General features: G+C 52.9%; 44 protein-coding genes and 2 pseudogenes (2 of these 46 cut by a window edge). 14 read left to right on the top strand and 32 right to left on the bottom strand.

Going from position 1 to position 57671, the window contains the following annotated elements; all coding sequences use genetic code 11:
• Positions 1-104 (top strand): annotated as a pseudogene (locus tag BIY29_RS05450) (hypothetical protein); its annotated part reaches 132 nt to the left of the window's first position; the annotation flags it as partial.
• A 510-nt stretch (positions 105-614) separates the two neighbouring features.
• On the opposite strand, the gene BIY29_RS05445 reads toward BIY29_RS05450, so the two are convergent.
• The 8 genes from BIY29_RS05445 to bcsR form a co-directional block, all read right to left on the bottom strand.
• On the bottom strand, positions 615-980 hold the full coding sequence (locus BIY29_RS05445; protein ID WP_121574134.1) for a DUF596 domain-containing protein: 366 nt from the start codon (positions 978-980) through the stop codon (positions 615-617).
• Between the two features lie 4 nt (positions 981-984).
• The gene (locus BIY29_RS05440) at positions 985-6309 is read right to left on the bottom strand and encodes a DUF637 domain-containing protein (RefSeq protein WP_121574133.1); all 5325 of its coding nucleotides are present in this window, start codon (positions 6307-6309) and stop codon (positions 985-987) included.
• 39 nt (positions 6310-6348) lie between these two features.
• Positions 6349-8022, bottom strand: a complete 1674-nt coding sequence (locus BIY29_RS05435; RefSeq protein ID WP_121574132.1) for a ShlB/FhaC/HecB family hemolysin secretion/activation protein — start codon at positions 8020-8022, stop codon at positions 6349-6351.
• Positions 8023-8416: 394 nt separating this feature from the next.
• Entirely contained in the window at positions 8417-11887 is a 3471-nt protein-coding gene (gene bcsC / locus BIY29_RS05430) for a cellulose synthase complex outer membrane protein BcsC (protein WP_121574131.1), read from the bottom strand.
• A gap of 5 nt (positions 11888-11892) precedes the next feature.
• Positions 11893-14148, bottom strand: a complete 2256-nt coding sequence (bcsB, locus tag BIY29_RS05425; protein WP_121574140.1) for a cellulose biosynthesis cyclic di-GMP-binding regulatory protein BcsB — start codon at positions 14146-14148, stop codon at positions 11893-11895.
• A 74-nt stretch (positions 14149-14222) separates the two neighbouring features.
• Complete coding sequence (gene bcsA, locus BIY29_RS05420; protein WP_121574130.1) at positions 14223-16823, bottom strand: UDP-forming cellulose synthase catalytic subunit; 2601 nt, start codon at positions 16821-16823, stop codon at positions 14223-14225.
• Positions 16820-17554, bottom strand: coding sequence for a cellulose biosynthesis protein BcsQ (gene bcsQ, locus BIY29_RS05415; RefSeq protein ID WP_121574129.1), 735 nt, complete (start codon positions 17552-17554; stop codon positions 16820-16822). The genes bcsA and bcsQ overlap by 4 nt, the downstream gene beginning before the upstream one ends.
• A 2-nt stretch (positions 17555-17556) precedes the next feature.
• Positions 17557-17748 carry a cellulose biosynthesis protein BcsR gene (gene bcsR / locus BIY29_RS05410; protein ID WP_121574128.1) on the bottom strand — a complete coding sequence of 64 codons (192 nt, stop codon included), beginning with the start codon at positions 17746-17748 and terminating at the stop codon, positions 17557-17559.
• Positions 17749-17957: 209 nt separating this feature from the next.
• Between bcsR and bcsE the strand changes: the two genes are divergently transcribed.
• The 5 genes from bcsE (at position 17958) to BIY29_RS05385 (ending at position 24482) form a co-directional block, all read left to right on the top strand.
• A complete protein-coding gene (gene bcsE / locus BIY29_RS05405) occupies positions 17958-19517 on the top strand; it encodes a cellulose biosynthesis protein BcsE (protein ID WP_121574127.1) in 1560 nt (519 codons plus the stop codon).
• Positions 19514-19705 (top strand): cellulose biosynthesis protein BcsF, encoded by a 192-nt coding sequence (bcsF, locus tag BIY29_RS05400; RefSeq protein WP_121574126.1) that lies wholly within the window; start codon positions 19514-19516, stop codon positions 19703-19705. Before bcsE ends, bcsF begins: the two co-directional genes overlap by 4 nt.
• Before the next feature lies 1 nt (position 19706).
• A complete protein-coding gene (gene bcsG / locus BIY29_RS05395; protein WP_121574125.1) occupies positions 19707-21344 on the top strand; it encodes a cellulose biosynthesis protein BcsG in 1638 nt (545 codons plus the stop codon).
• A gap of 436 nt (positions 21345-21780) precedes the next feature.
• Positions 21781-22944 (top strand): HAMP domain-containing protein, encoded by a 1164-nt coding sequence (locus BIY29_RS05390; protein WP_121574124.1) that lies wholly within the window; start codon positions 21781-21783, stop codon positions 22942-22944.
• A 242-nt stretch (positions 22945-23186) separates the two neighbouring features.
• Positions 23187-24482, top strand: coding sequence for a dicarboxylate/amino acid:cation symporter (locus BIY29_RS05385; protein ID WP_121574123.1), 1296 nt, complete (start codon positions 23187-23189; stop codon positions 24480-24482).
• Between the two features lie 163 nt (positions 24483-24645).
• Here the strand turns inward: BIY29_RS05385 and BIY29_RS05375 are convergent, their stop codons facing one another.
• Positions 24646-24990 carry an ATP-binding cassette domain-containing protein gene (locus tag BIY29_RS05375; RefSeq protein ID WP_121574122.1) on the bottom strand — a complete coding sequence of 115 codons (345 nt, stop codon included), beginning with the start codon at positions 24988-24990 and terminating at the stop codon, positions 24646-24648.
• A 130-nt stretch (positions 24991-25120) separates the two neighbouring features.
• The gene (gene acrD / locus BIY29_RS05370) at positions 25121-28234 is read right to left on the bottom strand and encodes a multidrug efflux RND transporter permease AcrD (RefSeq protein WP_121574121.1); all 3114 of its coding nucleotides are present in this window, start codon (positions 28232-28234) and stop codon (positions 25121-25123) included.
• A gap of 465 nt (positions 28235-28699) precedes the next feature.
• Here acrD and BIY29_RS05365 point away from each other — a divergent pair, with 465 nt between their 5' ends.
• Positions 28700-30187 (top strand): M16 family metallopeptidase, encoded by a 1488-nt coding sequence (locus BIY29_RS05365; protein WP_121574120.1) that lies wholly within the window; start codon positions 28700-28702, stop codon positions 30185-30187.
• A 33-nt stretch (positions 30188-30220) separates the two neighbouring features.
• Here BIY29_RS05365 and kdgK read toward each other — a convergent pair whose 3' ends face one another.
• The 3 genes from kdgK to yhjD form a co-directional block, all read right to left on the bottom strand.
• Entirely contained in the window at positions 30221-31153 is a 933-nt protein-coding gene (kdgK, locus tag BIY29_RS05360; RefSeq protein ID WP_121574119.1) for a 2-dehydro-3-deoxygluconokinase, read from the bottom strand.
• A 179-nt stretch (positions 31154-31332) separates the two neighbouring features.
• Complete coding sequence (locus tag BIY29_RS05355; RefSeq protein ID WP_121574118.1) at positions 31333-31530, bottom strand: 2-hydroxymuconate tautomerase family protein; 198 nt, start codon at positions 31528-31530, stop codon at positions 31333-31335.
• Between the two features lie 40 nt (positions 31531-31570).
• Positions 31571-32602, bottom strand: a complete 1032-nt coding sequence (gene yhjD, locus BIY29_RS05350; protein WP_121574117.1) for an inner membrane protein YhjD — start codon at positions 32600-32602, stop codon at positions 31571-31573.
• A gap of 371 nt (positions 32603-32973) precedes the next feature.
• Here yhjD and BIY29_RS05345 point away from each other — a divergent pair, with 371 nt between their 5' ends.
• Positions 32974-34503, top strand: a complete 1530-nt coding sequence (locus BIY29_RS05345; protein ID WP_121574116.1) for a flavocytochrome c — start codon at positions 32974-32976, stop codon at positions 34501-34503.
• Between the two features lie 75 nt (positions 34504-34578).
• Here BIY29_RS05345 and araD read toward each other — a convergent pair whose 3' ends face one another.
• The 8 genes from araD to yiaK all read right to left on the bottom strand — a co-directional run bounded on the left by araD (position 34579) and on the right by yiaK (position 42418).
• Positions 34579-35277, bottom strand: a complete 699-nt coding sequence (gene araD, locus BIY29_RS05340; RefSeq protein ID WP_121574115.1) for an L-ribulose-5-phosphate 4-epimerase — start codon at positions 35275-35277, stop codon at positions 34579-34581.
• The gene (locus BIY29_RS05335; protein ID WP_121574114.1) at positions 35271-36131 is read right to left on the bottom strand and encodes an L-ribulose-5-phosphate 3-epimerase; all 861 of its coding nucleotides are present in this window, start codon (positions 36129-36131) and stop codon (positions 35271-35273) included. Before BIY29_RS05335 ends, araD begins: the two co-directional genes overlap by 7 nt.
• On the bottom strand, positions 36128-36787 hold the full coding sequence (gene ulaD, locus BIY29_RS05330; protein WP_121574113.1) for a 3-keto-L-gulonate-6-phosphate decarboxylase UlaD: 660 nt from the start codon (positions 36785-36787) through the stop codon (positions 36128-36130). Before ulaD ends, BIY29_RS05335 begins: the two co-directional genes overlap by 4 nt.
• Positions 36784-38295: an FGGY-family carbohydrate kinase gene (locus BIY29_RS05325; protein WP_121574112.1), complete on the bottom strand. Its 1512-nt coding sequence runs from the start codon at positions 38293-38295 to the stop codon at positions 36784-36786. The genes ulaD and BIY29_RS05325 overlap by 4 nt, the downstream gene beginning before the upstream one ends.
• Positions 38296-38348: 53 nt before the next feature.
• Positions 38349-39668 (bottom strand): MFS transporter, encoded by a 1320-nt coding sequence (locus tag BIY29_RS05320; protein WP_121574111.1) that lies wholly within the window; start codon positions 39666-39668, stop codon positions 38349-38351.
• A gap of 173 nt (positions 39669-39841) precedes the next feature.
• Positions 39842-40819: a DUF4862 family protein gene (locus BIY29_RS05315; protein ID WP_121574110.1), complete on the bottom strand. Its 978-nt coding sequence runs from the start codon at positions 40817-40819 to the stop codon at positions 39842-39844.
• 115 nt (positions 40820-40934) lie between these two features.
• Positions 40935-41402 carry a NanQ anomerase/TabA/YiaL family protein gene (locus tag BIY29_RS05310; RefSeq protein ID WP_121574109.1) on the bottom strand — a complete coding sequence of 156 codons (468 nt, stop codon included), beginning with the start codon at positions 41400-41402 and terminating at the stop codon, positions 40935-40937.
• A 17-nt stretch (positions 41403-41419) separates the two neighbouring features.
• Positions 41420-42418 (bottom strand): 3-dehydro-L-gulonate 2-dehydrogenase, encoded by a 999-nt coding sequence (yiaK, locus tag BIY29_RS05305; protein WP_121574108.1) that lies wholly within the window; start codon positions 42416-42418, stop codon positions 41420-41422.
• Between the two features lie 418 nt (positions 42419-42836).
• Between yiaK and BIY29_RS05300 the strand changes: the two genes are divergently transcribed.
• Positions 42837-43655, top strand: coding sequence for an IclR family transcriptional regulator (locus BIY29_RS05300; protein ID WP_121574107.1), 819 nt, complete (start codon positions 42837-42839; stop codon positions 43653-43655).
• Between the two features lie 178 nt (positions 43656-43833).
• Here the strand turns inward: BIY29_RS05300 and BIY29_RS05295 are convergent, their stop codons facing one another.
• The 4 genes and pseudogenes from BIY29_RS05295 to cpxP form a co-directional block, all read right to left on the bottom strand.
• Positions 43834-44196: a type II toxin-antitoxin system HicB family antitoxin gene (locus tag BIY29_RS05295; RefSeq protein WP_009114924.1), complete on the bottom strand. Its 363-nt coding sequence runs from the start codon at positions 44194-44196 to the stop codon at positions 43834-43836.
• A pseudogene (locus BIY29_RS05290) lies at positions 44193-44468 on the bottom strand (type II toxin-antitoxin system HicA family toxin). Before BIY29_RS05290 ends, BIY29_RS05295 begins: the two are co-directional and overlap by 4 nt.
• Positions 44469-44536: 68 nt before the next feature.
• Positions 44537-44668, bottom strand: coding sequence for a hypothetical protein (locus BIY29_RS20800; protein WP_276310281.1), 132 nt, complete (start codon positions 44666-44668; stop codon positions 44537-44539).
• A 243-nt stretch (positions 44669-44911) separates the two neighbouring features.
• Positions 44912-45394, bottom strand: coding sequence for a cell-envelope stress modulator CpxP (gene cpxP, locus BIY29_RS05285; protein ID WP_121574106.1), 483 nt, complete (start codon positions 45392-45394; stop codon positions 44912-44914).
• 153 nt (positions 45395-45547) lie between these two features.
• On the opposite strand from cpxP, the gene cpxR reads away from it, so the two are divergent.
• On the top strand, positions 45548-46246 hold the full coding sequence (gene cpxR, locus BIY29_RS05280; RefSeq protein WP_121574105.1) for an envelope stress response regulator transcription factor CpxR: 699 nt from the start codon (positions 45548-45550) through the stop codon (positions 46244-46246).
• Positions 46243-47613 (top strand): envelope stress sensor histidine kinase CpxA, encoded by a 1371-nt coding sequence (cpxA, locus tag BIY29_RS05275; RefSeq protein WP_121574104.1) that lies wholly within the window; start codon positions 46243-46245, stop codon positions 47611-47613. The genes cpxR and cpxA overlap by 4 nt, the downstream gene beginning before the upstream one ends.
• A gap of 14 nt (positions 47614-47627) precedes the next feature.
• Here the strand turns inward: cpxA and BIY29_RS05270 are convergent, their stop codons facing one another.
• On the bottom strand, positions 47628-48092 hold the full coding sequence (locus tag BIY29_RS05270; protein WP_121574103.1) for a tRNA (cytidine(34)-2'-O)-methyltransferase: 465 nt from the start codon (positions 48090-48092) through the stop codon (positions 47628-47630).
• Positions 48093-48286: 194 nt separating this feature from the next.
• Between BIY29_RS05270 and BIY29_RS05265 the strand changes: the two genes are divergently transcribed.
• On the top strand, positions 48287-48589 hold the full coding sequence (locus tag BIY29_RS05265) for a hypothetical protein (protein WP_420808407.1): 303 nt from the start codon (positions 48287-48289) through the stop codon (positions 48587-48589).
• A gap of 11 nt (positions 48590-48600) precedes the next feature.
• Here the strand turns inward: BIY29_RS05265 and BIY29_RS05260 are convergent, their stop codons facing one another.
• The 6 genes from BIY29_RS05260 to ugpB all read right to left on the bottom strand — a co-directional run bounded on the left by BIY29_RS05260 (position 48601) and on the right by ugpB (position 54637).
• Positions 48601-49557 (bottom strand): AEC family transporter, encoded by a 957-nt coding sequence (locus BIY29_RS05260; protein WP_121574102.1) that lies wholly within the window; start codon positions 49555-49557, stop codon positions 48601-48603.
• A 67-nt stretch (positions 49558-49624) separates the two neighbouring features.
• The gene (ugpQ, locus tag BIY29_RS05255) at positions 49625-50374 is read right to left on the bottom strand and encodes a glycerophosphodiester phosphodiesterase (RefSeq protein WP_121574101.1); all 750 of its coding nucleotides are present in this window, start codon (positions 50372-50374) and stop codon (positions 49625-49627) included.
• On the bottom strand, positions 50374-51447 hold the full coding sequence (locus BIY29_RS05250) for a sn-glycerol-3-phosphate import ATP-binding protein UgpC (protein ID WP_121574100.1): 1074 nt from the start codon (positions 51445-51447) through the stop codon (positions 50374-50376). The genes ugpQ and BIY29_RS05250 overlap by 1 nt, the downstream gene beginning before the upstream one ends.
• 61 nt (positions 51448-51508) lie before the next feature.
• Positions 51509-52354, bottom strand: a complete 846-nt coding sequence (gene ugpE, locus BIY29_RS05245; RefSeq protein ID WP_121574099.1) for a sn-glycerol-3-phosphate ABC transporter permease UgpE — start codon at positions 52352-52354, stop codon at positions 51509-51511.
• Positions 52351-53238, bottom strand: a complete 888-nt coding sequence (gene ugpA, locus BIY29_RS05240) for a sn-glycerol-3-phosphate ABC transporter permease UgpA (protein ID WP_121574138.1) — start codon at positions 53236-53238, stop codon at positions 52351-52353. The genes ugpE and ugpA overlap by 4 nt, the downstream gene beginning before the upstream one ends.
• A gap of 61 nt (positions 53239-53299) precedes the next feature.
• A complete protein-coding gene (gene ugpB / locus BIY29_RS05235) occupies positions 53300-54637 on the bottom strand; it encodes a sn-glycerol-3-phosphate ABC transporter substrate-binding protein UgpB (protein WP_121574098.1) in 1338 nt (445 codons plus the stop codon).
• A gap of 462 nt (positions 54638-55099) precedes the next feature.
• Here ugpB and BIY29_RS05230 point away from each other — a divergent pair, with 462 nt between their 5' ends.
• The gene (locus BIY29_RS05230; RefSeq protein ID WP_121574097.1) at positions 55100-56758 is read left to right on the top strand and encodes a methyl-accepting chemotaxis protein; all 1659 of its coding nucleotides are present in this window, start codon (positions 55100-55102) and stop codon (positions 56756-56758) included.
• 340 nt (positions 56759-57098) lie between these two features.
• Positions 57099-57671 carry the 5' portion of a methyl-accepting chemotaxis protein gene (locus tag BIY29_RS05225; RefSeq protein ID WP_121574096.1) on the top strand. It continues 1077 nt past the right edge of the window, so only the first 573 of its 1650 coding nucleotides appear in the window; it begins with the start codon at positions 57099-57101; its stop codon lies off the right edge, out of view.

Below are 57671 nucleotides of genomic sequence, written 5' to 3'. Positions count from 1 at the left end.
AAGGAGAGGCGACGCGGCTGCACTATATCGTGACGGACGTGGCGGGTACGGCGCGGGAGCTGTGCAGCGAAGAGGGAAATAATGACGGATTATCTGAGAAATAACCTTAAATAACAGCAGATTGTTTTTTTAGGGTTTCCCCTTCGCGTAAAGAATTGCGCTGAGGTGGGCGGGAGCGCCGGGTGAGCGGCAGGACGCCGCGAAAGCCAGTGCCGCGCCGGGAGCGCGTCACTGGCGGCCCGACCAGCGGTCACGAACGCCGAAGGCATCGCGCAGCGACGCGATTCCCGCGAAAAGCCCGGGGTCATGGGGCGGCGGCGATTGAGCCGTCCCGTGTCGGGCGCGAGCGGCAACGGTTGCAGAAATCTGCATTGATTAGTGCGCACGAAACCCTCACTGTACCGACAGAAATTCTTTCCCAAATTTGTGGGGATTCCCCAAGGGCGAGGGGGAGCCGTTGGCGGCACCATGAATACCGGTAGTCAGGTATCTTTGGTGTCGCTTTTGATGGTCTTATTGGCAGAAAAATAACCTGAGTCCTGTGAATTTAAAGGACTCAGGTATCAATGCGATCAGATTATCCAGAGAAGTCAGGCTAAGTGCTGCTGGTCAGATTATGTCCAGTCGAGATAGCCGCTTTCCAGTACCCAGACAGCGCCGCCGGGGCACTCTTCGAGGAAGAACCAGACCTCTTCGTGTTTGGCTTTCCACTCTTCCTCCGTTTTGGGGAAAGCCTTTTTGTAGCGTTCTATTTGTTCTTCGGTTGAACCCTCCAGAAATTGGTCGTGTTTGGCGAGTTTGATTTTGCCATCTTCCATCAGGCGCTGGAGGAGTTCAAAGAAAAATGCCTTTCGTTTTTCAAAAGGAAATTTGTCATTCCAGATCTCAGTATTAGGGCAACATACATCCCAAACAGCAGATAATGACATACCCTCTAAAGCTCTGGCCCTTTCTTGATAAAGTTCTTTACTTATCATCATGTTATTACCTGAATTTTATTTCAATACGTTTGACGTTTTCACCAACGACCTTTGATACGTTAGGATCTTGCAGTATTTCCACCGTCCAGCGAGCTTTGGTCTTATCAGAACTGGAAGAGATACTACGTAGGTTAATCTTGGAACCGTCAGCCAGTTCCGCCGTCCAGACTTTACCCGGTGCGGTTTCCTTAAACGCCACGCCGCCGGTCAGCGATTGCGCATAGTTACGAATCTCCCGGTCGCTGAGGCTTTCGCTGTTAAAAACTTTGGTGGTGCCGGACTTGTTGCTGCCGCCTTCACCGGTGACCTGAGTGAGACTACGCCCGTATAGGGTCAGGCTACTCTGGTTTTGATTTCTGTCGAACAGCTTAATGAGTTCATCAGTGTGATATTTTTGTACGTCGCGCAGGTAATCCGACGCCTGATACGGGTATTGTCCTGCCGCCAGGGTTCCCTGACTGGCGGATTTGCCCGATTTGCCCAGAGTTGCCAGGGAAACGATTACCGACTCAGCATACCCCAGCGTTTCTATCGTTTCGCGTGACCATCCGGTGATACTGGCAGCGCTTTCAACCCACTGGTTGCGGGCAAATAGCTGGTTGTCGGCTATTTTATCTGCCTGAGTATAGGTGAATAACTGCTCCATATCATACCCGGCATAGACAGGGTAATTCCCGGTACGTTGCCGTTCTTTCTGCACCCAGTAGTTGGCGAGTAGACCGTCTTCTTCGCGGGTGACCGGGTATTTTTCCATCAGCGCGTCATAGCGTAGGCGCTCGGCGGAACTTAGGGACTCCTGCGCCACACAGTTAATCTGGCGACAGGACGCGGCTAACAGGCGCTCTTCTTTTTCTTCGTTGCCATCAGCCAGTTCCCTGATTGCCTGTATTTCATCAAGGTGCAACTGGCGATTGAAACGCTCAACAATTTCACCGGCATTGGCGCCACTGTTTACGCCACTGGATTTCCCTGTAGCCAATGCGCCAGCAAAGGCGCCGGCGACACGGCTGATTTGCGCCTGTTGTTCCTGCCAGCCTTCTGTTTTTACCAAATTATCATTGATGATAATCCCGGCGAGTTCCGCCGCCAGCGCGCCCGCCGCCGCGCCTTTAGCGTTGCCGCCGCCAATTTCGGCGGCGACGCCGGCCACCACGGCATGGCTCACCGCTTTGCCCGGTACGCCCAGTATCTGGCCGTTATCCCCTATCAGGCCAGCGCCTTCGGCATGAAGCTGCCCGCCGACATTCGCCAGTAACGCATCGGTGAAGTTGTCTTTAAAACTGCCGCCGTTGACGGCGGTATACAGGCTGGAGCTGATAACCGACTGCCCGGCGACGCGCTGGGCGACCTTGTTCCAGTCGCCGTTGCTGAGTATCGGCAGTTTAGCCTGGGCCGGGTCGGGGGTGGCGGCGCCGTTGGCGGCTTTATCCAAGCCCATGACGGAGTCAAAACCGGATAATGCCCCGCCAATCACCATCGAGCTAACCAGCGATTTGACGGAATCGCTGCTGCCCAGCGCGTGCAGGGTTTTGGACAGATTACCCTGATTATCCACCAGCGAGACGGCGGCCTGAGAGGTGAGGGCGGTCATGCCGGAGTAAGCGGCGCCATGAATCACGGTGGCGGTCATACCGGCGGCGCCGGTGGCGGAGACGGCCCCGTTGGCGGCCATCATGGCAAGCCCGGAGCCGGCGGTGACTGCGGCGACGGCAATGGCGATAACCGCCCCCACCACCGGGTTCAGGCTCTGGCTTTTCTGGTCCCAACTGCTGTAGGCATCCTGCACCGCACGCCATTGCACATCGTCGCGGGTATCCAATCCTTTCATCCACTCCATGCCCGGCGTATTGCCGAACGCCAGCAAGGCATTTTGCAGCGACTGGGCCTGTTGGGTTTTGACATCGGCGGTGATGCCGGTTGCCGCCTCAATAGTCAGTTCGCCGCCGAGGTGAATGCTGGGCAGCAGCCAGGTATCCTGGGTGTAGCCCTTGTCGGCGCTTTTAATAAAGAACCCTTTGGCGGTGGAAATGGTCTGTTCGAACGTGGTGTTTTTTACCGCCTTAAAGTTGACGCTTCCATTGGTGCTGGTCAGCCGCGCATTCTCGCCCGCGTTGATTTTGCTGGCTTCATAGGTGCTGTCGTCACGGCTTAACAGGCTGATATCGCCGCCAGCGGTAAATTCGGCCACCTTGTTGGTGACATCATGGCGGATTTGGCGAACGGTGACTTTCTTGCCGTACCATTTACGCTTGTGCGTGATTTTTTCGTACAGGTTGCTCTCTTCCATTGCCTGGGCATAAAGAAATCCCCCTTTGGCCGCCGCATCGAGCGCGCCTTTGGCGATAAGCCGCGTCGCCTGGAAAAGTATGCTGCCGTTGGAAAGCAGGGTGAGCGCACCGCCGCTGTCCAGCGTGGTGTTCTGCTGGGTGATGGATTCAGTATGCTCGTGGTCGCCTGCCTGGTAGAGACGGTTGGCGACGGCATTGAACGCCATGCTGCCGTTGGCGCTCAATGTCATGTCATTGCCCGATGAGAAATTCGCGCCATCGGTACGCAACGTATCCTGGGCGGTAACGGTTAATTTGTTGTCGGCGTGTAATTCCGCGACGACATGGCGCTCATCTTTATCGTTGTCTTCCGCTTCGTCGTTTTCCGCCGCCAGAGCGGAATAGCCGAGTGCCGGCATCAGCACCCGGCGTCCGGCAGAGACGGTGATATCCTTGCCCGCCGTGGCGTGCAGCGCCTGCCCGTTAATGTCCGTGCCGCTGAACAGGCTGAGGTGGTTGCCCGCGTTCAGGGTACTGCGCAGTTCGGGCGTGCGTGATGAGGAGAAATAGCGCGACAGGTTGTCAGGGAGTTTACGGGGCGTCAGGTCAATGTGCTGCGTGGCGCTCAGGGTAATATCCCGGTCTGCGGCGATAGAAGCCCCCTGGAGTGTCAGTGCGCCGTTGGCGTTGAGCGCAACTGAATCGCTGGCATTGAGTTGACCGGTAGTGGCGGGCGGCAGGTCAACTTTTTCCTGCCGGGGTTCATTGCTGAGGGCGGTTTTGATGCGCCGGTAGGAGAATGACGCCGGGTTGTTTTCGATAAGAAGGTCCTTGCCCGCCGTCAGGCTGATATTGCGTCCGGGCGTGAAGACGATGTTGCTCAGGGAGAGGTCTTTGCCCGCAGTGACGGACAAATCGCCGCTGACAGCCAATGAACTCTTTTCCTCGCCGCCGTTGCTGTAATGGGCATACGTACCATAAAACCGCGGGCTTTCGCTGGTGCGGAAGGTTACGTCGCCGGTGCGTGCGGCGATATTGAGATGTTCCGCCTTGATATTACTTTGCCAGCCGGTGATGTGACCGGCGGCCAGAAGAGAGGCGGTCTGCCTGGTAGAAATATCGCTTTTCTTAAGGTTGATATTCTCCTCGGCAATCAGTGAAATATTTTCTCTGCCGTATAGATTATCCGTACTGGTGATGTTCTTTGCCGTAAGGGTAATATTGTCGGCGGATAGCGTATTGAAGTGAATTAACGGGTCGATGACCTCATCGGCGTTATCCAGCTCTGCGGGCTCGGGCGTAATAATATTAATCGTCTCGTTGAAATCGGCGACGATGCTGTCTCTGGCGGTGACTTTGCTTTCCCGGTGTTTTTTTATATCCCAGACGATAGCATCACCGGTGCTGGTAAAGTAATAGGTTTCATTATTCTGCCTGTCAGCCTGAAAGATGTTTTCCATTGTTAAGCTGGCAACAAGGGGCAGTTGGGTATTTTCATAGGTTTTATAGAAATTAATAAAACCCGATGTTCTGCCTTCTATATTCAGCCGGTCCCCGGTCAGGAAAAGGCTCTGGTCTGCGGAGAGGTTGCCGACGATATTGTTGAGTTCCGTGGCGTTGATATAGAGATTACCGCCGGAGGTTATTTGCGGCGTGTCGCCATCCAGCAGGGTGTTGTAGTGGTATCTTTTGAAGTTGACGTAGTTTAAGGCTGCGAAGGTTATCAAATCGAACCAGTTCTGGTTCTTATGTTCGTCAAAGTCAAGTGCGCCATAAACACGGATATAGGTATCATCAGGCGTCAATTTCCAGCCCAGCATTTCACCTAAAGCAAGCCCTTCCGGGGCGTTAACCTCGGTCTTTTCATCCGTTATCTGATTAAAAACATTATTCAACTGCTCGGTACGAATGACCATATCCCCGCGGCGGGTTTTTATGGTTCCTGAGCGGTTTTCGACTTGCCGGCCTTTATTTCCCTGCGCGTCTTTCTGGATCCATAAATTGTTTCTGGCGGTAATCGTCCCCTGAATATTGGCCAGATTATCGCTGAACAGGCGCATATCCCGCTCGGCGTAAAGCGTCCCTCTGTTATCCAGCGTCGTTGCGGTCAGGGTGATATCGCGTTCGGCTGTTACCGTCGCGCCCGCGCTGATATCGGCTTGCGGCGCATTCAGATTCAGATCGGTTTTGGCATTAACGTCAGCCAACTGGATCTTGCCGTTGGCGCTAAGTGTGATGCCCTGCTGGGTTGAGGTGAGGTCGGCCAGGTTGACGCCGACGCCTTCCTCACCTGCGACCAGCCGGATTTTATTGGCGTACATGCCGCCCAGCGCTTTAGTGTCCACTGCCAGTTGTGGTTTGGCGTCTTCACCGGTAATGGGGGTAATCGAACCCTCGGTGAAACTCACCCGGTTGGCACCCTGCGTCAGCGACAGGTTTTTGGCGCTGATTTTCCCGTTCAGTTCGGTGGCGCGGCTGAGGATATCGACATAGTCCTGCGTACTGGCGTCCAGCCCGTTGCTGCCAATGACCACGCTGCCTTTTTTCACTTCCAGCGCCTCGAGCGCGCCTTGTTTGTCAAACTGCGGCGCTCCGGTGGTGAGCGTCACGCCGGGCGTATTGATAAAGCCGCAGCCGTCACAGGTGATGCCGTTGGGGTTGGCGATCAGCACGTTGGCTTTATCGCCGAACACTTCCACCTTGCCTTGCAGGTTGGAACGGGCGGTTCCGGTGACTTCATTGATAATTAAACCCGCGGCGTTGCCTTTGAGGTTGGCGTTGGCGTCAAGCTGCCCGGCCAACGCTGATTTACCGGCTGCCGTGCTGTTGTTCAGCACTGCCCCCGGCGTGTCGACGCTGAAGTCTTTATAGGTGTTGTGTGAAATACCGGCGCGATTGGGTGTGGCGATATTGACGACCGGCACGTCGCCGGTATGGTTGACCTGCGTGCGGGGGCTATCCGGCGTCAGCGCGCCAAACGCCGGGTGCAGCGGCTGGATAGCGGTCAGATATATCAGCAGATAGCTGAGGCCGCGGGTGGCGCGGTTATTGAAGGTTTCCATGTGACTTTCCTTGTTTTCCTTTTGCGGTAAGTGTGTGACTTAATGAAAAAAAGCACTGACGGGCAGGGTGATCTGCCAGTAAAGCACGGCGTTATCAGGGCGCAGACCATGCGGGAAATGCAGCGGAACGCCGAGTGAAAGGGATTGATTGACCGAGCGGGAGGCGGCGGCCAGACCGAGTGCCGCGCCGGTCATATTGCCGCCATCCACTTTGCCGGTTTTACCTGCAATCCAGCCGCTGTCCAGCGCGGTGGTTAACGACAGGTCGCCCAGCAGCGGCAGGGTGGCGAACTGCCAGTTCAGTTCGTTGCGCCAGTAAAAACCGCGGTTGCCGGTCAGCGTCTGTTCTTTAAAGCCCCGCACGGAATAGTCGCCGCCGAGTGAAATACGTTGGTGGGTATACAGGTTATCGGGCGTGGTTTGCCCGTAGGCGGAAGTCAGGAAATACAGCGAGGGCGTCAGCGGATAGAAATAGCTGCTGCTCAGTGCGAATTTACGGAATTCACTGCGTGGCATACCGCGGGTATCGTCGGTAGCGCCCCAGGCTCTCAAGCCGTGACTGAATGTCGGGTTCAGAGTGAAATAGCCGCCTGCCAGCGTGGCGCTATAGCTGAAGCCGGTGCTGATGCTGCTTAGTGAGGGGCTGCTGATACTGAGACGCTCATCCGCCAGCGTGTTTTCGGTGCGGCGGCGGCTTAATGCGCTTTCCAGCGCCAGCTTTTGTTTGCCGTCCCGGTACAGCGTTCTGCTGATCTGTAGCCGATGGGTGTTGCTTTGACCTTCATAGCGATAATGCTGGCGGCCTGCGGCAACTGGCTGAAAGAAGTCATTCCAGACGTACTGATAAGCCAGCGTCCAGTAGCCGTAGGGCAGCGATACGCCGCCGGACAGTGCGCGGCTGCCGTAGCGGTGGCTGAATGCGCTGTCGCGGCTGGCGGAGAGCCACCAGCGATCGGCCAGCCGCAATGGGTTGTCTAAGGCGATATTGGCGAAGAGTTGCTCACGGCCAGTGCTTTTTTGTCCGCTGTTGTCCACACCTACGGTGAACTCAACCGGTGTCTTATGCGCGGCACGTTGCAGGATGGCAACTGAACCGCCCGCCTGTTTGCCGGGCCGAATATCAACGGTAATTTGCTGTGACGGCAGGCGGTTTAGCTGCTCCATGCCCTGCTCAAGATCCCGCAGATTGAGAATACGGCCCGTCAGATCGGGAAAGGCCATGTTTATCGCCTGCGGCGTTTCACCATCAAGTTCAATCGCCTCCAGTGTGCCTTCGCTAACGCTGATGGTTAGCGTACCGCCGGAGAGATCCTGCTCCTGCAAATAGGCCTGACTGGTAATATAGCCGTGGGTAAGGTAGCGGTTGGTGGTTTCTCGCACCGCGTTATTGATGGCGGTCAGATCGAGGCAGCGGTGCTGATAACGTTGCTGAATGACAGACCTGTCTTTGGCGGAAAGGTGCTCGGCGCCGCGAAAGGCGACATTCTGGATAGGAAAACAGGGGCCTTGTGTGGTTGGTGGTGGCGCGATCGCCGGGATATGCAGATCGGTGGCGTTTTCCAGTGATAAACGCTGCTGTCTGGCCTGGTCGAGCAGCGCTTTTTGCTGTTGTTCCAGTGAATCACGGTCTGTCGGGTTGATGGGGCTGGCGGCAAGGGCTGAGAAGGTGATAGTCAGCAAAAAAAGGCATAAAGAGCAGATGGATTTACACAAAATGAACGCATCCTTACGTTAACTTACATCTGTGACTATATTACAAATGGCCTGAGGCTTTGCTATTGATAAATAAGGGGTAAGGTAAATTCAGCAGAGTTAACTGAAAAGGACAGACTTTTTGGATAGCAGCCCTACATGCCGTTGCTTAAAGTCGAAAAGCCGGGAGAAATATGTGGGTAAAGGATTTATGGTATTTTTTATCAAATAGTTATATTTATTAGTTAGTTGTTTTGCAATTCATCGTTGGGTGAATTGCAATGGACTGGTTAATAAAATGCAATTATCGAGGTTAATCAGGTGTGACGGAAATGACATAACGGGCTGTTGATCTCCGCGCATTGAAGAGGGGCGGTGGTCGATAATTTCGGCGGGCCAGATATGTTTCACATCGTTATTTGAAATCGGCATACGGGGTCAGCGGTTGGGGCGGACTGTCCAGATTGCCCTGCCAGCCTGCGGCGGAGTAGCGCAGGTAAATCATGCCGTGGCTGGGGGTGTAGTCTTTGGCTTCCTGAATATCGACGCCGGCCCCCAGTGTCCAGTGTGATCCGAGTCGGCGTTCGACCACCGCTCGCACGGTGTAGCCAAATCCACTGCTGCCGCTACTGCCCGCTTCAATATCGTTTCTGTCGCTGATGCTGCTGTTGACCAGGCCGGATAACGGGTAACGCCGCTGGTCTTTGGAGGATGAGCGTGACCAGGAGAGGGAACCGCCCACTTCCCATGACCAGTTTGCGGTGCGCTGGCGGTAGTTAACCGGCACGCCCACGGAGAAATAGTGTTGCGGGCTGTAGTAACCGCCCTGGCCGAGCGAATAGTTACTTAAATCCTTTTGATAATGCCACCACATGTTGTTGAGTCCGACGGTAAGGCGGCGGTTATCCTGATTAACGATTTTGTAGTAATAGCCCGCCATTGCTCGGATACGGTAATTATCGGCCACATTTTTGCCGGTGATTTGATGAGCGCTGAAGTCGCTCCAGACGCCGTGCGCTTCACCCCGATCGTAGTTTAGCCCCAGTGCGGCGCCGCTTGCGCGAACGCCACCCCAGGTGATGCCAGTCCCCGGATCTTTGGCGCCGCCGAAAGCCAGCAGGGAACTGGAAATTGGCCGCCGCGAGGCGCTGGCAGTCCAGCCAACCGCCCCCCAGTCACTGCTGTAACTGGCGCCGCCCACTACATCAACCACCTCAAAACCGATCGGCGTGGTGCCGATATCCACGGCCCAGCGATCATTTTTCCAGCCTGCGGCAATGCTGGTGCCACTGGTTTTCTGCGTTTTACCGCCGGAGCAGTCACGTGCTGCACAGGTGCCGAATGTTTCACGATAGGTTCCGTTGGCGGTTGAGAACGAACCCGCGTTTAGTTGGATGGTATCAGCGCGGAGAAATGCCCGTCCGTCATTCCAGGGCATGTCCGCCTGCAACATGGTGTCATGGGCTTTCAGGTTGGAAATGCCGCCAGTGCCGCTGGAACGCCAGTAGTCGTGGTCAAGGGTGACGTTAACATCCTGCTGGCGGTATAAGTCGGCGGCGTCGGCGCGGATCCCCCGTTTTAGCCAGTCATCCGCAGGATTATTGCGCGTCAACCGGGTGTAAGCGTCGTTATCCTGTGGCAAAACCGGTGTGATGCCGCTGGCAACCATCGCCTGTCGGTAATCCTGTTGCGCCTGTTGTGGCCGCGACTGCTGTTGTTCAAACCGGGCGGTATCGCGGTAAATCAATGCCTTGTCCTGACCGGGCGCTTCGTTCTGCGCGTCGATTTTAAGCTGCTGAAAAAGTGTTGCCGCCTGCGGAATATTACCGACAGCCTGCCAGGCGTTGGCGATCCGCCGCCGGCTGTTGAGTGTGCTATCGGTTTGATCGGCGGGCTGCTGTAAGCGCAGCCGTGCCTGATCTAACCGCCCTTGTGCGATAAAGGCTTCAATCTCGCCCAGCCGCGCATCGGGGTTTTGTGGTTCGTGCGCGATGACCTGTTGATAACCCGCCAGCGCTTCGCTGTATTCGCCACGCGCCAACGCCCAGTCCGCCAGTTCAAGATCAATACGCGGATTGGCCGGTTGCTGGCGCAGGTAGGCTATCGCACCGGGTTCATTACCGGCGTCACGCATGGTCTGTGCGCGGGACAGGGTGGTTTGCAGCGTCAGGCGTTGCGACAATTCATGCATATCACTGCTCCACTGTGCGGTGGGCAGCGTATTTAACTGTGCCAGCGCCTGGGCGTCCCGTTCGGTGGAAGAGAGATAAAGCGCGTACACATAATTTTTCTCAGCGTTGACGGGGGGTTGAGAGGCAATGTGCCGCAACATGTTATCCGCCTGCTGAAATTGCCCGAGACGGCGCAAGGTCTGGGCATAGCGGTAAGCCAGCCAGACATCGTTGGGAGCCTGCTGCTGTGCCTGACGGTATTTGTCGGCGGCCTGCGTCCATTGCTGCTGTTCAAAAAGCTGATCGGCCTGCTGTTTCTGAATGTCGAGTTGCAGGCTGTTGAGCGTATCACGCAGCGTATTTTGCTGGCTGCGTGGCAGGCTGTTGATATAGGCGAGTGCGTTTTCCGGCGATTGCCGCAGGCGGATGTTCACCAGCCCGCGTAGTGCGCCGCCGTTGCCGGGGTCAAGACTTAGGGCCTGCTGATAGTACTGTTGCGCGGCGGGGTGGTTTTTATGGGCGAGCGCGACATCACCCAGACCGATAAGGGCATAAGCATTGGTGTTGTCCAGTTGCCGGGCCTGTAGAAATTTTTGTTGAGCAAGCGTGAGACTGCCTGCTTCCAGCGCGTTGTTGCCGTCTTCAATAGTCATCCAGTAACGCGTACTTTTTATCAGCGCTTGCCATTTTTCAGCGTTACGCTGTTCGGTGTTGGCCTGTAGCGCCTGCTGGAATTGGGTTAACGCTTTCGCCCGATTGCCGGCTCGCAGGTAAACGATGCCGATTGCGCCGATCAGTTCAGGGTCGTTTGGTGATGCGGCTAACGCCTTGTTGAGATCGCTGATAGTGGCAATGTCTCCGCCGCCGCTTTCTATTTGCGCCAGACCACGCAGCCTGGCCTGATAAGCCGGATCGGCCAGCATAGTTTGCTGTTGGTTTAGCTTCGTGCGCGCAGCTTCGGCCCGCTCACTTTCCCCAAATACCGCCAGAAAGCGGTTTAATGACGCAACACTTTGCGGCGTGACGTCCCTTCTGCCGATAATTTCCAGCCACAGGGCGGCGGCGGGGTCGCTCCCGCCGGGATCAGACGCGAGTTGTTGCAGTATCTCGTAAGCCTGTTGGTCGCGGTTCTGGCTGAATAACAGGCGTGCCAGCGCGAGGCGTAACGGCACGTTGCCGGGATAACGCTGATCCAACGTTTCCAGTTGTTTAGTCGCCGCCATTTCCTGATCGGGCAAACGCGCAACCAGACGCCAGTATTCCACGCTGAGATCGAGAGTGGGCGGCTCGCCGTGAAACAGCGCATCGTACTGCGCTTTGGCTTCGGTATAACGGCCAGCGGTGAATAACAAACGGGCCTGCTGTAACTGCTGCCGGGCATCTCCCTGCGTCAGCGCCAGACTCATTTCAGCCTGACGATAAATCGCTGAATCCGGCGCGACCGCTCTCAGTTTTTCCAACTGTTGACGAGCCAGCGGCTGATCGTCCTGACGCAGCGCCAGACGTAGCCGTGCGGCCAAAACCTCCGGGTTGTTCGGATCGATCAGCGCCAGACGGTAAAGTGACTGATCGACCAGATCGTCTTTATAGAGGGCTTCCCCTAAACGTACCTGCTCCATCAGAAACTGTTCGGGTGAAACGGCTTCAGCGCTTTGCGCCAGCGGGATGACGGCCAGATATAAAGGGAACAGGCCGAGCATCGGGTATCTCAGCATGGGTTTTAATCCCTTTCATCAGGCGACAGGCGGCGACGGCTGAACAGTTTCAGTACCCGCCACAATAACCAGGCGACGATGATGACGGTTAGAATGGAAATGATCGCCAGCGCTACCGGGTGGGGCGCCAGCATATGCCAGATTCTCTCCCACCACGGCAGGTGGCCAACATAATAAATATCGCCAACGCGTAAACTGTTAACGCCAGACTCACGGATAACCGCGACCGAACCGAACAGGGCGGCGCGTTTTCCCGTATCGATCAGGGCGTTATTCAATAACGCATAGCCCTGTGGGCTATCTGCCAGCAGCGCCACGATACTGCGTTGAGCATGAAAGGGAGACTGAATACCGATGATAGCGGACATCGGGCTTTCAGAGCGGATGCTCGTTTTACTGTCCGCCCTGGCATCTTCTTCTGGTAAACCCGCGTCTGGTATCGCGCTCTGGCGGATCGGCTGTTTTACCCAGCTTTGGGTTGCATCCACCAGCAGATTGATTTTGTCATCGTCGCGCAGTTCCGGTGGAATGGAACCGATCATCAGGATATCGGTATCCCGCTGCCCGGCTTGTGTCCAGTCATCGCTCAGTTGTACGGACAAGGCCGGGTAACCGGTTTGCGCACCGATATTCCCTAGCGCATTCAGCAGCGCACTCACCTGTGCGGGCGTAGGCTGTTTGTTGACGAGCACCAGCGTTTGCGACAAATCCGCCAGACGGCTGAAGGGGTAGCCCGCATTAACAAATGCGCGCAGATCCGGCATGGCGATAAAGTGACGATAGCCGGAAAAATTGATCGTTGAGTTGCCGTCAATCACCGCATAGTTAACGGTGGGAGTATAGGTTTCGCAACGCTCTGCGGTTCCGCTGGCAAGTAGTGTGGTGTAGTTGAAATCAAAGCGCAGTTGATTGTTTGCTCCCAGTTTTAACGCCGGGATAGTCAGGTTTTTATCCGAATCCCATAATCCCTGGGTTAATGGCAGGCGCAGCAACAATGAATTCTGATCGTGTTCCGGCATCAGGGAAAACGCCTGCACAAACTGGTTATTTAAATTCACGCTCAGGCGCGAGCCGTCTTTGATTTGCGGTGCGGTATAACGATATTTCAGACGTATATCGATGCCCTGACTGCGGATCAGAAAAAGGTCAGGCGGTAGGTTCAGGTTCAGCGAAATAGGATAGGGTGCGATGCCGCTGGTTTGTAGCTGTCCTTCATATTGCTGGAGTTCGGCAAAGGTCATCGGGTGGTTGGTTCGAACCCAGTTCGGGGCATCGTAAGGCTGGCGTGGCGCCAGTTGCTCAACCTTATCAATGACGACGCTCTGCCCGCGAAACAGGATGTTCCCTTGCGTGATCCCTTGCACGGCGGTGATCAGATCGTTGTCATCCCGGCCCTGCACCAGCAGCAGTTTGATATAAGGATTGTCTGGATGGTCGATTATCGAGACGGTCGGCCCCTCGACCGGGGGCGTATCGCGCAGAAAATCCGGGCGCTGCGTGTTGGTGACAAAAACGATGGCATGGCTGTCCGGCAGTTGGTTAAACAGCACCGGGAATGATTGCCCGCGCCATTGTGCCTGGCTACCGAACCAGGATGCCAGGATCGCCGCCGCACGCTGTTGGGCCAGCATCGGCGGGCGGGTAAACACCATCGGCAAGGTCAGTGGCCGGTTATCCCGACGGTCAAAAAAAGGCACCGGGAAAGGGGACAACGCATTTTTCAGGGGCAATTTCTGAAATTGCAAATTAAGCGCACTTGATTTACTCACCTCCAGCCACAGGCTGCTGTTGGCCGGGTTTGCGCAAGTGCCGGGATAATGGCCGATAAATTCCAGGCGCAGGCGGTTAAAGTCGCTGATATAGCGTGGGTCGATGGGCATCTGGAGGCGGCTGGGCTTACCTGGCTGTTCATTGGTAATGGGGGTGACGCCCATCAATTCATCGTTAAGGTAAACCTTGAGGTGAGATTCTATGGGGGTCAGCGCCGGGGAGGGGGTGAATTCCAGATCGAGCGTTGCCTGGGTGACTACTTCATCACTGCGTACGCCGAATTCAATTTGCCCGTCGGGGCGGGTGCCGCGCAGGGAAAAGGCGCCCGGCGCGGGGGCGATTTTTGCAAACAGAAGCGTCACATCCCGTATTGGCGCGTTGGTGTCCTGCGCTACAGCCAGCGCTGTCTCTGGGGCCGGCGTTATGGCTGCCGCAGAAAATGAACTGATGCCTAAAGCAAGGGCGGTAAACCAGGTTATTTTTCTCGTCATCATATCATCATCAATGTTAAGGGCCTGTCTCACCGGTGGGAGAGAGGCGTTAGTCCCGGCCTGCGAACAGCGGCTTAAGCCAGTGTCTTTTCCGGGCTGATTAATTCCGGGCGTCTCCCTACATAGCGCGGAGTCAATGACGTCAGCCACGCAATCAGGGTGGTAAAAGCGATAATGATGTTGCGAATAATCGGCGGGGCATAATCCGCCATACGTAAGTACCCACGGAAACCGAGCGCCAGTACATCTCGCAGGCTTTCGATCGGTTTATCTTCAGGAAAGCTGTCTTGCCATAGCGCCCAGGTATCGGCTCTGGCAAAGGTGCACTGAATAAAATCAATATGCTGGCGGGTCGTCAGGTTCGCCATGCGTAAGCCGATTTTATTGCCGAAAGCCCGGGTGACCTTAAAAGGAAAGGCGTATTCCTGCTGGCCGCGGTTTAACAGCAAAGAGACGTTATCTCCTTCCTGCAACCGCCCGGTTTCACGCATTTCCACGCCTATGCCGCCGTCGGAATAATCACTCAGCATACAAGGGAAAAGGTGGCCGTCCGCACGCATAATGGCTGCCGGCATGGACATTTCAACCCGGTGCGCCTGACGTACCTGTTTCGTCTCCACGGCCACGGCCACCGCGCCGCCGAGAATGGTCATGTTATAGGCAACCCACAGCAGGCTGATGATAACGGTCATGACCTCTTCGGGCGGGCCATAACTCAGACGCCATGCGCCTGCGGCCAGCCCGGCGATATTCAACAGCACCAGCACCAGGTAAGGTCGGGTGATGAACCAGTCAAGATGCTGCTCTTCAACCTGTCCCCCTTTGGCGGTGACGTTAAAGTTTCCTTTGTGCGGGTTAAACAGTGCGACGGTGGTGGGTCTGGCGATGTACCACGCCAGCACGGTTTCATAGACTTCACTCCAGAAAGAGTGACGATAACGCCCCTGAATACGTGAGTTAGTCAGGCTGGCGTGAACCATATGCGGTAAAACATAGAGGGCGATTGCCAGTGCCGGGGCGAAAATAATGTAGGCATGGAGTAACAGAAAGGCTAAAGGGGCGGTAAGGAAAATTAAACGGGGAACGCCCGACAGAAAATGCAGCATGGCGTTGGCATAGCATAGTCGTTGTCCCAGCTTCAGCCCTTTACCCAACAGGGGATTATCCAGCCGGAAAATCTGTACCATCCCTCTGGCCCAGCGGATGCGTTGCCCGATATGCGCCGACAAACTTTCTGTTGCCAGCCCGGCGGCCTGTGGGATGCGGATATAGGCGGAAGAATAGCCGCAGCGATGAAGGCGCAATGACGTATGGGCGTCTTCAGTGACGGTTTCAACCGCAATACCGCCAATTTCATCCAGTGCCGTGCGGCGCAGAATGGCGCACGAGCCACAGAAAAAAGTGGCGTCCCACATGTCGTTACCATCCTGTACCAGTCCGTAGAACAGCGTGCCTTCATTGGGGGTACGGCGAAAACGGCCAAGATTTCGTTCGAACGGATCGGGTGAAAAAAAGTGGTGGGGGGTTTGTAACATCGCCAGCTTTTTGTCTTTAAAGAACCACCCCATGGTAAGTTGCAGGAATGAGCGGGTAGGGACATGGTCGCAGTCGAAAATAGCCACAAATTCCCCATAAGCCTGTTTTAGCGCATGGTTGATGTTCCCGGCTTTCGCATGTTCATGAGTGGCGCGGGCAATGTAATGTATGCCGATCTCTTCCGCGAAGGCTTTGAACTCAGGGCGTCCGCCGTCGTCAAGCAGGTATATATGGAGCTTATCCTTTGGCCAGTCTATGCCCAGCGCGGCATAGAGCGTTGGTTTTACTATACTCAGTGGTTCGTTATAGGTCGGCACCAGCAGATCCACCGTCGGCCAGTCTTTACTTGTTGCCGGTAAGGAAACCGGATAACGGTTAAGCGGCCAGATGGTCTGAAAATAGCCCAGCACCAGTACTACCCAGGCATAGGTTTCCGCCGTCAGCAGCAGCAGGCCGCAGATCAGACTCAGCGGGTCGTCCCAGTTGAGTGTTGTGGTGTAGCGCCACCACAGGTAGCGGCAGGAAATGGTGAAAGACAGTACGATCATCATCAGGGTCGGCATTCGACCCGGCATATGCCGCACAATCATCGCAATGCACCACAGCAGCAGCATAAAAATAAACTGGGATAAAAGATCAAACGGTTGGGTGATGCACAACAGGGCCAGTGCGGCGCATGACAGACTGAGCGCAGTAAACAGCAGCGTGCGCAAGCCATTTGCCTGGTGGCTTTCGGTATTGATGCCGGTACTGACATCCCCGAAACGCAGAAAAAGGTTTTGCAACCGATTCATACCGCGTTGCCGCCAGCGTGACAGCGCTGAAAAATAATTTCTGCGCACGGCGGGGATCGGCCCGTTCCTGATGATTAGCAGCCATAATCCCTGCATAAGATAGCGAAGGAGATCGGCCGGACGGGGGCGCTGGGGCGATAGATGTGGAAACCAATAGCTGTGATGCTGTCGAACCTGCCGCCAGCTATCGGATTCCAGCCGCAGGAAAATCCAACTGAGTATCACCAGAAAAGTCGTAATGCCAGCGGTAAAAGCGGAAGATCCCTGTCGGCGATAGCTATCATAGCGTTGCTGTACCGCCTGACTGGCTGGTGGCGTGAGGAGGAAACGTATTATCTGGCTCATAGCGTCTCTTGCGCCAGATTAATCAGACACCAGTTCGCCAGCGTAATGATTTCCTCCGCCGCGACGCTTTCCGGTCGAGACTCCCCCAGCGGTTGTTTTATGGCCAAAGACTCGGCCAGTGCTTCATCGCGGTGAATAACCAGGGGCAACAGACGATGAAGCGTATGCAGCCATAGCTGATGTAAATCCTGTTGCAACGCACTGATCGCAGAAAACTGATTTATCAGAAAATGGCACTGATTCGGCAGTGCCTGCTGGTGTAGCCGCGTATGGCAGTTGGCGTCGGGGGTAATAACCAGCAAGACCGCATCAGCGGCGGCCAGCGCCTGTCGGATCAGCGGGCTGCTATCCGCCGGTGCGTCAATCAGTATCCAACGGTGTTGCCCGTCAGTATCGATTTGCGCCAGATTGTCCCGCCAGGAGGGAATATGCTGATGGCGTTGTTGCAGCGCGGCGATTTCTATCGGATTAAGTTGGCCGAATGGCAGAAAATCGAGTCCGGGCACATATTGCATGGCGCCTTGCTGCCAGCTCTCGCCATCAGATTCTGCGCGTCCCCAGCCGCGTGGTTGCGCAAAAGACATATTAAAATGGAGGCGTAATAAATTATCTGGCGAAAAATCAATGGCAAGCACCGTTTCCCCCAATTGCTGTAATGCCCATGCCAGTCCGGCGGTGACCGATGTGGTTCCTACCCCGCCTCGAATACCCTGCAAGACAATGACTGGCATAGTCAGCGGCTCCCGGTCGGTTCTTTCAGTTCAGCCAACAGAGGCCAGCGAGTCATCATTTGTGTTAAGCGCGTTTGACGGGAAATATCAATATAGTTTATTTCGGGCAAGGAAAAAGCCAGACTCAATACATGCAGGTCGTCGCGCATTTCTGAACTGACTGGCGTATGCAAGTGTGCAAATTCATCGTTCATTCCGCGCCTCTGAAAAAACAGGCTATATTAGCTAACTATAGCAATAAATTAATGATAGCAACGGCGGAGGGGGAAATAGCCACGGAGTGATTGACTTAGAGTATGACGAGTTTAAACGGGAAAGTTGTGATCCCCGATAGCGGTGCTAAAGTTTAAAGATATATTTTATTGGCAATGGATCCGAGTGCTAATAACGGAAAAATCAGCATATGATGCAATCCTTTTCACTAGGTGTCCGCCAGCTTTGGGGTGAATTATCATCATTGCAGTTGCCGGGTTTCTATTGGGTTAATATTGACCGTCAGGAAGATGCCTCCTTATTCTGCCAACAATTAATCAGCGTTCAACAACCAGATGCCCGAGTGGCGTTAATAGGTTGTGGCGAAAATATCCAGCCCCTGTTTAGCCCTTTATCGGTAACGCGTTTAAAGCAATTGCCTTGCTATATCCTACCGCAAGAAAAGGCCGCGCTGATTAGTTTCACTGACGATTTGATGCGAACATTAAAGCCAAGAAAACGGTTATTCATTCTTTATGCGCCTGCCAGTCTTTGGCAGGATTTTACGCCGGAAAATATAACGCGCTGGGTGACGGAAACCGGTGACTGGTTGCATCAGCGGCAATGTACGCTGATTGTTCTCAGCCACGGCAGCGGCGTCGGTAGGCTGAAAAATATGCTTATTTCGCAGCACCGCGCCTTGTATGGCTTATCCAGCCTGCAATGGCAGCAGGATCGCGCACAGTATCTGGTGTCCTGGTGGAGCATGGAGCGTGGCATGAACGCCAATCAGGTGCAGATGTTGCAACCTGAAACGGACGGTTGGCGGATGGTGGTAGAGGATGAGTCGGTGTCTACGCCTTTTCTGGGTGATGACGGGTTATATTTGGCGGAGAAAAGCGTACTGGAAGGGGCGCCAGCTTTATCGGAAAGTTGGCAAGTTTTTGATAATAGTGAAATTCTTACTCAGAGGGGAATGCTGACGCATGCCGCCACCCTGATCTTTGCCCTTAACCACACCAGCCAGGTCAACACCCTTGCCAGACAGGTTCATAGCCTGCGCCGCCAGCGTGGCAACATGCTGAAGATTGTGGTGCGGGAAATGAAGCCTTGTCTGCGAGCCAGCGATGAACGTCTGTTGCTGGCGTGCGGCGCCAATGTGATTGTGGTGCATACCGAGCCGCTTTCCCGTTTTCTTTCCCGCCTTGAAAGTGTGCAGGGGCAGCGTTTTACCAGGCATGTTCCGCTGGATATCGAGACGTTGCTGACCATGATGCGGCCTTTACAGATTAAAGGCTATCTGCCGCCCAATACGTTCAGACTGTCTGTTCAGATGCTTATCGACAACATAGCGATACCGGAAGGCGGTAAAGGTATTTTGATCGCGTTACGCCCGGTGCCTGGATTACGTATCCATCAATCATTAACACTTTGTAATATAAGGCGTTTAGGTGACATTGTTACCATAGCGCGGGGGCGTTTGTTTCTGTTTCTTTCTTCCTGCCGAATGAATGAATTGGATACTGCGCTGAAATCAATTTTTCGGTTACCGGTGGATGAGATATTCAGTAACCGTCTGGTATGGTCGCAGGATTTACAAATTGTTTCTGAAATCAATATGTTATCAGAAAGTAATAAAAATGAGCCGCCGCCGTTGGCGAATGATTACCTTCATTTACGCCAGAGTGAACCGGAACAGAAAAGTCAGGCAGTACGACATCAGCCCACTACTATTACGCTACTCAATGGCGATCAGAGAGAAAAAGCATGATGAATTTAAGCGATATAGTACAACTGGTGCTGTTGAGTGCAGTGGTATTTCTCTCTCTTGGCTATATTGGCCATCGCTTTATTCTCCGGTGGTTTCAGAATTTGAAGTATCGGTTGTTATCACCTGGCTATCTGAAACCCGCAGGCGTTTGGATGCGTGACGGCTCCTCATCAAAGATTAAGAAATAGAATGGACGAGAAAAAACGCACGCAACAACAGCAAAAGGCATGGCGCCATTGGCGCGGGCTTGGCGGCTGGAATGTCTATTTTTTGCTGAAATTCTTCCTGCTGTGGTTTGGTTATCTTAATTTTCATCCGTTGCTCAACCTGATATTTCTGGCGTTTCTGCTGATGCCGATCCCTGCGGAACGGTTGCATCGTTGGCGGCATATCATGGCTATTCCTGTCGGGCTCGGGTTGTTCTATCACGATACCTGGCTGCCGGGAGTCAGCACTATTTTCGGCCAGGGAACACAGGTCGCCAGCTTCAGCGGGGCGTATCTGCTGGAGTTATTCAACCGCTTTATTAACTGGCAAATGATCGGTGCTGCGCTGGTCATTGTGGTGGCGTATCTGTTTTTATCTCAATGGATTCGTATTACGGTATTTACCGTTGCCATTCTGGCGTGGTTAAACATGATTAATCTTACCGGGCCGATGATTTCGCTAACGCCGACGACAACGGTTGCCAGCGGATCGTCAGACGTTACCGGCGGTGTATCACCGTTACTCGTCGCCAATCTACCCCCGACCGATGAGAATCTGACCGCTTACCTGAATCAGTTTTTTGAGCGGGAAAAAAGCAGGAGTACCGTCTTTCCCGCTTCGCTGCCAGTAGATGCACAACCTTTTGATATATTGATTATTAATATTTGCTCGCTTTCATGGTCAGATTTGGAAGAAACCCAGTTGGAGAATCATCCGCTGTGGAGCAATTTCGACATACTTTTTAGTAATTTCAATTCAGCCACCTCTTACAGCGGCCCGGCATCAATACGTTTATTACGGGCAAGCTGTGGTCAGGAGTCTCATATCGATTTGTATCAACCCGCTAATCAGCAGTGCTATCTGTTTAATAATCTGGCTAATCTGGGTTTTGAAAAGCAACTTATGCTCGATCATTCCGGCGTGTTCGGCTCTTATCTGCAAGAAGTGCAAAAAGAAGGCGATATGCAGATACCGGTGATGTCGCAGGCGGGCATCAGCAATCAACTGGCTTCGTTTGATGGAGAACCTATTTATAACGATCTGGAACTGCTTAACCGCTGGTTGGGTAATCGCCAGACGGCGGGAGCAGAACGCAATGCGACTTTCTTCAACCTTATTGCGCTGCATGACGGTAACCGCTTTGTCGGCGACCTTAAATCCGCTGATTATACAGCGCGAGCAAAAACGTTATTTGATCAACTGGATACGTTCTTTAATGCGTTGGAAAAATCAGGGCGAAAGGTCATGGTTATTGTCGTGCCGGAGCATGGCGCGGCACTGGCGGGAGATAAAATGCAGATGTCAGGGTTGCGTGATATTCCCAGCCCAAGCATTACGCATGTCCCAGTCGGCGTGAAGTTATTCGGCTTACCAACGCCGCGCCAGGACAGACCGTTGGAAATTAAATCGCAGAGCAGCTATCTGGCTATTTCAGAATTGGTTGTGCGGATGTTGGATGGAAAAATATTTTCTGCATCATCTGTTGACTGGCAGACGCTGATAAAAGATTTACCGCAAACGGAAGCGATTTCGGAAAATGAGAACGTTATTTTGATTCAGTATCAGGGTAAACCTTATATTCGTCTTAATGGCGGAGACTGGGTGGCATACCCGCAATAATTCTCACGTCAGGGGGGAGCGTCGATTTTTCCGCCCCTTTACCCATCCCCGCCGCCACATTCCCGTATACACAAATTCATCGTAGTATTTTACATGCGCGACAACTTAAGTCTCATTTTCTGGCTTGTGGGGGGCATATCCCCTATGCTGAGGCCGCTTATTCGTCGATAGGGAGCCAGTACCGGCGGGGGCTTAGGATTAAGATGAAATCCGCTGGGGGCAATAACAAAACCGCATTGAGGCAACGATAAGCTGTCTTATACTACCGGGGTTTCATCAGGCTTACATGATGGAGTGGACACCTCGTCAATAAGCATTTTAAGCTCAGAATCAGGTAAATTGGCCACCTATTTGGTCTTTTAACCTAAATATGGCAGCAATACGGGATTGACGGAGAAAGTGCTTGCGGCTCAGACGTTCATTAACTATTAAGCAGATGACAGCCGTGTCCGCTGTGGCACTGGTGACCATCAGTCTTTTTATAGTGATACAGCTTTTTCACTTCGTGAATCAACGTCGTGAAGACTATGCCAGGCAACTGGAGGTTATCGCTTATTCTGTGCGCCAGCCCTTGACGGAAGCCATGTTGCAGGGAGAAGTGCAACGGGCCGAAGATATTCTGAACAATTTATTGCCGGTCGGCTTTCTGAGCCGCGCGGATGTGCTCTTGCCAGATGATTTCCAGACGCTACATGCCAATTTCCCGACGGAACGAGCGGTGCCGAATTGGATAGCCAGGATTTTTGAGCTGCCGATACGCATTTCCGTGCCATTGTATTCTCCGCCACAGACACAATATTCGACGCCACTGGCGCATTTGGTGTTGCAGGCTGACTCTTATCGCATGTTCCAGTTTATTGTGAGTACCTTCTCGACCATGCTGGCGACTTACCTGCTATTGGCGCTTATTTTGTCCATCGCCATTACCTGGTGTATGAACCGGCTGATGGTGTATCCGTTGCGTGCAATCATTGCCGAATTGCAGAATCTGTCAGCGCAGGAGATCCCCCGCCATCAATTGACGCTGCCGCAATGGCATCAGGATGATGAGTTCGGGGTGCTGGTTCGCAGTTATAACCGCAACCAGCAATTGCTGGAGCAGTCACTTTTTGCCGCCGCCGCGCAGCATGATTTTTTTGATAAGGCTGATTTTGTTATGCATCTGAAGCAGTGGCTGGCAGAAAATACACGGTTTAGCCTTATGGTGATCGGCCTTGAACCGTTACCGGCGGATAGCGATAGCAAAATTCCCCATCCCCTGATTAATCAGCTAAAGGCTGCGGTTAATGAGCAGCAGGAAGGACGACGTGTTTTATTGGCCCGATTGGATAACGATGAGTTCGCGGTGCTGGGAAAACAGTGGGTGAGTGTGGAGCAGGCGCAAGCCTGGGCGCAGAACGTCATTATGCAAATAAATGCCCCGTTTATGTTAACAAACTGTCAACCATCTCCGCATACCGCCTGTGTGGGTATTCTCCACATTGACGCCCCCCGTGCCGAAGAGACGAAGAATGCCGCGCTCTTGCTGTCACAAGCGCGTTTGGCTATGCAACTGGCTCGTCATGACAGCAAGAATGGCATTCACGTTTTCCATCAATAACCCTTTTCTTCAGTGTTAATCATTGCGTAATTCGGCTTCTTGTTACAAATAAATTGCGTTGTTGTTGAATATTTACTTCAACTGAAGCGTTTCCGCTCTTGTTTTTAACTTTGTGTTCACAAACTAAAGTTATAAAACATTTCCAGGCTGTTAGTGCGGTGTTATTTTCCGGCGCAATCACAGGTGGTGTTTACTATACTTACTTTATCGTCCACCTGTGTCCCCCATCATAGGACGTGCGTATGAAAACATCTATTTTCAAAAGTCTTTATTTTCAGGTGCTTACTGCCATCACGGTAGGGATACTGTTAGGCCATTTCTATCCGGAACTGGGCGAGCAGATGAAACCTCTGGGTGATGGGTTTGTTAAATTAATTAAAATGATCATCGCGCCAGTTATTTTTTGTACGGTGGTGACCGGTATTGCCGGTATGGAAAGCATGAAGTCCGTGGGTAAAACCGGTGCGGCCGCCCTGCTGTATTTTGAAGTGGTCAGCACCATTGCCTTGATCATCGGTCTGATCGTTGTCAATGTGGTGAAACCTGGCGCGGGGATGAATGTTGACCCTGCCGCTCTGGATGCCTCCGCCGTTGCGGTTTATACCCAGCAGGCCTCTCAGCAGGGGCTGATTCCGTTCCTGATGGATGTGATCCCTTCAAGTGCGGTTGGCGCGTTCGCCAGTGGCAATATTTTGCAGGTATTGCTGTTTGCGGTGATGTTCGGTTTTGCCCTGCATCGGCTTGGCCCAAAGGGCAAAATGATTTTTGATGTGATCGAAAGTTTCTCCAAAGTCATTTTCGGTATTATCAATATGATCATGCGGCTGGCTCCTTTGGGCGCGTTCGGCGCTATGGCGTTCACCATCGGTAAATATGGGGTGGGGACGTTGGTGCAGTTAGGCCAACTGATCATCTGCTTCTATGTCACCTGCCTGCTGTTCGTCTTCCTGGTGCTGGGCAGTATCGCCAAAGCAACGGGCTTCAGCATCTTCAAATTTATCCGTTATATCAAAGAAGAACTGCTGATCGTGTTGGGAACCTCCTCTTCTGAATCCGTGCTGCCGCGGATGCTGGAAAAGATGGAGAAAGTCGGGTGTAAGAAATCGGTCGTCGGGCTGGTTATTCCTACCGGTTATTCATTCAATCTGGACGGCACCTCGATCTATCTGACGATGGCGGCGGTATTTATTGCGCAGGCAACCAACAGCCATATGGATATCTGGCATCAAATTACGCTGCTGGTGGTGTTGCTGCTCTCTTCCAAAGGGGCGGCGGGGGTAACGGGCAGCGGGTTTATCGTGCTGGCGGCAACCCTTTCTGCGGTTGGCCACCTGCCCGTAGCAGGCCTGGCGTTAATTCTGGGTATTGACCGCTTTATGTCGGAAGCCCGTGCGCTGACCAACCTGATTGGCAATGGCGTAGCCACCATCGTCGTCGCGAAATATTGCCATGAGCTGGATGAGAAACAGATGGATGCGGTACTGTCCGGCGATAAGAATAAGGACGATAAAGCAGCGGAACCGACGACGTTGCCATAATCCGCGCTTTTTCCTCTTGTCCTGACCTTTCCCCACTGCACGGTTGTGCCGTGGGGAAGGTTTTTTCAGCCCCTGACGATGAATCACAGCACGGAAAACGCCGAACGCTTGCGGCGCAGGCGCGGGTTCAGCGCATCGCTCAATAAATTCAGCGCCATCACCGTCAGCATAATGGCCATGCCTGGGATGGCCGTCCTATTGTCAGCAGCGGGTTCAGTGAGGTCACCGGCTCCTGAAAAATCATTGAGATGCCGTTGCCGCGCACGCTGGCCAGTTGCCGTTCTCCCAAACGCAACAGGTCTTTTCCACCGAGGGTAATGGCGCCGCTGACTTTCGTCTGCATCGGCAGTAGCCTCATAATACTCAACGCCGTAGTGGACTTGCCGCAACCCGATTTTCCCACCTGCGCCAGCATTTCTTCCTTTGCGATACGCAGATCGAGATTATCCACCGCTACATGCGCGGGGAAGTGAACGCTTAACCCCTGTATATCCAGTAATGCCGTCACCCGATACCTTAAGTCTGTTTCCCCTGACAGTAATCGGTTACTTTAATCGTGACGGCTTTTTGTGTTCTATGATGACTTCTTATTAGTTATATTTGTTGCTTATATATAGGCTGCGAATTTTTTTAACGGCTTACTCCGTTTTCTCTTTCAGCGGGAAACGCCTGCGCACCACAACGAAAAACAGCGGGATGAAAAAGATGGCCAGAATCGTCGCGGAGACCATGCCGCCGATGACGCCGGTGCCCACGGCGTGCTGGCTGGCGGAGCCTGCGCCGTTGCTGGTGGCCATCGGCAGTACGCCGAAAACAAATGCCATCGACGTCATCAGTATTGGCCGCAACCGTTGGCGTGACGCCTCCAGCGTCGCTTCAACCAGATCCCGCCCACGCTGATTCATCTCATTGGCAAACTCGACAATCAGGATGGCATTCTTCGCCGCAAGGCCGATCACGGTCAGCAGCCCTACCTGAAAATAAACATCGTTTTCCAATCCTCGTCCCCAGGTGGCCATCAATGCTCCCAGCACGCCGAGCGGCACCACCAGCATGACGGAGAAAGGGACGGTCCAGCTTTCATACAGTGCCGCCAGACACAAGAACACCACCAGCAGCGAAATGGCGTACAGTGCCGGCGCCTGTGCGCCCGTCAGCCTTTCCTGATAGGACATTCCCGTCCATTCCAGGCCAACACCTTCCGGTAATTTTTTCACCAGCGTTTCCATGATGTTCATGGCAGTGCCGGAGCTGACGCCTGACGCGGCTTCTCCGACGATCTCCAGCGAGGAATAGCCATTATAACGCTCCAGGCGCGGTGAACGGCTCTCCCATGAGGTTTGCGCAAAAGCGGTAAACGGCACGATCCCGCCATTATGGTTGCGGACATACCATCTGCTGATATCGTCCGGCAACATGCGATATTTTGCCGCCGCCTGAACATACACTTTTTTCACCCGCCCACGATCCATGAAATCATTAACATAAGTGGAGCCCCAGCCGGTTTGCAGCATGTTGTTGATGTCGTCGATAGACACGCCCAGCGCCTGAGCTTTGCGTTGGTCAGTGTCAATCTGTAGCTGCGCGTTGTCATCCAGACCGTTATGCCGCACCCGCGTCAGATTAGGGTTGTCGTCAGTCATCGTTAATAGCTGGTCGCGTATCTGCATCAGCGCATCGTGGCCTAATCCGGCGTGATCCTGCAATTGCATGGTAAAACCAGCCGCATTGCCCAGGCCGTTAATAACCGGCGGGCTGTTGGCGATCACCCGCGCCTCGTTGATGTCACGAAAAGCCCTGGTGGCGCGTTCGATAATGGCAAAGGAGCTATTTTCCGCGCCCGTCCGCTCATCCCAGTCTTTCAACCGTACAAACAGACGCGCCACGTTTTGTCCGTTCCCGCCAGGGCCGGAACCCACGGTGGAGAATACCGAGACGACATTGTTTTGTTCTCTGGTGAGATAATAGTCCTCAATTTTCTGTACCACTTTCAATGTTTGTTGCTGTGTCGAGCCGGGCGGCAGTTGTACCTGTGTCGTGAATACGCCCCGATCTTCCTGCGGCAGAAATGACGTAGGCAGCCTGATAAACAGAAACGCCATGACGCCGATAATGCCAAGATAAAGCAGCATCCAGCGGCCGCTACGGGCCAGGATCTTCGCGACGCCTTGTTCATAGCGCGACGCACTACGGTTGAAATTGCGGTTAAACCAGGCGAAAAACCCCTTACGGCCATGATGCTGCCCTTTGACGAGGGGCTTGAGCAGGGTGGCGCACAGCGCCGGGGTGAGGATCATCGCCACCAGCACCGACAGGCTCATGGAGGAAACGATGGTAATGGAAAACTGGCGGTAGATGGCGCCGGTCGTACCGCCGAAAAAGGCCATAGGGACAAAAACCGCCGACAGCACCAGCGTAATCCCCACCAGCGCGCCCTGGATCTGCTGCATCGACTTGCGTGTCGCTTCTCGCGGGGGAAGGCCTTCCTCACTCATAACGCGCTCAACGTTCTCCACCACCACAATGGCGTCATCCACCAGCAGACCGATCGCCAGCACCATCGCGAACATGGTCAGGGTATTGAGACTGAATCCGCAGGCGTAAAGCACCGCCAATGTGCCCAGCAGCACAACCGGCACGGCGATAGTGGGGATCAGGGTGGCGCGGAAATTCTGTAAAAACAGATACATCACCAGAAAAACCAACAGCACCGCTTCAAACAGGGTTTTCACTACATCGGTGATAGAAGCCTTAACAAAAGGCGACGTTTCATAGGCGATTTTGGCCTCTAATCCCTGAGGGAAATAGTGCGACAGCGCCTCGATACGCGCACGAACCAGCTTGTCCGTCTCCAGTTCATTGGCGCCAGAGGCCAGTTTGACCCCCAGACCTGAAGCCGCCTGGCCGTTATACCGGCTGAGGAAGTCATACCTTTCCGCACCAAGCTCTACCTCGGCGACATCAGCCAGCGTCACCGCTGAACCGTCCTGATTTACACGCAGGGTAATATCACGAAACTGCTGCGGGGTTTGCAACAATGACTGGGCATTAATGGCGGCATTCAGCGTCTGATTATCCACCGACGGCGTGCCGCCCACCTGACCGGCGGAAACCTGGCTATTTTGTGTCTCAATGGCCGACACCACATCTTCGGTGGTAAGCGTGTAATCCGCCAGCTTCAAAGGATCAAGCCAGATACGCATCGCATACTGCGAGCCATAGGCGTCTACCTCGCCGACGCCGTTGACGCGACTGAGCGGCTCCTGAATGTTACTGGCGACATAGTCTGCAATATCCTGTTTATCCATGCTGCCGTCGGTGGAAACAAAGGCAATCATCAGGATATTGGCATCCCCGGTTTTGCTGACCGTCACCCCTTGCTGCTGTACGGCCTGCGGGAGTTTTCGCAAAGCGGACTGCAACTGGTTCTGCACCTGCTGGCGGGCTTCATTCGGGTTGGTTCCCGCTTCAAAGGTGAGCGTAATCCTGGCCTGTCCGGTGTTACTGCTGTCTGAAGCCATATACATCAAATTATCAAGCCCGGTCATACTCTGCTCGATAACCTGTGTGACGGTATTCTCAATAGTTTGCGCGGACGCGCCGGGGTAGTTGGCGTTAATCCGCACGCTGGGCGGCGCGAGATCGGGGTATTGCTCGATGGGCAGCGAAATAACCGCCAGCGTACCGCACAAACTGAGCAAAATTGCCAACACCCAGGCAAAAATAGGGCGATCGATAAAAAAATTCGCCATCGAAATGCAGCTCCTCGGCAGTGTGTTATACGCGATGAACAGGCAAATATAATCACTGTCGCAGAGCGCGCCAGTGGTATTACTTTATCCGGCAACCTTTGGGGAATCGTGGAAAAATTAAGGAGAAAGTGTAAATTATCGTCGTAAAATGTCGGGCTGTGTTGGCCCGCCGGTATTTATAGACCGCAGGTAAGTGGTGCGAAACTATACGCCGGAGTGCCCCTCGGTACGATAGACCCGTGTATCTCAGGCTTGCAGGCGACTTTGTCGGCAACCGCAATTTTTTTCCTTTTTTTTTGGATATATTTCACCTCTTAAAGCGACATAGATAAAAGCGTGTGGTCGAAGGGGATGGTACACTTCGCTTTTCCCATTTTCCGAAGTACATCCACGGGAGCGTTTGGCGGCAAACGCAAGGCCACTATTGTTATCAACAATTGGATAGTTATTTAAGTAGGGGTTCACATGCAGGGCACCAAAATTGGATTTTTAGTTGGTGGAATGTTGCTGGCACTTGTCGGCAGCAACGTGCAGGCTGAAGCACTACAACCCGATCCTGCCTGGCAGCAGGGTAAACTTGATAATGGTTTTACCTGGCAATTACTGACTACACCGCAGCGTCCGGGCGACTGGGTCGAATTACGGCTGATGGTTAATACCGGTTCGCTGGTGGAAAATGCTCAACAATCAGGGTTCGCACATTTTATTACCCGGTTAGCATTAACGCCTGGTGATAATTTTTCGGCAGCGCAGTTGGCCTCTCTGTGGCAACAAAAAGATAACGGCACGCGTTCGCTGCCGCCGGTTATCACGTCATATGATTCCACCCTTTACAATCTGAGTTTGCCGAATAACCGACCGGAGCTGCTGAAAGAAGCCTTAAGCTGGCTGTCAGAAACAGCCGGACAACTGGTTATCAGCGATCAACGTATCGACACGGCACTCAATACGCCCGACCAGGTGGCAACCTTCCCGATTAATCCACAAGATCCCAGTTGGCGTTATCGATTGAAAGGATCTGCGCTGTTGGCTCACGATCCGGGACAGGCCGTCACCACGCCGTTAAACCGTGAGCAACTTGAGCAATTTTATAAAACCTGGTACACGCCAGACGCCATGACGCTCTACATTGTCGGCCATGTCGACAACCGCGCCATTATTGAGCAAATCGGCAAAGCGTTCTCCTCTCTGCAAGGTAAACGCGAAGCCCCGGCGCCTGTACCCACGTTAAGCCCATTGCCGCCTCAGGCTATCAGCCTGATAAATAAAAACGTTCAGCAGGATACATTGTCATTGGTATGGGATACGCCGTGGCACCCGATTCGGGATGCCGAGACGCTAGTCCGTTACTGGCGAAGTGATTTAGCGCGGGAAGCCTTGTTCTGGCATGTGCAGCAGGCGTTGAAAAAAAGTCAGCAGAAAGACACTAACCTCCGTTTCGACTGCAATGTGGTGTATACCCGCGCACAGTGCGCCATTCATATGGATATTCCCGGTATCGACAGCGTGATGCCGGGTATGACGTTGATGGCTCAGGAGTTAGTGGATCTGAGAGATAACGGGCTGACGCAGCAGGAGTTTGACTCTTTGATCGCAGGTAAAAAGGATGAGTTGAGCAAACTGTTCGCCACTTATGCCCGCACCAGCACCGATATTCTGATGGAGCAGCGCTTACGCTCACAGCAGAATGGCGTGGTGGATATTGCGCCGGAACAGTACCAGCAACTGCGGCAGGCTTACCTGTCCTGGTTGACTCGGGATGTGTTGAATCAGGCGTTGCACCAGCAGCTTTCACAGGAAGCTACCCTGATGCTGATACAACAGCAGGGTGAGCCGGAAGCCAATATGAAAGAGCTTCAGGCCGCATATAGCCGGATTATGACCCCGACGGCGGATGCCGCCGTGGAAGATCCCAAAACGCAAGATGGAGCGCCCGCGTCCGCCGCACCATAACCTGTAAAAGCCGCGTAAGCGGCTTGTCCTGCTCTAAGAGGGCATGGCGTCGTGCGGGATAATGGCGCCGCGATATTGAATCACCGTGCTGGCGGTCAGATGGCCGCGACGCGCCGCGTCCTGTGCGCTGCCGCCATTCAGACGAACAGCCAGATAACCTGCGCTGAAAGAATCCCCTGCTGCGGTGGTATCGACCACTTTCTCTTTTGGCAGCTTTACGGCGGGGACGTTGATCACGGTTTGCCCCTGTTCTGAAACCAGGCAGGCGTCCGCGCCGCGCTTAATCACAATCTCTGCCACGCCTAAACCGTGTGTTCGCTCAAGCACATCGGCAACCGGTTTGCTTCCCCACAACATATCTTCATCATCTAACGTCAGGAAGGCGATATCTGTGCAGGACAATATATCGCTATAGGCTTTCTGTGTTTCTTCCCTGCTTTGCCACAGGCGTGGGCGATAGTTGTTATCAAAAATAACTTTAGCGCCGTTGGCGCGGCAGGCGCGCAATAAGTCTAAAAGGCGGTGACGGCTGTCGACGTTGAGGATCGCCAGGCTGATGCCGCTCAGATACAGGTAATCAAACTGCGCCAGATGTTGGCAAATTTTTTCCGCATCGGTGCTATCCAGCCAATAGCGGGCGGCGGCATCGTTGCGCCAGTAATAGAATGTGCGCTCCCCGCGATCGTCGGTTTCGATAAAATATAAACCGGGTAATTTATTCTCCAGACGCTGGATCAGATCGGTTTTTACCCCTTCTTTTTGCCATGCGGCAATCATCTCTTCACTGAAACTATCGGTGCCGAGCGCGGTAACGTAGTGAACGCCCAATGCCTCAGGCTTGACCTGGCGTGCGATATACACGGCGGTATTCAGAGTATCGCCGCCAAATCCACGGTTAAGATCCGTGCCTTTTTGCGACAATTCAATCATGCATTCGCCGATTACGGCAATGTTGTTAGTTGTCATCAACGCTGGCCTGTTTGAAAAAATAAGAAGTCAGTAAATGCGGAATAACTTTCAGTCTTAACGTAACGGGACATTGAGTCAATAGCATTAAAACGATGTTTTATTTTTTTCATGATATAGATCGAAAAACCGGGGCTTTCCGATCCATTCTGCCAGCGGTGATCCGGGGACGGGAAGGGCTATTTACCGCGAAGATGGGTGACGCTTTCCCCGCCAATACCCCAGTTGTCGGTATCCACTTCATCGATTACCACTACCGTAGTAGCGGGGTTTTTCCCCAATGTATCGACAAGAAGTTGCGTCACGCCGGCGATAAGGGTTTTCTTTTGCTCGGCGGTGGCGCCTTCACGGGTGATCTTAATATTGACATACGGCATAAACGCTCCTGTTTGGGGTTAATAATCGAGAATGAATGGGTTATGTCGACTGATCTTTTTGCTGCGCGTCATCTTGCTGTTCATTACGGTCTGTCGAGATATCGCCTTTATAATTTGCGGTGGCGATCCAGGCTGCACAAAATAGCGTGAGCCGGGCGAACAAATAGAAAAATGCCATCAACCCGATAACGGAACCAAACGCGGCGCCGGAGGGAGAACTCGCCAGTTTAGGCAATGCGACGGTCATGGCAAATTTAATCGCTTCAAAACCAATGGCGGCAATTAACGTACCCCGGAACAGCGCCTTACGTTTAGGTTTATGCCGCGGTAAAACAAAGAATATCCATAAAAATAACAAATAGTTGGCAAAAATTGAAATCGAAAGTGCGATCAGGGTCAGCGCCGGGCGCAGCCACTCAACGCCCCCCAAACCCAGTGCGTTGACGATAATGTTCTGCGCCGTCCCGGCGACGGAAGTCAGAAACAGCGTAATAGCCAGTGCCACCATCAGCCCGGTCAGCGACAGAAAATCGCGGGTATATTGAAAGTAGATCTTCTCTTCATCCTGCGGGTTGCGCTCCCAGACATCGCGTGACTGTGCACGGATCGCCTCGCGTAAATTGCCTATCCAACTGACGCCGGAATAAAGGGCGATGAGCAACCCGGTGATCCCGACAGTGGTACGCTGCTGAATGGCGGTATTCACCGTATTTTTCAGCGTATTGGCCAGGCTGGGATCGCTGATGCTGTTGACGATTTTGTTAATCAACTCAGTAAGAAGGTCTGGATTTGAGGCCAGCACGAAACCCACCGCAGCAAAGGAGACCATTAGTATCGGTATCAGCGACAAAAAGGAAAAATAGGTGATCGCCGCGCCAAACTGATTCCCCATCCGGTCATTAAAGCGCTCGCCTGCACGGATCATATGCGCCACGCTGGGAACGGCTTGTACACGTTGCAGCCAACCTTTGGCCCGGGTCAGCAAGGTCCGGGGCTGTGATGATGCTTCACCCTGGGTTTTGGCGGCGGGGGACGGCTGAGAATGACGCTCCGGGTCTGCCGGTACTGGCATTGATCTTCTCCTGCGGTCAGGTTTATGGCAGCGTTGCTGTGAGCTTGATTATAACCAACAATATGAGAATGTTGCGGTTATGGCCGAATAACCCCCTCTTCGTTAATAGCGTAGACTAATAATGGCGACCGTTACGATTGTCTTTCCCTTCCGTTTACAAAGCTGCGGTTCCTCACTATGGCTGTCTATAACTCTGTTGCGCTGAGTCAATGACGACAGTGAGAGTGGACTCACGTTTAAATCCCCGTACTTTGTGTTGAAATGCAATAAGGTGTTTAGCCTGTCAATCATCACCTGCCTTATGTTTCTCATTATTCTGAGAATTTTCCTTTTTTATTGTGATTTACTGTCCTGGACATGGAGATAATTCAATGAGTAAAAAGCCAACATATGATCCATACAGCCGTCGTCACTTTCTGAAATCAACCGGCGTCGTTATCGGGGCGCTGGGGGGCATGGCGTTATCCCGCCCTGCGCAAGCCGTGCCTGCCCCGGCGCCCGTACCGCAAAAATGGGATACCACGGTAGATGTGCTGGTTGTCGGCACCGGGTTTGCCGGGCTGGCGGCGGCGATTGAAGCGCGTAACGCGAAGGCGAACGTACTGATCATTGACAAAATGCCCCTGCTGGGCGGCAACTCCGTGCTCAACGGCGGGGATCTGGCCGCTGCGGGGTCGAAAATGCAAAAGGAACAGGGGATCAACGATTCGCCTGACCTGATGTATCAGGACATGATGAAAGCGGGTAACTGGCTCAATTACCCGGAACTGGCCAAAACCGTGGCCGAACATTCGGTGGAGGCGCTTGAATGGGCGCAGAGTATCGGCGCGGAGTTTAATGTCGTCAACTACCACGGTGGTCATTCGGTGAAGCGCGCACACCAGCTTGTGCAACGTTCCGGTTCAGGCCTGATTATGAAACAGCAGCAAAAAGCCAAAGAACTGGGGGCGGTTATCGAACAGAGAACCAAACTTTTGCGCTTGATCGTCGATCAGGATGGCTCGGTTGTCGGTGCTGAAGTCCGGCGGCGCTATAAATTCCCGGATGAGGACTCCGGCAATATCGCCTATATTCGCGCCACCAAAGGCGTGGTGCTGGCATCCGGCGGTTTTTCTCAAGGGGTGGCGTTACGCCAGATGTATGATCCCAGGCTGACCGAGGAATTTACCTCCACCAACCATCCGGGGGCCACCGGTGAGGCGATCATGGCGGCTTGCATGGTCGGCGCGCTGGATACCCAGATGGACTGGATCCAACTGGGGCCGTGGACCAGCCCCGACGAAAAGGGATTCGGTTATATACCGCAGTTTGTTGAACGCATCGTCGGCTATGGCCTGATGGTTGATCCGGTCAGCGGGAAGCGTTTCTTTAAAGAGACGGGTAATCGTAAAGAGCGTGCCGACGCCATTATCCAACTGGGTCATCCGGCGGTGATTATCGCTGATAAAACCAATACCATGAACATGGTGGATCCAGGGCAACGGGAGGGTGCGCTGAAAAATGGGTCGTTAAAAATGTTCAACACGCTGGAGGAGGTGGCGCAGGCTTATCAGATGCCGGTCGGCGCGTTTGTCGAACAGGTCAATCGTTGGAACGGATTCGTCAGCCAGCAAAGCGACCCCGATCTCGGCTGTATGATTTTCAAGGATGCGGCGCCTAATGTGACGCCGCCGTTCTATGCGGCGCGTCTGTGGCCGCGGGTACATCATACTATGGGCGGGCTGGCGATTAACAAAGACGCCCAGGTAATAGGTTTTGACCTGAAGCCGATTCCCGGTCTGTATGCCGCAGGCGAAACGATTGGCGGCGTGCATGGCGCGGTCAGGCTCGGCAGCGTCGCCATGACCGACTGCATTGTCTTTGGCCGTATCGCCGGGAAAAACGCTGCGCTTACTGCCTGAATACGAAAAACACACGGCCACCTGACGGTGGCCGTTACTGGCATTTGGTGGGGAACGGGGAAACCGCCGGATTAATTAATTCTGCCCGTAATAGGCGTTAGCGCCGTGTTTGCGTAAGTAGTGTTTATCCAGCAGCGAGGGTTGCATGTCACGGAGTCCCGGCATAAGCTGGCGTGCGAAAATCCCCATATAGGCGCACTCTTCCAGCACCACCGCATTGTGTACGGCGTCAGCGGCGCTTTTTCCCCAGGCAAAAGGCCCGTGGGAATTGACCAGCACCGCCGGCACCTGGAGAGGATCGATACCGCGATTGACGAAGGTTTCGATAATGACATCACCTGTGGCCCGTTCATATTGTCCGGCAATCTCCCGCTCCGTCATCAGGCGCGTGCAGGGAATCGAACCGTAAAAATAGTCGGCGTGCGTCGTTCCCCAGGCGGGAAGATCCAGCCCGGCCTGCGACCAGATGGTGGCGTGTCGTGAGTGGGTATGCACAATACCGCCGATGCCGTCAAAACGTTGATAAAGCGCTAAATGAGTCGCGGTATCGGATGAGGGCTTTTTATTTCCTTCGACCACCTCGCCGCTGGTCAGTTCGACAATGACCATGTCGTCAATGTCCATTTCATCGTATTCGACGCCGGAGGGTTTGATCACCACCAGCCCCTGCTGACGGTCAATCGCGCTGACATTGCCCCAGGTAAAGGTCACCAGACGGTGTTTGGGTAATGCCAGATTGGCGTCTAATACCTGCTGTTTCAGTTGTTCTAACATAGGAACCCTCCTTCCCGCATCCGGTCTTCAATCCATTTACGGGCGTTGATGATTTCCAGCACCGGCTCGCTGGCTTTCTCTGTCCACATTTCAATCAGGAATGCGCCGCGGTAATTCAGCTTTTTTAAATTCTGGAAGAGGCCGACGAAGTCAACGCAGCCTTGCCCAAAGGGAACGTCACGAAACTGGCCTTTGGATGTGGCGGTTACCGGATAAGTGTCTTTTAAATGGATGGCGGCAATACGATCGATCCCCAGCGCTAGTTCCTGCGGAATGTTATTACCCCAGGCGCTCAGATTGCCGATATCCGGATAGACGCTAAACCAGGGGGAGGAAAGCTGGCGATCCCATTCTTTCCATTTGGTGATGGAATTCATGAATTCCGTATCCATAATTTCGACCGCCAGCATAACCTGTGCAGCGGCGGCTTTGTCGACCGCCCACGCCAGCCCGTCGGTAAAGCGCTGTCGTGTACCGCTGTCCTGCTCTTCATAGTAGACGTCGTAACCGGCCAGTTGAATGGTGCGGATACCGAGATCGCGGGCCAACTGAATCGCCTGTAGCATAATCTCCTGAGCACGCTCACGGGTGGCCTGGTCATGGCTGCCGAAGGGGAACCGGCGATGAGCCGACAGGCACATGGAGGGGATCGTGACGCCGCTTTCCAGAATCGCCGTTACTAACGATGCCCGCTGCGCCGTGCTCCAGGCCAATCGGGCGAGGCGTTCATCTGTTTCATCAACAGACATTTCAATAAAGTCGAAACCACAGCTTTTGGCCAGCGCCAGTCGTTCCGGCCAGCTTAGTGATTTAGGCAGGGCCTTTTCATAAATACCCAGCGGGTGATGTCTCATGCGCGTTTACCCCAGATAGCATTGATTTGCTGGTGGAATGCGGTGGCGATAGCGGACGGATTTTCGGCATCGGCCAGCGCACGCCCGGCAATAAACGCTTGTACGGAAATATCGCTAAATAACGGCAGGTCGGCGGGCGTGATCCCGCCGGTAATGGACAGCTCAATCCCCAGTTCCGTCAGGGCGGCCATCGTTTTCAGATCATCCTGACTCCAGTTCTGGCCGCTTGCCTGCGCATCGCGTCCCCGGTGATAAATCGCCTGTTTTACGCCCAGCTTGCGCCATGCTTGCGCATCATCCAGCGTCCAGCGTCCGAACAGCTCGATCTGGATCTCGCCGCCGTATTGTGAGGCGACCTCCTGCGCTCTGGCGACGGTGGCGAGAGGGGCGGCGCATATCACCGTCATCCAGTTCGCTCCGGCGGAAAACGCCTGTTTTGCCAGCGTTTCACCCGCATCGGCGACTTTTAAGTCGGCCACGATAATATGCTCTGGACACTGTTCACGTAGCTTCCGAACGGCAGTCAGCCCCTCCGAGATGCAGAGAATGGTGCCTGCTTCAATAATATCGACATGCTTTTTGAGCTTTGCGACGGTCAATAATGCGGCGTCCAGATCCGTATGATCCAGTGCCAGTTGCAGCAATGGTCGGCTCATGCTTGATCACTCCTTGCGGGGGTAAGGGAGGCGCAACGGGTGTGATAACCCTGTAACGCTTCAATAAGATACTGATAATGCAATAACTTCTTTTGGTAAGCGGCTTGCGCGGCGGGATCGGGTTCAATGGTTTGCGCCGCGGGTTGCAGCTGGCGCTGTGCCTCGGTGAAGCTGGCGTAAACTCCGCTGCCGACCAGGGCCGCCAGCGCCGCGCCCAGACAACCGGTTTCCTCTACCTGGGGCAGTTCAACCGGTAGCCCGCTGACGTCCGCCAGGATTTGCATCCATACCCGTGAATGGGCGGGGCCGCCCGTGACGCGCAACGTATTAACCTGGTGGAAACGTTCCCGCATTCGCTTCAGGTGCGTCATATGACTGAAAATAACGCCTTCATAAACAGCCTGTAGCAAATGCTCCCGGCGGTGGAGAGACTGCAAGCCATAAAACCCGGCGGTCATCTCCAGCCCGGCGTTGCTGCCATAGAGAAACGGCAAAAACATCACCTCGCTACCCGCTTTGGGGAGGCTGGCGACGGCATGGTTAATCTCGTTGAAATCCGGCGCTCCCCACTGACCGGTTAGCCATTCCAGATTGGCGGATGAGGTCGGGCTGGCTTCATGAACGATATAGCGCCCGGCATCGGCATAGCGTCCATAAACATAAGGATGGGGTTCATGCGACCGTATTTCGGTGGCAATGCCGCTGGTCACCGCCCAGGTGCCCATCACGGCGTTTAACGTTGATTCATCATGTAAACCGGCGCATAGCGCGGTGGATACCACATCAAACAACCCGCCGACGACCGGCGTTCCCGCCATCAGACCGGTGAGCGTTGCCGCCTGCGGAGTAACTTCACCACATACCTGTGCGGAGCCGACGATAGGCGGCAGGGCGGATATGATTTCGCTGATGCCAAGCAGCGCGGCCAGCTCCGGTGCATAGGCGCCTTTATCCATATGATAAAGATTGGATTCGGAAATATTGGTTTCTTCACAATCTCGCTGGCCGGTCAGGCGAAAGCGTAAATAATCATGCGCCATCATGACGGAGCCAATCTGCCGGTAGCGTTCTGGCTGATGCTGTTTGATCCAGCGAAGTAGCGTGACGGGATGCCCGGTCCACAAGGTTTGCCGCGTGAGGGGATAAAGCTGCTGCGACATGCGGTGTTGCTGCCAGTGATGGACGATATCCATCGCCCGGCGGTCAGAGGACAGGATACCCCGGCCCAAAGGCCGGTGCTGTTTATCCAGCAGGAATAATCCCTTACCCTGAGCGGAAATGCCGATCCCCTTGATCTGATGACCTTTGACCCGACACCGCTGTAAAACGGCGGCGATTGTTTCCGCGCAGGCGGCCCATAACTGGCCCATATCGCGTTCGGCCCAGCCGGGATGATCGCTGATAACCGGCAACGGCTGGCGGCTAATGCCCTGTTCCCGCCCCTGGCTATCATATAGCCCGGCTTTTAGGTAAGTGCCCCCGCAGTCGATACCTAACCAATATTCCATTTTCGTCACCTTCGCTGGTGGCCGCAACACGCTGCGACCACGGTATTAATTACTTAAAATGTGGTTCGTTTCGTTTGTAATTGAGGACGGGATACCGGCTGCTGGTCGCATTTCCCCGGCAGAAGCAGCGCCAGAATGGCGGCGATAGCCAGCGAAATTGACAGGCAATAGACGCCCGCATCTTTGTTGTAATAGGTGATCAGCAGGCCGACGGCGTAAGGGCCGCAGAATCCGCCCAGATTACCGAGCGCATTGATCACGCCGCGGGCGCCCCCTGCCATTTCAGCGCTGAACAGTTTGGCGGGGATCGTCCAGAACACTCCGGCGGCGGCTTGCAGGAAGACGCCGCAACCCACCAGAGCGGCATAAGACCACCAAATATGCTGCTTCAACGTGACGGACAGGAACATGCAAAGCGCAAAGCCGGATAACGGCAGGAAAACGAACAGCTTGCGCTTGCCTGTTCGGTCAGACAGCAGCGAAACGATGTACATGCCCAGCATGGCGCCGACGAAAGGCAGGATGGCCAGCATCCCTACCTCTCCCATGCCGGTGTTGGTGAGTTCTTTCAGAATGGTGGGCAGCCACAGGGTGTAGCCATAAATGCCGGTTTGATAGAAAAAGTTGAGCGCAATGAGCTGCCACATGGTGCGATCGGACAACACTGCGGAAAGCGATGCGTTTTTCACGGCTTTTCCGGCGATGGCGCGTTGTTCTCTCTCCAGAGCGGCAATCAACCAGTTTTTTTCCGCGTCGGATATCCAACGCGCTTCCTGAGGGCGATCGCTGATGGTGAACATCCATAAAATCAGCACAAATGCCGATAACAATCCTTCGATAATAAACAGCCAGCGCCAGTCCATAGTGGAGATGATCCAGCCGGACAGCGGGGCGGTTATCATCCCGGCGATCGGAACGAACATAATGACGATGGCATTGGCCCGTCCCCGTTCTTCATCGGGAAACCAGTTGCTGATCATGGTCAGAACCACGGGCAACATCCCGCCTTCGGCAACGCCAAGCGCGAAGCGTAATGCCAATAACTGGTATTGGTTGGTTACCAGGCCAGTCAGGATGGAAATAATCGCCCAGGCTACCAGCGACCAGCCGATAAATTTTTTGCCGCTGCCGTGTACGGCGATTTTTCCGCCGGGAACCTGCAGGAATAAATAACCAATGAAGAAAATACCGCCCGCCAGACCTGCCATCGATGCGGTAATTCCCAATTCATCATCCATACCGCCCGGCATGGCGAACGCGATATTCACGCGATCCATATAAGAGATAATACATGTGATCAGGATTGGCGGGATAATCCTCAGCCAACGTTCTTTGGGAATATTCGTTTGTAGGGTACTTGAGTCTATGTTCATTTTACGTCATGCCTTAATCATTATTATTAAAATATCTTTCACAATAATGTGAAGAATCTTTCTTTCTGCTATGCAGAAAGGGCACTCTGTGAAACTGGCCGTCGGCAGATGAATGAATAATTTATTAAATTATCGCTCGTTAATTATTTTTATCTTTTTATTACATTAAAATTTTATGAGTCAGGCTGGGCTTTTAATAATGCATTAATTCCGTCTTCAATAATGGCGATACGGTGTTGTACATCGGCGGACGGATCGATCTCCAGCAGTTTTATGCCGGCGAAACTTAAGCTGGATAACGGCGCCTGTCGGAATAACTCCCCGGCGGCCTCAACGGTCATTAAAGACGCCTGACAGCCGGCTTTGGCATTCGGGAATGGCGCAAAAGGCGCGTGTAAATCCTGCCATTCGCCATAAGGGCCGCTGCGCGTGATGCCAGAGAACATCAGCGCTTTGAGCAAACCCGCTTGCTGACTTTGTTGTACATGTTCGAACGGCGTAGCAGTGCTCTGCGTTTCTATCACCGAACGCGCCCAGTTGATGGCGATTCCCACGCGTGTTTTAGCCTGCGGATTAACGGTGGTTAAAACCTGTAGTTCCTCGTTCAGCGGCAGAAAACCTTTGCGCGGCTGGATGCCATTCATGGCATCGCAGTGCTCAATGATGATTTCGCAGGGCCAGTCCCAGCTTAGCAACTCCTGTAGCGAACGCTGGAAACAGGCAGCGGCGGCGGCGACATCGGTTGATTTGGCTAATGGCGCGGCCTGTAGCTCAAGGGCGATCACTTTTTTTGCGCCAAAGCGATCGTTGGTGCGATTGATTTTATTGAGTACATGGCGATAGTAATCCAGGCTGGCCTGGCGCTGTTCTTCATCTTCCGATGCCAGACCAAATGCAGGGTTCTGACCACGGCGACGCATCGTTTCCATCACCCCGGTGACGACAATCTCCCATTTTTGCGGCAAATGTTTAAATAGAAAGTCATCACCATACGGGTGCAGGTCGGTCAGACAGGGTTGTTCAATGCCGCGAATATGCGGCATATCGGATAATTTACGCCAGAACTCTATTTCCATCGTTTCATCTTTCTGGTGGAAACTGGGCGCACACGGATAGGCGCCGACAATAAAGGCGATTTCTTTGTCAGACATGTTTTACTCCATTTTATTTTCGGCAATATCATTCACCGATATGGAATTCATAGCCTGTTCCCTTTATTTAAACCGCCCGGGTTAACCCTGACGGCAGGAAAAGGCATCAGATAAATTAATTGATTTCCGTCAATGCAACCTTTACTACAATTTTTCTTATCATTGAGGGCTGATGATAAATACAAGCCGGTCGATGTACATCCTGTGGGAAAAATATTGCATAGCTACCGGGCGTCATAATTAACGGTGATTCATTTTCCATGTCATGATAGAAAATAATATCCCGCTCCTCTAATAATGATTCCGCAATGATATTGTTACCTGTATCGGCAGCAAAACCAATAATCTCTTCACCACTGGCCAGAAACTGAATATCAATATAACGACGATGAACCTCAGGATGATTATTTTCTTTCGCCTGCGTTGCCAGATCCAGAATTTGCGCGTAAATCTTTCGACCATCAATTTCTACTACGCCGGTCGGTAGCTGGCTAAAATCGGTGGTGCGCAGGAATTCAAGGCCGCGCTGAATCGCCTGCGGTAGCGCACATGGATTGTCATGAGCAATGTGTCCGCTGATCATCAGATTGTCCCTCTCTGTTAAAGTGAGCGGATTCTTTGCCAAACGCTGTCGTCAACCGTGATGCCATTGCGACGGTTCTCTGCCAGCAGTTTAGTGAATTCATGGCCGGGCAGCCGGATGGCGATATCGGGATCGGCGCGTTCGGCGCTTTTCACATAATCGACAATACGCTGCAACTTGGCATCCCGGCTGTCGCCATCAATCAGCTTATCCACTTCAATGGCAATGAAGATTTGAGATATACCGTATTCATCCGTATTGTCTTCAGTGACTTCGGCCACTGACGCGCCGTCAGACAGCAGAGTGGCGATCATGTCCAGCACAATGGATAAGCCGGAACCTTTCCAGTAACCCATAGGTAAGATGCGGCGGTTTTTTTCTATGATGCCCGGTTCCCTGGTCAGGTTGCCGTCGTCATCAAAACCCCCGTCGACGGGTAACGCTCTCCCGGCAAGACGGTTCACTTCCAGCATACCGTAAGAAAACATCGACATGGACATGTCCACCATGGTGATGGGGCTGCCCGGAATCGCCACGATTAACGGGTTGGTGCCGATGCGGCACTCTTTGGCTCCCCACGGCGGCATCACCGCAATGGAGTTTGTCCAGCAGATGCCGATGTAGCCCTTTTCCGCCGCCTGCCAGCCGTAGCTGCCGCCGCGCATCCAGTGGTTGGCATTACGCAGCGCAATCAAACCGATGCCGTGTTGGTTTGCCAGCTCAATGGCGCGGTCCATCATCTGTTTTGCCGTCAGGTTGCCGATGGAACGGTGGGCGTCCCACTGTTCTATCGCCCCCAACGCCTGCACCTTTGTCGCTTTGGCGTCCGGGATAATGTCGCCATTTTCCAACTGCTGGATAAACCGTGGGAAGCGGTTCACGCCGTGGGAATAAACCCCGGACTCCGTCGTCTGGGCAAACATGGTTGCACAGGCGAATGCCGTCTCTGCTGCCACACCACGTGCTATCAGTACGCGTTCGAATTCTTGTCTTAGTTGTTCAAAGGTGACTTTCATCGGATTCTCCTAAAGCACGATTTCTGTGCTGTATTTTTTTTGTTCTTTAAATTTCATTATGTGATATCTAATTTCAAAAAATAATACAGGCCATTTTTTTACAAGTCAAAGAGCTGGCGTTTTTTAAAAACCAATAATATCAATATGTTATTAAAATATTTTCATTAGTGTGATGAGTGACACAATTCCATGCACGTACAGCGATAGTCGTTTTAAAGGGGAATGACAGCGGGGTAAGGGTGGGATATATCTGTCTTTGCCATATTTTTTCTCAGGTTTGAGAGGTTCACGGATACGGAGTAAAAGAGATGGCAGAGAAAAAATCAAGGCATCACGTTCGTGTGAGTATTGCTTATCGCTGAACCTCACTTTAGGTTAATCTTTTGCGATTACCGTTAAATAACGGGGGGATAAAATAATGAAAGATACGGAACTTGCCAAAGAGAAACCCGCTGGAAGCCAAAGCCTTTTTCGTGGACTCCAGCTCATTGAAATTCTTAGTAATTACCCGAATGGTTGCCCACTGGCCCATCTTTCAGAACTGGCGCAGTTAAATAAAAGCACCGTGCATCGGCTATTGCAGGGGCTGCAATCCTGCGGCTATGTGACGCCAGCACCTGCGGCGGGCAGTTACCGTTTAACCACCAAATTTGTTGCCGTCGGCCAAAAGGCGCTTTCATCGCTCAACATTATTCATGTCGCCGCGCCGCATCTGGAGGCATTGAATCTTGCCACGGGTGAAACCGTTAACTTTTCCAGCCGGGAAAACGATCACGCCATCATGATTTACAAACTGGAGCCAACCACCGGTATGCTGCGCACCCGTGCCTATATTGGTCAGCATATGTCGTTGTACTGTTCGGCAATGGGGAAAATTTATATGGCTTATGGTCAGGCTGATTACATTGCCGACTATTGGCGGAGTCATCAGGATGAAATCAAGCCGCTGACGCGCAACACGATTACCGATCTTCAGGCGATGTATCAGGAGCTTGAGCAGATCCGTGCGGCAGGCATGGCGATGGACCGGGAAGAGAATGAGCTGGGCGTGTCCTGTATCGCGGTTCCGGTGTTTGATATTCATCAGCGTGTCGGCTATGCCATTTCCATTTCCCTTTCTACGGTAAAATTGCAACAAATTGGCGAGGAGACGCTGCTTAAACCGTTAAAAGCGACGGCCGAGGCAATTTCCAAAGAGCTGGGCTTCTCAACTAACGATCTTATTGTCCCTCTTTGAGTTGCCATCCATAAGGCAGATACTGAGATCTTGCACGATTTGAGACAAAAAAGCCCAAATTCTGATGGGCGTTACATTCAATATATGAGAATCAGTCGATTAGTAGGACTGAGCATTGCCGTGCGGGATCTTGCAGTGATTTTCAGGCAGAAGAAGACCCGCCCGGAGCGGGAGATCGTTAAGCGAGCTTCATTCGTTCGTTAAGCGTTTCGACGATAAACGCATTCACTGAAACCTGGCGTTCAGCGGCGGCAATGGTCAGCCGTTCTCCGAACGATTCAGGGTAGCGGAGGGTGAACGTTTTCACTTTCTCTTCACGCTCATAGGGATCGATTCCGCTTTCCTGACAATCTGCCAGATATTCACGTAGTGAGATTTCTCCCTCACTCCTTAGCCCATCAATGCTATCGGCTACAAAGTCACAATAGCCTGATAAACCAATAAACTTACCACGAAACATGCCAATTTCAGGCACATAACTAATGATGGCCGGTTGCCCGGCAACAACCATCGTATTTGGTGTATTAAGTGCTTTAGTCATGGTTTTACCCCTATATTTTCCAACCATTCACGCAGGCTTACCAACGCGCCTTTATCAGTGTCCGGTGACGGATGAGGACGATGGAATCGGGCAATGCTCCCGTTCAGTAAAAATCGTACTCTTGAGCCGCTTCCTTCCTTAATCTCACCACCTAACGCAATGATAAGTGACTCAATATTCGACTATTTAACACCAGAGAGTACCGGCGTTTTGAAAACCTGATTCAGCGTTTCCCGCTGTTTTTTTCTCAGACTGGCTATTTTTTCCTGCATTGCCTGTTCTATGAAGTCACCTTTTGGAGTCATTATGGATATTCTTTATGTGAAGTCAAGTTGTGAAGTCAAAGTGTGCTATCTATTTTATTTAGCTCGCTCATCACCGCCAGCCGTTCCGCTGACGACATTGCCCGGTACAGGAATAACGCAGCCTTTAGCAGATGCTCATCGTCAGATAGCCGTTTAAGATCGTCCACATGTTGTCCACACTTGCCAAAAATGACCGGTTTTTGACCACGTTCTAACCGTTTACAGTTGCTTGTAGTTGCTTAATAGGTGGTTGTTTTAAAACGCTTTCCCCGGAAAATGCCAAAAAAAAGCCCTCCATCATGGAGGGCAAAAGACAGGGATGGTGTCTATGGCAAGGAAAACAGGGTATATCTGCTACAGGTAATTACTCGAACTACACACCCTACTCAGGGTTGCTCGGTTATGCCCGGTTATGGCGCGGGCATCTGGTTAAACATTGAGATCTGCTGCTGCATCTCTTTCATACGTTGTTGGTGTTTCTGGTCTAAAATAGTCTTCTGTTCGGTTGTCAGCAGGTTATACATCTGGTTGCGCACGCGGGTCATTAGAACCTGACGCTCAATCTGCACTTGCATCATCTTGGTTATCTGAGTGCGAACCGCTGCTTCATCAAATCTGTCGGCGATAACCAGCTTATGCATGGCTTCAATATCTTCAGTATTAAACGCTGGAGCGTCCTGACGGCCCTGATGCATTAAATCGCGCATTTGTTGCCGTTGCTGCCCGGTTAATTTCACACCATCAAACATCCCTTGCTGACCAGGAATTTTTTTCATGACAGAGTCATCATGATGCCAGCCACTCACAGACGCCCCTTCAGTACCCGCTGCAAATGCGGTGAAAGAACTCAGCATCAGCAGTGAAGCAAGAGATAACGTTGCGGCGTGTTGCATCAATAACTCCCCGGTTTGGCATGCTGTTCTGTGAATCAATGAGCACCAGTCTAATCGTCTTGCTGCAAACATGCGTCAGAGGATGTAAAACTACGTAAAGTCATGGAATAGCGTTAATCTATGACGTATTTTGCCCCTGGAGGTAGATAAAATATGAACAAAATCCTGCTGGTTGATGACGATAGAGAGCTAACGTCTTTATTGAAAGAATTGCTCGAAATGGAAGGTTTTAACGTCGTTGTCGCTTACGACGGCGAACAGGCGTTAAACATATTGGATAACACGGTTGACCTGTTGTTGCTGGATGTCATGATGCCGAAGAAAAACGGTATCGATACATTAAAAGAACTGCGCCAGCAGCACCAGACGCCGGTAATCATGTTAACTGCCCGCGGCAGCGAGCTTGATCGGGTACTCGGCCTGGAGTTAGGCGCGGATGACTATCTGCCGAAGCCCTTTAACGACCGCGAACTGGTGGCTCGAATCCGCGCCATTTTGCGGCGCTCTAACTGGACGGATCAGCAACAGTCCGGCGAAACCAGCGCACCCACGCTGGAAGTTGACGGTCTGCGGCTCAATCCTGGCCGTCAGGAAGCCAGCTTTGATGAAACTGTGTTGGATTTGACCGGAACCGAGTTCACGCTCTTGTATTTGTTGGCGCAGCGATTGGGCCAGGTTGTTTCGCGTGAGCATTTGAGTCAGGAAGTGCTGGGAAAAAGGCTTACGCCCTTTGACCGCGCCATTGATATGCATATCTCTAATCTGCGTCGCAAATTACCAGAACGAAAAGATGGCTTGCCGTGGTTTAAAACGTTGCGCGGGCGAGGTTATCTGATGGTGTCCGTTGCATGATTAATAGCCTGACCGCACGTATTTTCGCTATTTTCTGGCTGACGCTGGCGCTGGTGCTCATGCTGGTACTGATGGTGCCCAAGCTTGATTCACGCCAGCTAACGGCGTTGCTGGAAAGTGAGCAGCGGCAAGGGATTATGCTGGAGCAACATATTCAGGCCGATCTGGCTAATACCCCCGCCAACGATTTACGCTGGTGGGTGAGGTTATTCTGGGTCATTGAAAAATGGGCCCCGCCGGGACAACGCCTTTTGTTGGTGACCAGTGAAGGAAGAGTACTGGGCGCGCAGAAAAGCGAAACACAAATTGTGCGTAATTTTATCGGCCTGTCCGATAATGCCGACCACCCGCAAAAGAAAAAATATGGCCGTGTTGAATTGCTGGGGCCATTCTCTATTCGGGATGGTGAAGATAACTATCAGCTTTACCTGATTCGCCCGGCAAGCAGCCCGCAGTCAGACTTTATTAACCTGTTGTTTGATAAGCCGTTGTTACTGTTGATTTTCACCATGCTGATCAGCTCGCCTTTATTGTTATGGCTTGCCTGGAGCCTGGCCAAACCGGCCCGTAAACTGAAAAATGCGGCGGATGAAGTCGCACGGGGCAACTTGCGCCAACATCCTGAGCTGGAGGCCGGGCCGCAGGAATTTCTGGCAACGGGGGTCAGTTTTAACCAGATGGTCAGTGCGCTGGAGCGGATGGTCACCGCACAGCACCGCTTGCTGTCAGATATTTCGCACGAACTGCGTACCCCTCTCACCCGCTTGCAACTGGCTACCGCATTACTGCGCAGGCGTCAGGGAGAAGGCCATGAACTCAATCGCATTGAAACCGAAACACAGCGGATGGATAGCATGATTAATGATCTGCTGGTGTTGTCGCGTAACCAGCATAAGAACGAACTTACCCGCGAATTTCTCCGGGCCGATGAACTGTGGGGCGATGTCTTGGATGACGCCAGTTTTGAAGCGGAGCAAATGGGTAAAACGCTGGAAGTGACTTATCCCCCCGGCCCGTGGACGCTGTATGGTAACCCTTCCGCGCTCGACAGCGCGTTGGAAAACATCGTTCGCAACGCACTGCGTTATTCTCACCATCATATTGCTGTGGCGTTCTCCGTCGATAATCAGGGTATCACCATTAAAGTGGATGACGACGGCCCCGGCGTCAGCCCGGAAGATCGGGAACAAATTTTCCGGCCATTTTACCGGACGGATGAAGCCCGTGATCGGGAGTCGGGTGGTACAGGGCTTGGGCTGGCGATTGTAGAAACGGCGATCACGCAGCATAAAGGTTGGGTGAAAGCGGAAGATAGCCCGCTGGGCGGTTTACGGTTGATTATCTGGCTGCCATTACATCAGAGATAAATGGATCAGACCTGTTAACGGCGACCGCCAAAGCTATTCTGTCGCCAGGCTTCATAACTGATGATGGCAACCGCATTAGACAGGTTAAGGCTACGGCTCTGTGGCTGCATGGGGATGCGGATGCGAAAATCCGCCAAAAAGCCATTGCGGATATCATCAGGCAGGCCTGCGGTTTCCGATCCAAACAGCAGTACATCCCCGGGTTGATAATCCGGTTGATCGTAGGGGCGGCTGCCTTTGGTGGTACAGGCAAAAATGCGCTGCCCGGCGACTGCCGCCAGAAAGTCCTGATAGTTTTTATGGCGGCTGACGTTGGCTAAATCATGGTAATCCAGCCCGGCCCGGCGCAGCTTCTTCTCTTCAAAATCAAAGCCCAGCGGTTCAATCAGGTGAAGGGTGCTGCCGTTGTTGGCGGCCAAACGGATAATATTGCCGGTGTTCGGGGCTATTTGTGGCTCATAGAGTGCAATATGAAACATAGGGTAACTTCAATCGCCAGGAAAAATTCCGCCGCAGTATATAACATTCCATCGGGCAGCCCCACTGTCTGCATATATCAGAATTCGGACAACTCACTGCGACGTTTGCACCGATCGCGATTACACTTGAAAGACTGACAAGCAATCCCGTTATCCGCCATTCCCGCGCAGGCGGGGATCGCTCACATGAGGTGATGATGAAAACCAGACTGATATCCATGCCGCTGGCCGCTCTGCTTTTTTTGCCGCTGGCAGGCTGGTCTGCCAACCCGCAGACGCCATCGGCGCAGCAGCAGTATGAAAATGGCATCAACAGCCAGAAACAGCTACAGCAACGTATGCAACAGAACCAGCAGGGGCAGAAACAGCAGTTGAACCAACAGCTACAGCAACGTAATACGCAGTTGCAGCAGCAACGACAACAGCAATTAGAGCAGGAGCGGCAGCGCAGCACCCCGCAAAGGATGCTGCCAGTTCAACCCCGGCAAACGCCTTAATTGAGTAACGCTTAAAGACGTACGCCCATCAAGGTCAGAAGCAGCGGGGTAGTCAAGGCGGCCAGCGCCGTTGACATCAGCAGGCTGGACGCCACCGGGCCACCCAGTACATTGAACTGGCGCGACATCAGATAAACGTTGACGCCTACCGCCATCGAACCCAGCAGTACCACCACCCGGCTTTCCATTTCAGGCAGACCGAGCGCCACTGCCAGGCCCCAGATTACCAACGGCTGTACCAACAGCTTGATAGTGCAAATGACGGCGCTTATCTGCCAGCCATCGCGAACCTGGTATTCCGCCAGCCCCATCCCTAAGGCAATCAGCGATAACGGCACTGCAATCTGCCCCAGCATCCCCAACGGCTGATCGACATAAGACGGCAGGGACAACCCGGTCAGGCTGAATGCGGCGCCAGAAAGAATGCCGATAATCAGTGGATTTTTCAGTACCCCCAGCGCGGTTTTGGTAAAGCCTCGCAGCGAAAGCGCCCCGTTGCGCGCCCACTCCACCGATACCGTCACCAGCGTCCAGAGGATCAGGCCGTTAAACACCAGTACCAGCGCGACGGAGGGTACCGCCTCTTCACCCAGCATCAGGGTGGCAATCGGCAAACCAAGCATGACATTGTTGGAAAAGATGCCACTCAGCGCAAAAATAGAACCGGAAACGCCATCCAGATGAAAAATTTTGCGCGCCACAATCCGGCCCAGTATAAAAACGATCAGACAACTGCCAAAAAAAGCAATCAGTAGTCTGGCATCGACCACGGGGCGTTTGGAAAAATCACACATCAGACGGAATAACATGGCAGGCATTGCTACCGAGAAGACAAATCGGCTCATGCCATCGGTAATGGTTGTCGGCCACTTTCCATAACGGATCAGACCGTAACCCAGTGCGATCAGAACAAATAGCGGTAAAGACAGAAAAATCTGGTGCCAGAGGGAAACAATGAATGCGGGCATCACGCCACTTCCTTAATGAACCGGCACTGATTACGGAAAGTCTATTGGGTATAAAAACAGGCAGGCTTTAGCCGGTAGCAAAACACGCCCCGATTAAATCTATCCGGTCAGTGCAGATGCAGTCAACGCCCCAATCAAGCAAAGTTTGCGCCCGCTCAGGTCGGTTTACGGTGTACACCAGTATCCGCAGCCCGGCGGCTTTCAATAACGCCACCCGTTCCGCCGTCAGTAATTGGTGGTTAAGATGGATAGATACACAGCCCAAACGTTGCGTCAGGGGTTGCCAGTCGTCGTCCCATTCATCCAGCAGCAGGCCGCGTGGTAGTTCAGGTACGGCCTGTTGTGCCGCTTCCAATGCCTGAACCGAGAATGACGATAGCAGCGGCGCGATAGCGTGACCCTGCCAGAGCTGGCGCGCAGCAAGAGCGATAAGGTGCCCGGTTTGCCGATCGTGGCCGGTGGTTGGCTTAATTTCAATATTGGCCGCCATGCCATGCTGCTCACAGCGTTTTGCCACTTCCGATAGCAGCGGTAGCCGCTCGCCGGCAAACGTTTTACCGTACCAGCCTCCGGCATCCAGCCCGACCAGCTTGTCCCACGGCAGATCGCCTGCAACCCCACAGCCGTTGCTGGTTCGCTCAAGCGTGTCGTCATGCAGCAAAAAGATCTGACCGTCCTGCGACAGCTTGGCATCAAACTCAATCATCTTGTGACCCAGGTTGGCGCCCACGTCAATTGCGGCCAGTGTATTTTCCGGCGCCAGTGAGCCGCCGCCGCGGTGGGCGACAATCGCCGGGTAAGGCCAGGGATTAACCATTATTCCATCCGTAATCCGCTTTGCGAATCAAACAAATGCCATGATGACTCAGGCAGATGCAGCCAGAGTGTTGAACCTACCGCCGGACAATGCTCGTAGGACAGGCGGGTAATCACATTCTGCCCGCCCCATTGCCCGTGCGCCAGATTATCCGCACCCAGCAGTTCCAGCGTTGATACTTGCAACGGAACGCCGCCCGTCTCGCGTGTTGCCAGTTGAATATGCTCCGGTCTGACCCCCAACGTCAATTCACGCCCGCGCCATTGTGGTTTTGCCGCAGGCAAGGGGAGGGCCAAACCGCCGCTCACCTCAAACCGACAGCCGTCATCACTGATCCTGCCTGACCAAAGATTCATGGCGGGCGACCCGATAAAACTGGCGACAAACAGTGATGCCGGACGACGATAAATGTCCGATGGCGCGCCAATCTGCTCGGCAACGCCTTTATTCATCACGATCACGCGCTGCGCCAGCGTCATCGCTTCAATCTGATCGTGGGTGACGTAGAGGCTGGTGGTCTTCAGGCGCTGATGTAACTGCTGTAATTCCAATCTCATCTGTACCCGCAACTTGGCATCCAGGTTTGACAGCGGCTCATCAAATAAAAAGACGGCGGGTTCACGAACAATAGCCCGCCCCATCGCCACGCGTTGGCGTTGCCCGCCAGATAACTCTCTTGGTTTACGCTGTAACAATGGCAGCAGTTCCAGAATTCGTGCCGCTTCTTCCACCCTCTGGCGGATATGCACTTTACCAAACTTGCGGATTTTCAGCCCGTAAGCCATGTTGTCATAAACACTCATATGGGGATAAAGCGCATAATTCTGGAACACCATCGCAATGCCGCGATCTTTGGGTTCCAGATCAGTCACCCGCTGGTTATCAATATAAATATCGCCGCTGGTGGTTTGTTCCAGTCCGGCAACCATTCTCAGCAGCGTGGATTTACCGCAGCCGGATGGCCCGACCATCACCACAAACTCGCCGTTGGCAACATCGAGATCGATGGGATGAATAATCTGAGTTTTGCCGTCGTATGACTTGGTAACGGCCTGAAGTTTTAAACATGCCATAAAAAAACACCCCGTGTGTTTTTAACGCCGCGCAGCGGCATTTCTGTGGATGAGGGGCGGATTATTTTTCACTATCAACCAAACCGCGCACGAACCAGCGCTGCATCAACAGCACCACTAACAAGGGAGGCAACATCGTCAGCAGCATCGCCGCCATGACCTGATTCCACTGTGTCGCCCCATCGCCGGAAGCAATCATGCTTTTGATCCCGGCTACCGCCGTTCCCAGATCCGTATCCGAGATAATCAGCAACGGCCACAGGTACTGGTTCCAGCCGTAGATAAAGGTGATGACGAATAACGCCGCCAGATTGGTTTTCGACAGCGGCAGAACGATATCGAAAAAGAAACGCATCGGGCTGGCGCCGTCAATGCGTGCCGCTTCCAGCAGTTCATCCGGCAGCGTCATAAAAAACTGCCGGAATAGGAATGTTGCCGTGGCGGATGCCATTAACGGCAGCGTCAGCCCGGAGTAACTGTCCATCATGTTCAGCCTGGCGATCACTTCTACCGTTGGAAAGATACGTACCTCTACCGGTAACATCAGCGTCAGAAAAATCATCCAGAAAAACAGGCTGCGCAACGGAAAACGAAAATAGACAATGGCGTAGGCGGATAAGATGGACACGCTAATCTTGCCCAGCGTGATCGCCAGCGCCATCACAAAACTGTTAAACAGCATCAGACCAAAAGGCGTGGTGCTGTTACCGGTGCCGTGCTGCCAAATGTTATGCAGATTTTCCCACAGGTGCGTACCGGGTATCAGCGTCATAGGGGCCTGGAAAACCTGTTGGTTATCCAGTGTTGCGGCAACAATAGCGACGTAGAGCGGAAACAGTACCGCAGCAATCCCGACTGCCAGCATCAGGTGGCTGAAGATGTCCAATCCCCGGCGGTTCTCAATCATTGGTAGTTCACCTTCCGTTCGACAAAGCGGAACTGGATCACCGTCAACCCGATAACCAACAGCATCAGCACCACGGACTGGGCCGCAGAACTGGACAGATCCAGGCCGGAAAAACCTTCACGGTAAATCTTGTAGATCAATGTGGTGGTGGACTGCACGGGGCCGCCGGCAGTGGCGGCGTCAATGATGGGGAAGGTATCGAAGAAGGCGTACACCAGATTGACCACCAGCAGGAAAAAGCTCACCGGGGAGATCAGCGGCAGCGCCAGATTGAAGAACCGGCGTACCGGGCCTGCGCCGTCAATCGCCGCCGCTTCAATCAATGAGCGGGGAATTGATTGCAACGCCGCCAGGAAAAACAGGAAGTTATAGCTAATCTGTTTCCATACTGAGGCCAGCACCACCAGAAACATCGCTTGTCCGCTGTTTTGAGCGTGATTCCATGAATAACCAAACTGACTCAGAAAATGGGTAATCAACCCCAGCCCCGGATTAAACAGAAACATCCACAGTACCGCAGCCACAGCGGGCGCTACCGCATAAGGCAGGATGATCAGCGTTTGGTACAGGCGGCTGCATCGCAGAACATAATCCACCAGCGCGGCCAGAAACAGCGAGATCAGCAGGCCGAAACCGGCCACCAGAAAACTGAATACCAGCGTGGTGTAAAAAGACGCCAGATAATAGCCGTCACTAAACAACTGTCTGAAGTTTTCCATACCGACGAATTCACTGGAAATCCCGAATGGATCCAGATTTTGCACCGAATACCACAGCGTCTGACCGGCAGGCCAGATAAAGAAAATGACGGTAATCAGTAGCTGGGGGAAAACCAGCGCATAGGGTAACCAACTACGACCAAAAACGGGACGGGATGATGTCATGCGGTAACTCATTACTATAAGGGGGGCCGATTCCTTTCGGCCAACATTTTTCCGGGTTGTGCTACTTGGTGGACTGCTCAAAACGGCGTAGCAGCGCATTACCACGTTCAACGGCACTGTCCAACGCCTGTTGTGGGGTTTTCTTGCCGGTCCAGACGCTTTCCAGCTCTTCATCCACCACGGTACGAATCTGCGGCATATTGCCTAAACGCAGCCCTTTGGTGAAAGCCAGCGGCGGCTTGTTCAACATCTGACGCGTCGCAATATCCGCCCCTGGGTTTTTCTCGTAGAAACCCTGCTGCTGCGTCAATTCATACGCCGCTGTGGTGATAGGCAGATAGCCTGTTTTCTGGTGCCATTCCGCCGCAATTTCAGGCTGTGCCAGGAACTGCATAAATTCGGCTACGCCTTTGTAGGTCGCGGCATCTTTGCCATTCATCACCCACAGGCTGGCGCCGCCGATGATGGCGTTCTGCGGTGCGCCCTGCACATCGGCGTCATAGGGAATCATACCGACGCCATAATTGAATTTGGCATGTTGACGGATATCCGCCAGCGAACCGGAAGACGCGGTGGTGATGGCGCAATCGCCATTGTAAAACTTCTCCGTTGGCTCATCTTTACGCCCGAAGTAGGTGAAGTCGCCTTTCTTGTTCATCTCTTCCAGCAATCGGATATGTTTAACCTGAGTTGGCTTGTTGAATTCCAGTACTGCATTCGTACCGTCGAAACCGTTATTTTCAGACGCCACTGGCAAACCATGCCAGGCACTGAAGTTTTCAATTTGAATCCAACCTTGCCAACCGCTGGCATAACCACATTTCATCCCGGCTGAACGCAGTTTCGCTGTGTACTCGGCCATTTGTTGCCAGGTTTTTGGCGGTTGCTCTGGATCCAGCCCGGCTTTTTTGAAGGCGTCTTTGTTGTAGTACAGCACCGGGGTAGAGCTGTTAAATGGTTGTGACAACAGATGACCGCTTTTTGCATCGGTGTAATAGCCGGAAACGGTGGGAACAAAAATCGACTCATCGAAATCAATGCCCGCCTGTTTGAAAACTTCATAAACAGGCTTGATGGCTTTGCTGGCCATCATTGTCGCGGTGCCAACTTCATAAACCTGTAAAATCGCGGGGGCATTCCCGGCTCGATAAGCGGCAATCCCGGCGGCCAGATTTTGTTCGTAGTTGCCTTTATAGACCGGGATAATTTTGACATCGCTGTGCGCTTGATTAAAACGATCGGTCAGAGAATTAACCTCTTTCCCCAATTCTCCCTCCATTGAGTGCCAAAAGGGGATCTCGGTGGCTGCCTGCGCATTGGCGCTGCAAGCCAGCGCCAATGCCATACACGCTGCCGTTTTACCAACAACCTGCGCTTTACGAATTATTGGGTTGAACATGCCTGTCTCCTGAAGTTTTTGACCTGGCTTGAACGAAAAGCACTCTTTATTCGGGAGGTAACATGACACGCCTGTATGACAAAAAAATAACTGATAAATGACAGCAGTATGATAGCAACCTGAGTCGCTTCTATGATGGAGAAGGGTTTTTTAATTAGTGAAATCGCTTAAAGCAATAGCTATTAACGATCAATATTATATCTTGCACAGTTTTTTACTATTGTATGGCGACAATCAAGCCCATTTTAGCTTATTTATCCGTCAATAGATTTATTGCCACTCCCGTATACTGTGTATTCAATCACTTACTATTGTAGCACTTGAGTGCAATCAGGCGTGAGAATGAGTATAAAAATAACAAACCATTAACAATAGCGTGTTGAACGCTTTCGTGAAAAAAAATCAAACAGAGATATCGCGGCAAGAAGGTTTGTCGGTAGATATTCAACACCAAGGAATATTATGAATATGTTAAAAAATATGAAGCTGGGAACCATGCTGGGCTCAGGCTTTGCCCTCATCATCCTGATTGGCTGTCTTGTCGCTTTATTTGGCCGTGTGCAACTGACCGAATTGGGGGGTAATATCCAGCTGTCGCAGGTGAGGATTAATAATCTGTTGCTGATGCAGGAGGTTAAAGACAACATCAATACTATGTCTCGTATTATCAGAAATATTGCATTGATGGACGACCGGCAAGAAATGGAAGAAGAAGAGAAACGCATTGTCAAGCTGCTGGCGCGTAACAGCGAATTATTTAGTCAGATTAAGGAGCGCACCGTCTCGCCGGAAGCCAGGGCACGTACACAAGCTCTGGAGGCTCTGATACCGTCCTACCGTGCGACAGTGAGTAAGGCGATCAGTGTTGGGATGTCAGGGCAGCCAGAAGAAGCCCGTGCGGTGCTGTTCGGTGAGTTGCGTGATGCGCAAAGCGGTGTTTTTAATGCACTGGATGCGATGATTTCATTTCAGGCAAAGTTGACTGTTGATACCGCAAACGAATCACAACAACAGGCCATTTCCGCGGGTTTGCTCATGTTGATTATCGCGGCATTGGCGGCCCTGTTGGGAGCGCTGGTCGCCTGGGGCATTACCTACCGGATTAAGAAACAACTGGGTGGCGAACCTACTTATGCGGTTGAAATTGCACAACAGGTGGCCCAGGGCAATCTGGCGCTGCACGTCCAACTGCGCCCGGGTGATACCCATAGCGTTCTGGCGGCGATGGCAGCCATGCGTGATGGCTTGAGCAACACGGTTAATCAGGTGCGTGAGAGCAGTGAGTCTATCGCTACCGGGGCTGGCCAGATTGCGATAGGTAACACCGATCTGAGCCAGAGGACGGAAGAGCAGGCGTCTAACCTGCAACAGACTGCGGCCTCCATGGAGCAGATGAACACCACCATCAAACAGAATACCGATACCGTCCATATGGCATCGGAGTTGGCCAACTCCGCCAGCGCTACGGCGGCCAAAGGGGGAGAGGTGGTGAATAATGTCGTCTCCACCATGGAAGACATCTCCGCCAGCTCACGCAAAATTGGCGACATTATCGGCGTCATTGATGGTATCGCTTTCCAGACCAATATCCTGGCGCTGAATGCCGCCGTGGAAGCTGCCCGCGCAGGTGAACAGGGGCGTGGCTTTGCCGTGGTTGCCGGTGAGGTACGGTCGCTGGCGCAACGTTCTGCTTCCGCTGCTAAAGAGATCAAAGATCTGATTAGCGAGAGTGTGCAGAAAGTGGAAACCGGGTCACACCAGGTAAACGAAGCGGGAACCACGATGGGTGAAATCGTGGAACAAGTGCGCCGTGTAGCGGGGTTGCTCAGTGAAATCGGTGTTACTACCCGTGAACAGGCTCAGGGTATTTCTCAGGTGAATGACGCAGTTAATCAGTTGGATGAAGTTACGCAGCAGAACGCCGCATTGGTAGAAGAATCTGCTACCGCCGCCGACAGTCTGAGCGATCAGGCCAAGCGTCTTGTCGAGTTGATGAGCACTTTCCGCTTAAGCGATGCCAACGTGAGCAAAGCCAGTCCGCAGACTCCTTCCCGCCCGGCGCAGACGTTGAAACTGGCAGGGAAAACAACGTCTGGGACGCAAGACTGGGAATCGTTCTAACCCTGCCGTTCGCGTAACAGTAATTACAAAAGGCCGCATTCGCGGCCTTTTGTCCGTTGATGTGCCCCAAACGTGAATGACCCCTCCCGGGTTCCCTCTTGCCAGAGAGTTTATGCTGATAACCTTTTGATATATAAAGATAAAATAAATAAAATATCACATTTTTTAGTTTATTAACTTATTAATAATAAATTACAAAATTAACCAGTCGATAAAACATGCGTTGAATTTTTAAAAAAAATGCAACATATGCTCATGCTTACATACATCCCCTTTAAGTCATCGTTAACCACCAGAGTGCGGTTTGGATCCACTATTAAAGGAAAATCTGAGGTCTTTTATGAATAAGTTAAAAAAAATGAAACTTAGCACTATGCTTGGAAGCGGTTTCGCGCTGGTGATTGTTATTGGCTTTCTTGTCGCACTGTTTGGCCGCATCGAGCTGGTGTCTGTTGGCAGCAATCTGAACTATCTGTCCAATACCCGGCTAATCAATCTGCTGTTGATGCAAGAAATCAAAGATAATATGAATATCATCGCACAGGACATCCGCGATAGCTCGTTGTACAGCGATCCCCGGCGTGTGGAGGAGAAAATCCGTCATGTTGAAGAGATGATGAAAGCTAACAGCGAGTTATTAAAACAGCTTGATGGAGTCATAAAGCTGCAAAAAACGCGTGAGCTGTTTGAAAACTTTAATGCAGTACGCCTTGAATATAGAAATTCCGTCAAAAAGGCGATCGACTTTATCCGCTCAGGTCAACAGGATAGTGCCCGTAATGTCATTCTGAACGAAGTGATAGGTACGCAGGAAAAGGCGCTGTCCACCCTGACAACCATGATTAATACGCATAGGAACGATACGGTTTCCATGTCTCAACGGTTTATGTCGGATGCCAATTCCGCCGGTACT

The organism is Brenneria alni (assembly GCF_003666245.1).
GTDB classification, from domain to species: Bacteria; Pseudomonadota; Gammaproteobacteria; order Enterobacterales; family Enterobacteriaceae; genus Brenneria; species Brenneria alni.
The sequence above is the reverse complement of the archived record's forward strand: the minus strand, read 5'-3'. Positions and strand labels throughout refer to the sequence as shown.

Coding starts and splice junctions, on each gene's coding strand:
- yiaK (WP_121574108.1), bottom strand. CDS start 42,418: ATGAAAGTCACCTTTGAACAACTAAGACAAGAATTCGAACGCGTACTG.
- bcsA (WP_121574130.1), bottom strand. CDS start 16,823: ATGAGCCAGATAATACGTTTCCTCCTCACGCCACCAGCCAGTCAGGCG.
- ugpA (WP_121574138.1), bottom strand. CDS start 53,238: ATGACATCATCCCGTCCCGTTTTTGGTCGTAGTTGGTTACCCTATGCG.
- BIY29_RS05335 (WP_121574114.1), bottom strand. CDS start 36,131: ATGAGACATCACCCGCTGGGTATTTATGAAAAGGCCCTGCCTAAATCA.
- BIY29_RS05445 (WP_121574134.1), bottom strand. CDS start 980: ATGATGATAAGTAAAGAACTTTATCAAGAAAGGGCCAGAGCTTTAGAG.
- BIY29_RS05320 (WP_121574111.1), bottom strand. CDS start 39,668: ATGAACATAGACTCAAGTACCCTACAAACGAATATTCCCAAAGAACGT.
- bcsF (WP_121574126.1), top strand. CDS start 19,514: ATGATGAATTTAAGCGATATAGTACAACTGGTGCTGTTGAGTGCAGTG.
- BIY29_RS05265 (WP_420808407.1), top strand. CDS start 48,287: ATGATGAAAACCAGACTGATATCCATGCCGCTGGCCGCTCTGCTTTTT.
- cpxP (WP_121574106.1), bottom strand. CDS start 45,394: ATGCAACACGCCGCAACGTTATCTCTTGCTTCACTGCTGATGCTGAGT.
- BIY29_RS05230 (WP_121574097.1), top strand. CDS start 55,100: ATGAATATGTTAAAAAATATGAAGCTGGGAACCATGCTGGGCTCAGGC.
- BIY29_RS05260 (WP_121574102.1), bottom strand. CDS start 49,557: ATGCCCGCATTCATTGTTTCCCTCTGGCACCAGATTTTTCTGTCTTTA.
- BIY29_RS05325 (WP_121574112.1), bottom strand. CDS start 38,295: ATGGAATATTGGTTAGGTATCGACTGCGGGGGCACTTACCTAAAAGCC.
- BIY29_RS05365 (WP_121574120.1), top strand. CDS start 28,700: ATGCAGGGCACCAAAATTGGATTTTTAGTTGGTGGAATGTTGCTGGCA.
- bcsG (WP_121574125.1), top strand. CDS start 19,707: ATGGACGAGAAAAAACGCACGCAACAACAGCAAAAGGCATGGCGCCAT.
- BIY29_RS05440 (WP_121574133.1), bottom strand. CDS start 6,309: ATGGAAACCTTCAATAACCGCGCCACCCGCGGCCTCAGCTATCTGCTG.
- BIY29_RS05310 (WP_121574109.1), bottom strand. CDS start 41,402: ATGATCAGCGGACACATTGCTCATGACAATCCATGTGCGCTACCGCAG.
- BIY29_RS05250 (WP_121574100.1), bottom strand. CDS start 51,447: ATGGCATGTTTAAAACTTCAGGCCGTTACCAAGTCATACGACGGCAAA.
- BIY29_RS05345 (WP_121574116.1), top strand. CDS start 32,974: ATGAGTAAAAAGCCAACATATGATCCATACAGCCGTCGTCACTTTCTG.
- BIY29_RS05270 (WP_121574103.1), bottom strand. CDS start 48,092: ATGTTTCATATTGCACTCTATGAGCCACAAATAGCCCCGAACACCGGC.
- yhjD (WP_121574117.1), bottom strand. CDS start 32,602: ATGCCAGTACCGGCAGACCCGGAGCGTCATTCTCAGCCGTCCCCCGCC.
- BIY29_RS05300 (WP_121574107.1), top strand. CDS start 42,837: ATGAAAGATACGGAACTTGCCAAAGAGAAACCCGCTGGAAGCCAAAGC.
- BIY29_RS05390 (WP_121574124.1), top strand. CDS start 21,781: ATGACAGCCGTGTCCGCTGTGGCACTGGTGACCATCAGTCTTTTTATA.
- araD (WP_121574115.1), bottom strand. CDS start 35,277: ATGTTAGAACAACTGAAACAGCAGGTATTAGACGCCAATCTGGCATTA.
- bcsR (WP_121574128.1), bottom strand. CDS start 17,748: ATGAACGATGAATTTGCACACTTGCATACGCCAGTCAGTTCAGAAATG.
- cpxR (WP_121574105.1), top strand. CDS start 45,548: ATGAACAAAATCCTGCTGGTTGATGACGATAGAGAGCTAACGTCTTTA.
- BIY29_RS05385 (WP_121574123.1), top strand. CDS start 23,187: ATGAAAACATCTATTTTCAAAAGTCTTTATTTTCAGGTGCTTACTGCC.
- cpxA (WP_121574104.1), top strand. CDS start 46,243: ATGATTAATAGCCTGACCGCACGTATTTTCGCTATTTTCTGGCTGACG.
- bcsQ (WP_121574129.1), bottom strand. CDS start 17,554: ATGCCAGTCATTGTCTTGCAGGGTATTCGAGGCGGGGTAGGAACCACA.
- BIY29_RS05355 (WP_121574118.1), bottom strand. CDS start 31,530: ATGCCGTATGTCAATATTAAGATCACCCGTGAAGGCGCCACCGCCGAG.
- ugpQ (WP_121574101.1), bottom strand. CDS start 50,374: ATGGTTAATCCCTGGCCTTACCCGGCGATTGTCGCCCACCGCGGCGGC.
- bcsC (WP_121574131.1), bottom strand. CDS start 11,887: ATGCTGAGATACCCGATGCTCGGCCTGTTCCCTTTATATCTGGCCGTC.
- bcsE (WP_121574127.1), top strand. CDS start 17,958: ATGATGCAATCCTTTTCACTAGGTGTCCGCCAGCTTTGGGGTGAATTA.
- ulaD (WP_121574113.1), bottom strand. CDS start 36,787: ATGAGCCGACCATTGCTGCAACTGGCACTGGATCATACGGATCTGGAC.
- ugpB (WP_121574098.1), bottom strand. CDS start 54,637: ATGTTCAACCCAATAATTCGTAAAGCGCAGGTTGTTGGTAAAACGGCA.
- bcsB (WP_121574140.1), bottom strand. CDS start 14,148: ATGACGAGAAAAATAACCTGGTTTACCGCCCTTGCTTTAGGCATCAGT.
- BIY29_RS05315 (WP_121574110.1), bottom strand. CDS start 40,819: ATGTCTGACAAAGAAATCGCCTTTATTGTCGGCGCCTATCCGTGTGCG.
- ugpE (WP_121574099.1), bottom strand. CDS start 52,354: ATGATTGAGAACCGCCGGGGATTGGACATCTTCAGCCACCTGATGCTG.
- BIY29_RS05295 (WP_009114924.1), bottom strand. CDS start 44,196: ATGACTAAAGCACTTAATACACCAAATACGATGGTTGTTGCCGGGCAA.
- kdgK (WP_121574119.1), bottom strand. CDS start 31,153: ATGACAACTAACAACATTGCCGTAATCGGCGAATGCATGATTGAATTG.
- acrD (WP_121574121.1), bottom strand. CDS start 28,234: ATGGCGAATTTTTTTATCGATCGCCCTATTTTTGCCTGGGTGTTGGCA.